Origin of the sequence: Embleya sp. NPDC005971 (genome assembly GCF_040629175.1) — a bacterium.
GTDB lineage: Bacteria > Actinomycetota > Actinomycetes > Streptomycetales > Streptomycetaceae > Embleya.
The window spans coordinates 171,700-212,851 of record NZ_JBEXUX010000007.1 but is presented as its reverse complement, the minus strand read 5'-3'; the positions used below and the strand labels follow the sequence as shown (position 1 = coordinate 212,851).

At 69.9% G+C, this 41,152-nt stretch carries 50 protein-coding genes and 1 pseudogene (1 of these 51 cut by a window edge); 7 read left to right on the top strand and 44 right to left on the bottom strand.

The window, feature by feature from the left end; all coding sequences use genetic code 11:
* From ABZ374_RS09950 to groES, 4 genes and pseudogenes are all read right to left on the bottom strand, one after another.
* Positions 1–87 (bottom strand): annotated as a pseudogene (locus ABZ374_RS09950) (TetR/AcrR family transcriptional regulator); the annotation flags it as partial.
* Positions 88–149: 62 nt separating this feature from the next.
* The gene (locus ABZ374_RS09945; protein WP_360308872.1) at positions 150–968 is read right to left on the bottom strand and encodes an SDR family oxidoreductase; all 819 of its coding nucleotides are present in this window, start codon (positions 966–968) and stop codon (positions 150–152) included.
* A gap of 166 nt (positions 969–1,134) precedes the next feature.
* Entirely contained in the window at positions 1,135–2,763 is a 1,629-nt protein-coding gene (groL, locus tag ABZ374_RS09940) for a chaperonin GroEL (protein ID WP_360308869.1), read from the bottom strand.
* A 134-nt stretch (positions 2,764–2,897) separates the two neighbouring features.
* Complete coding sequence (groES, locus tag ABZ374_RS09935; protein ID WP_161359282.1) at positions 2,898–3,206, bottom strand: co-chaperone GroES; 309 nt, start codon at positions 3,204–3,206, stop codon at positions 2,898–2,900.
* Positions 3,207–3,476: 270 nt separating this feature from the next.
* On the opposite strand from groES, the gene ABZ374_RS09930 reads away from it, so the two are divergent.
* A complete protein-coding gene (locus ABZ374_RS09930; protein ID WP_360308866.1) occupies positions 3,477–4,655 on the top strand; it encodes a methyltransferase domain-containing protein in 1,179 nt (392 codons plus the stop codon).
* Between the two features lie 29 nt (positions 4,656–4,684).
* On the opposite strand, the gene ABZ374_RS09925 is transcribed toward ABZ374_RS09930, so the two are convergent.
* From ABZ374_RS09925 to tsaB, 5 genes are all read right to left on the bottom strand, one after another.
* Positions 4,685–5,578 carry a polysaccharide deacetylase family protein gene (locus ABZ374_RS09925; protein ID WP_360308863.1) on the bottom strand — a complete coding sequence of 298 codons (894 nt, stop codon included), beginning with the start codon at positions 5,576–5,578 and terminating at the stop codon, positions 4,685–4,687.
* Between the two features lie 270 nt (positions 5,579–5,848).
* A complete protein-coding gene (locus tag ABZ374_RS09920) occupies positions 5,849–6,124 on the bottom strand; it encodes a hypothetical protein (protein WP_360308860.1) in 276 nt (91 codons plus the stop codon).
* A gap of 44 nt (positions 6,125–6,168) precedes the next feature.
* Positions 6,169–7,212, bottom strand: coding sequence for a tRNA (adenosine(37)-N6)-threonylcarbamoyltransferase complex transferase subunit TsaD (tsaD, locus tag ABZ374_RS09915; RefSeq protein WP_360308857.1), 1,044 nt, complete (start codon positions 7,210–7,212; stop codon positions 6,169–6,171).
* Entirely contained in the window at positions 7,205–7,693 is a 489-nt protein-coding gene (rimI, locus tag ABZ374_RS09910; protein WP_360308854.1) for a ribosomal protein S18-alanine N-acetyltransferase, read from the bottom strand. Before rimI ends, tsaD begins: the two co-directional genes overlap by 8 nt.
* A gap of 498 nt (positions 7,694–8,191) precedes the next feature.
* On the bottom strand, positions 8,192–8,875 hold the full coding sequence (gene tsaB, locus ABZ374_RS09905; RefSeq protein WP_360308851.1) for a tRNA (adenosine(37)-N6)-threonylcarbamoyltransferase complex dimerization subunit type 1 TsaB: 684 nt from the start codon (positions 8,873–8,875) through the stop codon (positions 8,192–8,194).
* Positions 8,876–9,015: 140 nt separating this feature from the next.
* Between tsaB and ABZ374_RS09900 the strand changes: the two genes are divergently transcribed.
* Together ABZ374_RS09900 and ABZ374_RS09895 are read left to right on the top strand one after the other, a co-directional pair.
* Positions 9,016–9,639, top strand: coding sequence for a hypothetical protein (locus ABZ374_RS09900; protein ID WP_360308849.1), 624 nt, complete (start codon positions 9,016–9,018; stop codon positions 9,637–9,639).
* A gap of 188 nt (positions 9,640–9,827) precedes the next feature.
* Positions 9,828–12,152, top strand: a complete 2,325-nt coding sequence (locus ABZ374_RS09895) for a transglycosylase domain-containing protein (protein ID WP_360308846.1) — start codon at positions 9,828–9,830, stop codon at positions 12,150–12,152.
* A gap of 18 nt (positions 12,153–12,170) precedes the next feature.
* Here the strand turns inward: ABZ374_RS09895 and tsaE are convergent, their stop codons facing one another.
* The 6 genes from tsaE to ABZ374_RS09865 form a co-directional block, all read right to left on the bottom strand.
* Entirely contained in the window at positions 12,171–12,689 is a 519-nt protein-coding gene (tsaE, locus tag ABZ374_RS09890) for a tRNA (adenosine(37)-N6)-threonylcarbamoyltransferase complex ATPase subunit type 1 TsaE (RefSeq protein WP_360308843.1), read from the bottom strand.
* A 162-nt stretch (positions 12,690–12,851) separates the two neighbouring features.
* The gene (locus ABZ374_RS09885; protein ID WP_360308840.1) at positions 12,852–13,994 is read right to left on the bottom strand and encodes an alpha/beta hydrolase; all 1,143 of its coding nucleotides are present in this window, start codon (positions 13,992–13,994) and stop codon (positions 12,852–12,854) included.
* Positions 13,991–15,181: an alanine racemase gene (alr, locus tag ABZ374_RS09880; RefSeq protein ID WP_360308837.1), complete on the bottom strand. Its 1,191-nt coding sequence runs from the start codon at positions 15,179–15,181 to the stop codon at positions 13,991–13,993. Before alr ends, ABZ374_RS09885 begins: the two co-directional genes overlap by 4 nt.
* A 130-nt stretch (positions 15,182–15,311) precedes the next feature.
* Positions 15,312–16,775, bottom strand: a complete 1,464-nt coding sequence (locus ABZ374_RS09875; RefSeq protein ID WP_360308834.1) for an NAD(P)H-hydrate dehydratase — start codon at positions 16,773–16,775, stop codon at positions 15,312–15,314.
* A gap of 11 nt (positions 16,776–16,786) precedes the next feature.
* Entirely contained in the window at positions 16,787–17,155 is a 369-nt protein-coding gene (locus tag ABZ374_RS09870) for a holo-ACP synthase (protein WP_360308831.1), read from the bottom strand.
* Between the two features lie 128 nt (positions 17,156–17,283).
* Positions 17,284–18,255, bottom strand: coding sequence for an EamA family transporter (locus ABZ374_RS09865; RefSeq protein WP_360308828.1), 972 nt, complete (start codon positions 18,253–18,255; stop codon positions 17,284–17,286).
* Between the two features lie 112 nt (positions 18,256–18,367).
* Between ABZ374_RS09865 and ABZ374_RS09860 the strand changes: the two genes are divergently transcribed.
* Positions 18,368–18,907: a MarR family transcriptional regulator gene (locus ABZ374_RS09860; protein ID WP_360308825.1), complete on the top strand. Its 540-nt coding sequence runs from the start codon at positions 18,368–18,370 to the stop codon at positions 18,905–18,907.
* Positions 18,908–19,005: 98 nt separating this feature from the next.
* Here ABZ374_RS09860 and glmS read toward each other — a convergent pair whose 3' ends face one another.
* Positions 19,006–20,856: a glutamine--fructose-6-phosphate transaminase (isomerizing) gene (gene glmS, locus ABZ374_RS09855; protein WP_360308822.1), complete on the bottom strand. Its 1,851-nt coding sequence runs from the start codon at positions 20,854–20,856 to the stop codon at positions 19,006–19,008.
* 93 nt (positions 20,857–20,949) lie between these two features.
* Between glmS and coaA the strand changes: the two genes are divergently transcribed.
* Both coaA and ABZ374_RS09845 read left to right on the top strand, forming a co-directional pair.
* Entirely contained in the window at positions 20,950–21,918 is a 969-nt protein-coding gene (gene coaA, locus ABZ374_RS09850; RefSeq protein ID WP_360308819.1) for a type I pantothenate kinase, read from the top strand.
* A 34-nt stretch (positions 21,919–21,952) separates the two neighbouring features.
* Complete coding sequence (locus ABZ374_RS09845; RefSeq protein WP_360308816.1) at positions 21,953–22,927, top strand: DUF389 domain-containing protein; 975 nt, start codon at positions 21,953–21,955, stop codon at positions 22,925–22,927.
* Between the two features lie 39 nt (positions 22,928–22,966).
* Here the strand turns inward: ABZ374_RS09845 and glmM are convergent, their stop codons facing one another.
* The 3 genes from glmM to rplM form a co-directional block, all read right to left on the bottom strand.
* Complete coding sequence (gene glmM / locus ABZ374_RS09840; RefSeq protein WP_360308813.1) at positions 22,967–24,334, bottom strand: phosphoglucosamine mutase; 1,368 nt, start codon at positions 24,332–24,334, stop codon at positions 22,967–22,969.
* Between the two features lie 161 nt (positions 24,335–24,495).
* Complete coding sequence (rpsI, locus tag ABZ374_RS09835) at positions 24,496–24,981, bottom strand: 30S ribosomal protein S9 (RefSeq protein ID WP_020549204.1); 486 nt, start codon at positions 24,979–24,981, stop codon at positions 24,496–24,498.
* Positions 24,982–25,022: 41 nt separating this feature from the next.
* Positions 25,023–25,466, bottom strand: coding sequence for a 50S ribosomal protein L13 (gene rplM, locus ABZ374_RS09830; RefSeq protein ID WP_360308809.1), 444 nt, complete (start codon positions 25,464–25,466; stop codon positions 25,023–25,025).
* Between the two features lie 358 nt (positions 25,467–25,824).
* On the opposite strand from rplM, the gene ABZ374_RS09825 reads away from it, so the two are divergent.
* Positions 25,825–26,880: a hypothetical protein gene (locus ABZ374_RS09825; RefSeq protein ID WP_360308806.1), complete on the top strand. Its 1,056-nt coding sequence runs from the start codon at positions 25,825–25,827 to the stop codon at positions 26,878–26,880.
* 24 nt (positions 26,881–26,904) lie between these two features.
* On the opposite strand, the gene truA is transcribed toward ABZ374_RS09825, so the two are convergent.
* From truA to rpmC, 25 genes are all read right to left on the bottom strand, one after another.
* Positions 26,905–27,747, bottom strand: a complete 843-nt coding sequence (gene truA, locus ABZ374_RS09820; RefSeq protein WP_360308803.1) for a tRNA pseudouridine(38-40) synthase TruA — start codon at positions 27,745–27,747, stop codon at positions 26,905–26,907.
* A 100-nt stretch (positions 27,748–27,847) separates the two neighbouring features.
* Positions 27,848–28,369 (bottom strand): 50S ribosomal protein L17, encoded by a 522-nt coding sequence (gene rplQ, locus ABZ374_RS09815; protein WP_360308800.1) that lies wholly within the window; start codon positions 28,367–28,369, stop codon positions 27,848–27,850.
* A 98-nt stretch (positions 28,370–28,467) separates the two neighbouring features.
* Positions 28,468–29,484, bottom strand: coding sequence for a DNA-directed RNA polymerase subunit alpha (locus tag ABZ374_RS09810; protein WP_020549209.1), 1,017 nt, complete (start codon positions 29,482–29,484; stop codon positions 28,468–28,470).
* Between the two features lie 113 nt (positions 29,485–29,597).
* Positions 29,598–30,224, bottom strand: a complete 627-nt coding sequence (gene rpsD, locus ABZ374_RS09805; RefSeq protein ID WP_020549210.1) for a 30S ribosomal protein S4 — start codon at positions 30,222–30,224, stop codon at positions 29,598–29,600.
* A 28-nt stretch (positions 30,225–30,252) separates the two neighbouring features.
* Positions 30,253–30,654: a 30S ribosomal protein S11 gene (gene rpsK / locus ABZ374_RS09800; protein WP_020549211.1), complete on the bottom strand. Its 402-nt coding sequence runs from the start codon at positions 30,652–30,654 to the stop codon at positions 30,253–30,255.
* Positions 30,655–30,721: 67 nt separating this feature from the next.
* Entirely contained in the window at positions 30,722–31,102 is a 381-nt protein-coding gene (gene rpsM / locus ABZ374_RS09795) for a 30S ribosomal protein S13 (RefSeq protein ID WP_360308795.1), read from the bottom strand.
* Positions 31,103–31,284: 182 nt separating this feature from the next.
* On the bottom strand, positions 31,285–31,398 hold the full coding sequence (gene rpmJ / locus ABZ374_RS09790) for a 50S ribosomal protein L36 (protein WP_009740505.1): 114 nt from the start codon (positions 31,396–31,398) through the stop codon (positions 31,285–31,287).
* Between the two features lie 116 nt (positions 31,399–31,514).
* Positions 31,515–31,736: a translation initiation factor IF-1 gene (gene infA / locus ABZ374_RS09785; protein ID WP_018382544.1), complete on the bottom strand. Its 222-nt coding sequence runs from the start codon at positions 31,734–31,736 to the stop codon at positions 31,515–31,517.
* Between the two features lie 195 nt (positions 31,737–31,931).
* Positions 31,932–32,312 carry a DUF1707 domain-containing protein gene (locus tag ABZ374_RS09780; RefSeq protein ID WP_360308791.1) on the bottom strand — a complete coding sequence of 127 codons (381 nt, stop codon included), beginning with the start codon at positions 32,310–32,312 and terminating at the stop codon, positions 31,932–31,934.
* Between the two features lie 48 nt (positions 32,313–32,360).
* The gene (locus tag ABZ374_RS09775; RefSeq protein WP_360308789.1) at positions 32,361–32,978 is read right to left on the bottom strand and encodes a DUF1707 domain-containing protein; all 618 of its coding nucleotides are present in this window, start codon (positions 32,976–32,978) and stop codon (positions 32,361–32,363) included.
* Between the two features lie 70 nt (positions 32,979–33,048).
* Positions 33,049–33,816 carry a type I methionyl aminopeptidase gene (gene map, locus ABZ374_RS09770; RefSeq protein WP_360308786.1) on the bottom strand — a complete coding sequence of 256 codons (768 nt, stop codon included), beginning with the start codon at positions 33,814–33,816 and terminating at the stop codon, positions 33,049–33,051.
* Between the two features lie 122 nt (positions 33,817–33,938).
* Positions 33,939–34,592, bottom strand: a complete 654-nt coding sequence (locus ABZ374_RS09765) for an adenylate kinase (protein WP_360308783.1) — start codon at positions 34,590–34,592, stop codon at positions 33,939–33,941.
* Positions 34,593–35,915 carry a preprotein translocase subunit SecY gene (gene secY, locus ABZ374_RS09760; protein ID WP_360308780.1) on the bottom strand — a complete coding sequence of 441 codons (1,323 nt, stop codon included), beginning with the start codon at positions 35,913–35,915 and terminating at the stop codon, positions 34,593–34,595.
* Between the two features lie 356 nt (positions 35,916–36,271).
* Entirely contained in the window at positions 36,272–36,730 is a 459-nt protein-coding gene (rplO, locus tag ABZ374_RS09755; protein ID WP_355533000.1) for a 50S ribosomal protein L15, read from the bottom strand.
* Between the two features lies 1 nt (position 36,731).
* Positions 36,732–36,914, bottom strand: a complete 183-nt coding sequence (gene rpmD / locus ABZ374_RS09750; protein ID WP_020549219.1) for a 50S ribosomal protein L30 — start codon at positions 36,912–36,914, stop codon at positions 36,732–36,734.
* Positions 36,914–37,519 carry a 30S ribosomal protein S5 gene (rpsE, locus tag ABZ374_RS09745; protein WP_020549220.1) on the bottom strand — a complete coding sequence of 202 codons (606 nt, stop codon included), beginning with the start codon at positions 37,517–37,519 and terminating at the stop codon, positions 36,914–36,916. Before rpsE ends, rpmD begins: the two co-directional genes overlap by 1 nt.
* Before the next feature lie 46 nt (positions 37,520–37,565).
* Complete coding sequence (rplR, locus tag ABZ374_RS09740; protein ID WP_020549221.1) at positions 37,566–37,949, bottom strand: 50S ribosomal protein L18; 384 nt, start codon at positions 37,947–37,949, stop codon at positions 37,566–37,568.
* Positions 37,950–37,951: 2 nt separating this feature from the next.
* A complete protein-coding gene (gene rplF / locus ABZ374_RS09735; protein WP_020549222.1) occupies positions 37,952–38,491 on the bottom strand; it encodes a 50S ribosomal protein L6 in 540 nt (179 codons plus the stop codon).
* Between the two features lie 18 nt (positions 38,492–38,509).
* Positions 38,510–38,908: a 30S ribosomal protein S8 gene (gene rpsH, locus ABZ374_RS09730; RefSeq protein WP_020549223.1), complete on the bottom strand. Its 399-nt coding sequence runs from the start codon at positions 38,906–38,908 to the stop codon at positions 38,510–38,512.
* Between the two features lie 188 nt (positions 38,909–39,096).
* Positions 39,097–39,282 carry a type Z 30S ribosomal protein S14 gene (locus ABZ374_RS09725; RefSeq protein ID WP_161360669.1) on the bottom strand — a complete coding sequence of 62 codons (186 nt, stop codon included), beginning with the start codon at positions 39,280–39,282 and terminating at the stop codon, positions 39,097–39,099.
* A gap of 44 nt (positions 39,283–39,326) precedes the next feature.
* Positions 39,327–39,896 carry a 50S ribosomal protein L5 gene (gene rplE / locus ABZ374_RS09720; protein WP_020549225.1) on the bottom strand — a complete coding sequence of 190 codons (570 nt, stop codon included), beginning with the start codon at positions 39,894–39,896 and terminating at the stop codon, positions 39,327–39,329.
* Positions 39,896–40,219: a 50S ribosomal protein L24 gene (gene rplX / locus ABZ374_RS09715; protein ID WP_355533077.1), complete on the bottom strand. Its 324-nt coding sequence runs from the start codon at positions 40,217–40,219 to the stop codon at positions 39,896–39,898. The genes rplE and rplX overlap by 1 nt, the downstream gene beginning before the upstream one ends.
* Before the next feature lie 15 nt (positions 40,220–40,234).
* The gene (gene rplN / locus ABZ374_RS09710) at positions 40,235–40,603 is read right to left on the bottom strand and encodes a 50S ribosomal protein L14 (RefSeq protein ID WP_078975728.1); all 369 of its coding nucleotides are present in this window, start codon (positions 40,601–40,603) and stop codon (positions 40,235–40,237) included.
* 62 nt (positions 40,604–40,665) lie between these two features.
* Entirely contained in the window at positions 40,666–40,947 is a 282-nt protein-coding gene (gene rpsQ / locus ABZ374_RS09705; protein ID WP_355532996.1) for a 30S ribosomal protein S17, read from the bottom strand.
* Positions 40,944–41,152, bottom strand: partial view of a 50S ribosomal protein L29 gene (gene rpmC, locus ABZ374_RS09700; RefSeq protein WP_020549229.1) — the 3' portion only. 25 nt of this gene lie beyond the right edge of the window; 209 of the gene's 234 nt are visible here — the last part of the coding sequence; its start codon lies beyond the right edge, outside the window; its stop codon occupies positions 40,944–40,946. The genes rpsQ and rpmC overlap by 4 nt, the downstream gene beginning before the upstream one ends.

Sequence of the window (41,152 nt, the reverse complement as noted above, 5' to 3'; positions counted from 1 at the left end):
CACGCCGTGCTCGGCGAACAACAGCCGGGCCTCGGCGAGCAGGCGCTCGTAGTTGCGGCGGGCATCGGCGCGCATCGGTCGGGTCATCGGCGGGGACGGGCCGCCGAGCCTCGTCACGCACGTGTCACCACGTGCGGTCGAGCGGTCGCCTACCGGAAGGCGGACATGTCCATCTCCCACACCTTCGGCCAGTCCTTGCCGCGGAACGCCGCGTCGGTGCCGCCGTCGCAGAAGACCACCGAACCGACGAAGAACGTCGACTCGCCGCCGAGCAGGAACGCCACCAGTGCGGCGATCTCCTCGGGCCGACCGCCCCGACCGGCCGGGATGGTGCTCAGGAACATCTCCATGCCCTCGGCGGTCAGCGGGTCCTTGCGCCCCTCGGCCGTCATCGGGGTCTCGATCAGGCCCGGCGCGATCGCGTTCAGCCGGATCCCGTCCGCGATGTACTCGGCGCACTTGGTGCGCGCGTACCACGCGAGCGCGGCCTTGGTCGCCGGGTAGGCCTGCAGCGCGGCGAGGTCGCCGAACGCCTCGGTGGCCTTCGTCGCGCCCGCCTCGTCGCCCGCCAGACACAGCTCGGCCACCTCGACCGGCCAGTTCGGCTGGGCCGTCGTGGAGTTGGAGCTGATCAGCACGACGGAGGCGTTCGTCCCGGCCGCGAGCAGCGGGCGCAGCCCCTCCAGGAGGTCGATCGCGCCGAAGTAGTTCACCGCCACCAGCAGGCCGCCCGGGCGCCCGGTGGCCGCCGCCAGGCCGGCGAACGGCACGAAACCGTCCAGCGCGCCGCCGGACAGTTCGGTGACCTTCGTGATCGCCTCGGCGCGGCCCTCGGCGGTGCTCAGGTCCACCTCGACGTCGGCGTCGTGCAGGTCGACGCCGATCACCCGGTGACCGTCCGCCTCCAGCCGGGCCTTGGTGGCGGCGCCCAGGCCCGAGGCCGCGCCGGTGATCGCGTAGGTACCCATGCTTCTCCTTCGATGGTGCTCGACCGACGGCCGACGCCCGAACCACAGTCCTGACGGTCCGTCAGTTCACGACTCCCGGCACTCTCGCAGATCGAGCCGGCACCGGAAAGGCCGACGGGCCCGACCGCTGGAAAGCGGTCGGGCCCGTCGGGTGTCGCGGGTGGAACTAGTGCGCGTGGCCGTGGCCGCCGTGGTTGTGCCCGGCGGGCTCTTCCTCGGCCGGCTTCTCGACGACCAGGGTCTCGGTCGTGAGCAGCAGCGACGCGATCGACGCGGCGTTCTGCAGCGCGGAACGGGTCACCTTGACCGGGTCGATGACGCCCGAGTCGACCAGGTTGCCGTACTCGCCGGTGGCGGCGTTGAAGCCGTGCCCGACGCCGAGCTCCTGCACCTTGTTGACGATCACGTAGCCCTCGAGGCCCGCGTTCTCGGCGATCCAGCGCAGCGGCTCGACCGCGGCACGACGCACGACCGAGACGCCGGTCGCGATGTCGCCGCTCTGGCCGAGGTTCTCGGCGAGCACGGAGACGGCGTGCACCAGGGCGGTGCCGCCGCCGGCGACGATGCCCTCCTCGATGGCCGCGCGGGTCGCGGAGACCGCGTCCTCGAGACGGTGCTTCTTCTCCTTGAGCTCGACCTCGGTGGCCGCACCCACACGGATCACGCACACGCCGCCGGCCAGCTTCGCGAGGCGCTCCTGGAGCTTCTCGCGGTCCCAGTCCGAGTCGGTGTCGTCGATCTCGCGCTTGATCTGCTTGACCCGGTCCGCGATCGCGGCGGCGTCGCCGGCGCCGTCCACCAGGGTGGTCGCGTCCTTGGTGATGGTGATGCGACGGGCGCTGCCCAGCACCTCCAGGCCGACCTGGTCGAGCTTGAGGCCGACCTCGGGGGCGATGACCTGACCGCCGGTCAGGATCGCCATGTCCTCCAGCATCGCCTTGCGGCGGTCACCGAAGCCCGGGGCCTTGACCGCGACGGCGTTGAACGTGCCGCGGATCTTGTTCACGACCAGGGTCGACAGCGCCTCGCCGTCGACGTCCTCGGCGACGATCAGCAGCGGCTTGGACGCGCCGGCCTGGATGATCTTCTCGAGCAGCGGGAGCAGCTCGGCGATGGCCGAGATCTTGCCCTGGTGGATCAGGATGTACGGGTCGTCGAGGACGGCCTCCATCCGCTCCTGGTCGGTGACCATGTACGGCGACAGGTAGCCCTTGTCGAACTGGAGGCCCTCGGCGAACTCCAGCTCCAGACCCATGGTCTGGGACTCCTCGACGGTGATGACACCGTCCTTGCCGACCTTGTCCATGGCCTCGGCGATCAGCTCGCCGATCTGCTTGTCCTGCGCCGAGAGCGCGGCGACGGCGGCGATGTCGTCCTTGCCGTCGATCGCGCGGGCGGTCTTGAGAAGCTGCTCGGACACCGCGGCGACGGCGAGGTCGATGCCCTTCTTCAGGTCCATCGGGGCCGCACCGGCGGCCACGTTGCGCAGACCCTCGCGCACCAGCGCCTGGGCGAGCACCGTCGCGGTGGTGGTGCCGTCACCCGCGATGTCGTTGGTCTTGGTCGCGACCTCCTTGGCGAGCTGCGCGCCGAGGTTCTCGTACGGGTCCTCGAGCTCCACCTCACGGGCGATCGTCACGCCGTCGTTGGTGATGGTCGGGGCACCGAACTTCTTGTCGATCACGACGTTGCGGCCCTTGGGGCCGAGCGTGACCTTGACGGTGTCGGCCAGCGCGTTGACGCCGCGCTCCAGCGACCGTCGGGCCTTCTCGTCGAACTGGAGGATCTTCGCCATGAGGGTCTTCGTCCTTAAAGGTTGCTAGTCGACGTCGTACAACCGACTCCGCCCCGGGTCCACCGGCCGCGAGGGCAGGGCGATCCGGGGCGGGGTCGTCGAACCGTCACCGGTTCCGGCGCGTCAGCGCGATGTCACTTCTCGATGATCGCGAGCACGTCGCGGGCCGAGAGAACGAGGTATTCCTCGCCGTTGTACTTCACCTCGGTGCCGCCGTACTTGCTGTACAGCACGGTGTCACCGACGCTCACGTCGAGCGGCAGACGCTGACCGTCCTCGAAACGACCCGGGCCCACGGCCAGGACGACGCCCTCCTGGGGCTTCTCCTTGGCGGTGTCCGGGATCACGAGACCCGACGCGGTGGTCTGCTCGGCCTCAAGCGTCTGAACCACGATGCGGTCCTCGAGCGGCTTGATGGCAACCTTGGTGTTGGCGGTCGTCACGATGCGACCTCCCCCTTCGGAGATCTCACGGAAAAATGTCTGTCGGCGAATGGGACAGATCCGTCGTCGCGGGTGCCGGACCTGCTCGAATCGCACTGGCACACTCATGGGGAGAGTGCCAGCACAGACACTAGGTGGCGGTTAGCACTCCGTCAACCAGAGTGCCAGATTCAGCGCGTCGGACCGCATTGTTCATACCGGTCTCGTCCCTACCGGCCCGTTCATGCCGCCTTCGGATCGTGCCCGGCCGTGCTCGGCGAGAATGGCCGCGTGCACACCGAAGCTTTCACCGCGCTGCTGACCGACGAGGGCCGTTCGCTGTTGGACCTGCTCGCCGACCACGAGGTCGGCGACGAATTGTCGTGGGCCACCCGGCTGCGTCGTGAGCACCCGGCGGAGTTGGTGGCCGCCGCGCTCACCCAGTCCCGGCTGCGACAGCGCGGGCGGGCCAAGTTCGGCGCGGACGCGGCGCGGATGTACTTCACTGCGAACGGGCTGGAGCAGTCCACCCGCACCCCGGTGGCCGAGCACCGGGCCGCCCGGCTGGTCGCGGCGGGTGGCATCGACCGGGCGGTGGACCTGTGTTGCGGCATCGGCGGCGACGCGCTCGCGCTGGCCCGGGCCGGGATCACCGTGCACGCGGTCGACCTGGACCCGCTGACCTGCGCGGTGGCCCGGGCCAACGCGGACGTGCTGGGGGTGGCGGATCGGCTCACCGTCGAGTGCGCGGACGTGACCGAGGTGGACCTGGGCGGCTTCGACGCGGCGCTGATCGACCCGTCCCGACGCACCGCCCGCGGGCGCACCTTCGACCCCGAGGCGTACTCGCCGCCGTTCTCCTTCCTGAGCAGGCTCGCCGCCGAAGTGCCCTGCGGCGCGGCCAAGGTCGCGCCGGGCATCCCGCACGAGATCGTGCCCGAGGGCATGGAGGCCGAGTGGGTCTCCGATCGCGGCGACGTCAAGGAGGCGGTGTTGTGGTGGGGCCGGCTCGCGCACGCCGGCCTGCGCGCCACGGTGTTGCCCGGCGGCGCGGCGCTGACCTCGGGTCGGGTCCGCCCGGCACCGGTGGGCCCGGTCCGCCGCTACCTCTACGAGCCGGACGGCGCGGTGATCCGGGCGCATCTGGTGTCCGAGGTGGGCGAGTTGGTGAACGGCAACCTGGTGGACGAGACGATCGCCTACCTGACCTCGGACCACCTGGTGGGCACGGTGTTCGCGAGCGTGTACGAGATCACCGACGTGTTGCCGTTCAACCTGAAGCGGCTCAAGGCGCTGCTGCGCGAGCGCGGCGTCGGCAACCTCACGGTCAAGAAGCGCGGCTCGGCGGTCGAGCCGGAGGAGGTCCGCCGCCGGGTCAGGCCGACCGGCCCGAACGCGGCCACGGTGCTGCTGACCCGGGTGGCGGGCGCGCCCACGATGCTGATCGCGCAGCCGGTGTCGACGGGGTAGCGCTGTCCGCCCGGCCGGGTCGAACGGGGCTAGCCGATGTAGTCCTCCAGGCGCGCGACGGTGTAGCCCTGGGCCTGGATCTTGCGCAGCATGTTGCCGAACATCTCGGTCATCGTGGTTCCCTTGAGATCACTCGGCCCGCGGAAGTGGGCCAGGATGATGTCGCCCGGGTGCAGCTTCTTCTCGCCGACGTACTGCATGTCGTTGATCTGCATCGATTCCTGCCACTTGACGATGGCCTCGATCCCGCCGCAGCCGCCGACCACCGTCTGCGTGGTCGCGTTCCAGTTGCCGTAGGGCGGGCGGAACAACGTCGGGCGCTTGCCGTAGACCTCGGCGAGCCGGTCCTGCTGGCCGCAGATCTGGTGCTTCTGCGCGTCCGCGCTCAGCGTCTTGAGGTCGGGGTGGGACAGCGTGTGGTTCTGCACCGTGGCACCCAGTGCCTGGAGCTTGCGGAAGTACTCCGGATCCTGCCGCACGTAGGTGTCGTTGAGGAACATCGACACCGGGATCCGCAGGTCGCGCATCATGTCCAGGAACTTGGGGTCCTTCTCCGACCCGTCGTCGATCGTGATGAACACGATCTTCTCCTGGGTGGGGATCTTCTCCACCACCGGCGGCTTGGCGCCGCCGGCCTTGATCGGCTTGACCGCGGGCGGGGCGGGCGGCGGCGCGAACGGCTTCAGGTTCCACTTCGCGGCGAGCGCGGCCGCGTCGGCGCCCGGGGTGTCCGGCTTCGCGGCGGGGGTGGGTTTGGTGGGGGTGGTGGACGCGCCGCGGGTCGGTCGTTCGCTGCCCTTGACCGACGCGGTCTCGTCGGAGCCGCCGCAGCCGGTCAGGGTGACCAGCAGCAGACCGGCCACGCCGGCCCAGGTCGAGGCGAAGGCCGCGCCGCGCCGCTTTTGTACCGTTCGATGCACCACTGTCCCGGGGCCTTTCGTTCGCCTGGTCCGATCGGCCCACGCTACGCGCCGCGGCGGCCTGTCACGGTCCGGACAAGGGCTGTTCAAGGGACTGTCGAAGGACTGTTGAGCAGCCGATGAGCTGGGCACACTCCCGGCAAGGCCAATGGCACGTGCGGCGGCACGCAGCCATCAGCCAAGGCACTCGACCCGCGTCCGGCTTGCGAATGGCCTCCTCGTCGGATGCGGGTCGAGTGTTGCGCGACCGGGAAGGCGGCCGGCCGGGGCCGATCAGGGGCCGATGCTGAGCCGTTCGAAGCTCCACTCGTGCGGTGGCCGGGCGACCAGGGCGGCCGGCGGGTCGGGCAGCGGCACCGGCGATCCGGTCCACAGCGCGATCACCACCACCCGGTCGCCGCCCTGTTCGTCGGCCGTGGCGAACACCTCGACCCGTTCCAGGCCGGGCGCGCCGACGACGGCGGGCAGCGCCGCGGCGTGCACCCACTCGGCCAGTGCCGCCCCTCGACCGGCCTCGGTCCTGGCCTCCCACATCGCCGCGATCGCCATCTCGCCTCTTCCGTTCTCGCCGGCACGCGCTCGCGCCGTCGCCGCTACGACAGGGCCTGGGACACCGTGACCGGCATCGAGGAGTCGGCCGGGATGGTCAGCGTGGAGGGGGCCCGGTCCCGGGCGACCAGTTCGGCGCCGAGCGCGGCCACCATCGCCCCGTTGTCGGTGCACAGGCCCGGTCGCGGCACCCGCAACACGATCCCGGCCGCGTCGCAACGCTCCTGGGCCAGTGCGCGCAGGCGCGAGTTGGCGGAGACGCCGCCGCCCATCATCAGGTGCTCGACGCCGTTCTCCTTGCAGGCGCGGATCGCCTTGCGGGTCAGCACGTCCACGACCGCCTCCTGGAAGGAGGCCGCGACGTCCGCGATCGGCACCGTCTCGCCGGCCCGCTGCCGGGCCTCGACCCAGCGCGCGACCGAGGTCTTGAGGCCGGAGAAGGAGAAGTCGAAGGGCGCGTCGCGCGGCCCGGTCAGCCCACGCGGGAACGCGATCGCCGCGCGATCGCCCTCGCGCGCCCACCGGTCGATCGCCGGTCCACCGGGGAAGCCGAGCCCGAGCACGCGCGCGACCTTGTCGAACGCCTCTCCGGCCGCGTCGTCGATGGTCGAGCCGAGCGGGCGCACGTCGGCGGTGATGTCCGGGACCAGGAGCAGCGAGGAGTGCCCGCCGGAAACCAGCAGCGCCATGCACGGCTCGGGCAACTTGCCGTGCTCCAACTGGTCCACGCACACATGCGAGGCGAGGTGGTTGACGCCGTAGAGCGGCTTGTCCAGCGCGACCGCGTAGCCCTTGGCCGCGGCGACGCCGACCAACAACGCACCGGCCAGTCCGGGACCCGAGGTCACCGCGATCGCGTCGATGTCCCGCATCGTGACGCCGGCGTCGGCGAGCGCGCGGCGCACCGTGGGCACCATCGCCTCCAGGTGCGCACGGCTGGCCACCTCGGGCACGACACCGCCGAACCTGGCGTGCTCGTCGACGCTGGAGGCGACCGCGTCCGCGAGCAGCGTGGTGCCGCGCACGATGCCGATGCCCGTTTCGTCGCACGAGGTCTCGATGCCCAGGACGAGTGGTTCGTCAGCCACCGGTGGCCGTTCCTTCCCGACGTTCGTGAAGATCGCAGCGCATCACCAGCGCGTCCACGTTGGCGGGCTGGTAGTAGCCCCGCCGCACGCCGATCCCCTTGAATCCGAAGCGCTCGTAAAGCGCCTGTGCGCGGGCGTTGTCCACGCGCACCTCCAGCAGCACATCCCGACAGCCGCGCCGAATCGCCAGGTCGAGCAGCTCGGTCAACAACCTCGCGCCCAGCCCCGTCCCCCACCGATCCCGCCGCACCCCGATCGTCTGTACGTCGCCCTCGTCCCCGATCACCGCGAGCCCGGCATATCCGGCCAGCCCCCCGACCTCGTCCTCGGCAACCACGTAATAACGCAACTCGGGATCGGCCAACTCCGACCAGAACATCCCGGCCGACCACGCATCCTCGACGAACAACTCATGCTCGAGCCGCATGACCCCCTCGATGTCCCACCACCGCATACGCCGCAGCCGAGACCCGATCTCCATACCCGAAGTCTATCGACACCCCCACAACCCCCACCCCAACCAACCAAGCCCACCAAACAAGCCAACCCAGCCCAACCAAAACCCGAGCCAACCCAGCCCCACCAACACACAAGGCAAACCAACCCAACGCACACGAGGCCACCCAGCCCGGCCGGCGCTTGACGCAAATCAGCCCCGCCGGCGCTTGAGGCGAACCCAGCCCGGCCGGCGCTTGAGGCCACTCAGCCCGGCCGGCGCTTGAGGCAAATCAGCCCCGCCGGCGCTTGAGGCGAACCCAGCCCGGCCGGCGCATGAGGCCACTCAGCCCGGCTGGCGCATGAGGCAAATCAGCCCCGCCGGCGCATGAGGCGAACCCAGCCCGGCCGGCTCATGAGGCCACCCAGCCCCGCCGGCGCTTGAGGCGAAACAGCCCGGCCGGCGCATGAGGCCAAGAAGCCCCGCCGGCGCTTGAGGCGAACCCAGCCCGGCCGGCGCATGAGGCCAACGAGGCCGGCGACGCTAGGCCCTCGCCCCCGGCCCACCGGGCGTAACAACCTTGTACCCCACGGGAACCTGCGCATCGGGCCGCCGCAAATACAACGGCTCGGGAGCCAACAACGCACCGCCCCCCACCAACCGCCCCACCGCGAACGCCGCCAGCGCCGCCGCGTCCGGATGCTCCGGCAACCGCGCGTCGGCAAAGGCCGAGGCATACAGCGCAGCCCCCGCCCCCACCGCCGGCAACCCCCTGACCTCCTCGGCCAACTCGCCCGGACGATCCACCGCCGGCCCCTCCACCCGCGCGCCCGCCTCGTCGTACCGCGCCCAGTAGACCTCCTTGCGCCGCGCGTCGGTCGCCGCCACGAACGGCCCGTCGACGGTGCCGTCCCGGCCCGCCGCGTACGCGAGCGCGTCGAGGGTGCACACCCCGTGCACGGGGATGCCGAGCGCGTCGCCCAGCGCGAGCGCGGTCACGATGCCGACCCGCAGGCCGGTGTACGGCCCCGGCCCGACGCCGACCGCGATGTCGGTGAGCTCGGCGCGGGTGCGACCCGCCACCCGCAGCACGTCGACGATGCCGGGCGCGAGCAGTTCGCCCTGGCGACGTGCGTCGACCCGGGTGGAACCGGCAAGCACGCCGGAATCGTCGTGGAGGGCGACCGTAACGGCCGGGGTCGCGGTGTCGAAGGCGAGCAGCAGCACCGCACCAGGCTACCGACCGCACGCGGTGCCTCCGCCCGTCGGCACCCACGCGATACGAAAACTGCACCCGGCTCCAACGCGCGGACGGCACCTGCCGGCACCATGGAGGCCACCACACGGCGGAAGAGGGACCCAAGGCAATGGCGAAGCGGCTCAACCCGGGCGTGGCCGTCGCGGGCATCACCATCGCCGCACTGGTCGGCGTCGGATTCCTCGCGGCGCAGGCCGCGAACTCGGCGCCGGACAACCGGGGGATAGCGCGCACCAGCACCCCGACGCCGTCCGCCGTATCCGGCGCACCCGTGCCCCCGGTCTACGTCCCGCCGCCCGTGCCCACCGGCTCCGGCACCGGCAAGCGAGTCGTCTACTCGGTCAAGGCCGGCCACGTCTGGCTGGTCGACGAGGCCGAGCGCACGCTGCGCGAGTACCGGGTCGCGAACGCGCCGGTCAAGCCGCAACCGGGCACCTACCAGGTCACCCAGAAGAAGGAAGAGGCGCAGCCCGGCAGCGACGGCCTGCGGATCACCCACTCCGTGCGCTTCGGGGCGGTACAGGGCGTCCCCCTGGGTTTCGCCGCCACCGACACCCCACTGGACCAGATCGACGCCGGCAACAAGCCCGCCCCCTCCACCAGTGGCACCCCCCGCCCGCGCACCTCCACCCCGGCCGGCAAGCAGAGCGCGGGCGTGCGATCCGGCACGGAGGACGGCGCCGCCCTGTGGGCCTTCGCCCCGGTCGGCACGCCGGTCATCGTGGTGCCCTGACCCACCTGCGGTCCGAATCCGTCACGTCACGCCACGCCCACCGTCGCCCCATTCAGCGGCTATTTCGGGACATTGCCCACATATCATCAGGACGATGATCCCTCCGGTCACGCCCGCCCCATCAACCACACGCGGCGACCGACCGGACGGGCCCGTCAGGGCAATGGCACCGAGGAAATGGTGGCGGCGTGGCGCACGACTCCTCCGGCCCGAGCGGTCCCGGCGACGTCCAGGGCCCGACTCCCCGGCGCAGGCTGTTCGACTATCCGCGCGGCAATCGGCACGGACTCCGGCGCTGGCTGCCCTCGTTCAAGCACCTGCTGACCTTCGTCCTGCTGGTGCTCTCCGGTCTGTTCGCCGCCGTCGGCCTGGTCTACGCGGTCACCCCGGTCCCGCACACCGTCAACGCCCAGGCCCGCCAGCAGAGCAACGTCTGGTACTGGAGCGACGGCACCGAGATCACCCGCACCGGCACCACCAACCGGCAGACCGTGCCACTGTCGGAGATCCCGCTCGACGTGCAACGAGCGGTACTCGCCGCCGAGGACCGCTCCTTCTACAGCAACTCCGGCGTCTCGATCACCGGCACCGTGCGCGCCCTGCTGCGCAACGCGGCCGGCGGCGGAGGCGGGCTCCAGGGCGGTTCGACGATCACCCAGCAGTACGTCAAGAACGTCTACCTCACCCAGGAGCAGACGCTGGCCCGCAAGTTCAAGGAGGCGATCATCTCGGTCAAGCTCGATCGCACCGTCTCCAAGGACGACATTCTCAGCGGGTATCTCAACAGCGTGTACTTCGGCCGCGGCGCGTACGGGATCCAGGCGGCGGCGCAGGCGTACTACGGCGTCGACGTCGGGCAACTCACCGTCGAGCAGGGCGCCTACCTCGCGGTGTTGTTGAACGCGCCCAGCGCCAACGACGTGCGCAACACCACCGACGCGGGCCGCCGGCGGGTGCTCGCGCGCTGGAACTACGTGTTGGACGGCATGGTCAAGGAGAAGTGGCTCACCCCCGAGCAACGCGCCGGCATGGTCTTCCCCGAACCGCTCGACCCACGTCCGGCGGCCAACCTGGCCGGTGTGAACGGCTACCTGGTGGAGATGGCCAAGCGATATCTGCTCGACCACAAGGTGGTCGACGAGGACCGACTCGACGCCGGCGGCTACGCGATCACCACCACGTTCGACAAGCGCAAAACCGAGGCGCTCCAGCAGACCGTGCAGGACCAACTCGCCCAGTCGCTGGACCCGGCGAAGCGCTCGGCCGACGTCGGCGTCCGGGTCGCCGCCGCGTCCGTGGAACCGGGTACCGGGCGGATCGTCGCGATCTACGGCGGACCGAACTACGTGAAGCAGTTCGTCAACGACGCCACCCGCCGCGACGTGCAGGTCGGCTCCACCTTCAAGCCGTTCGTGCTCGCGGCCGGACTGCGCGATGGGGTGCAGGACGGGGACGGCGGGCGCGACCGGATCAGCACGCGCACGCGGTACAACGGCAACGACAACGTGGTGATCCGCTACCCGAACGGCAAGCCGGTGCTCCAGGACGGCGTGCCGTGGCAACCCGGCAACGAGGACGGCGTCAGCTACGGGCAGATCGACCTGGCCCGGGCGATGGACAAGTCGGTGAACACCGTCTACACCCAACTCGGCATGGACGCGGGCCCCGACCGGGTGGTGCGGGCCGCGGTGGACGCCGGGCTGCCCGCGAGCACGCCGGGCCTGCAACCGGTGCCCTCCGTCTCGCTGGGCACCTCCACCCCCAGCGCGCTGGACATGGCCTCGGCGTACGCCACCTTCGCGGCCGAGGGCAAGGCGCGCGACAACTATCCGGTGGAGAAGCTGACCCGCTCGGGCAATTCCGTCGACCTGCCCGACCACAACACGAAGGGCGGCTTCGACGACCAGCAGGCGCACGCCGTCACCCAGGTCCTGCGCGGTGTCGTGGACGACGGCACCGGTTTTCGCGCACAGGCGCTGAACCGGCCGGCGGCGGGCAAGACCGGTACCACCGACGACAACCGCTCGGCCTGGTTCGTCGGGTACACGCCGGACCTGGCCACCTCGATGGGGATGTTCCGCGAGGACCCGGACACCCACGCGTTCCTGTCCATGTCCGGGGTCGCCGGGCTGCCCCGGGTGGACGGCGGCAACCTGCCGACCCGGATGTGGACCACGTACATGCGGGCCGCGCTCGCCGGGCAGCCGGTCGCCGAATTCCCGGAGGACACCTCGGGCGGCCTCGGCGGGCCGGACACCAGCCTGGTGCCGCCGGACACCTCCACCACGACCCCCAGCGCCCCGGCCACCGCGAGCGGCAGCCCGCCCGCCGGCGGCGACACCGGCACCACCGCGCCGCCCACCGCTCCCCCGGCGACCGGCACCCGCGCACCGGCCACGTCGGTCGGGCCGACCGGCTCCGGCGGCGGAGCGAGCACCCGCCCGCCCAGTCGGGCCCCGAACTCGCCCAACGTCCCGAACACACCCGGATCGCAGACGACCGCCGCGCCCTGACCCGCCGGCCGTCGGCCGTCAGCCGGCCGGCGCGTCCAAGGCGACGCCCGCCCAGCGCGCGCCGATCCCGGTCACCGCGATCGTGCGCACCTCGTCGCCGGCGAAGTCGGTCGGGCTCTCCGCGAGCGCGTCCGCGCCGACCGGGTCGCGCGCGATGGCGATCTCCAGCCGATCCTCGGTCAGTTCCTCGACCATGCCCTCGCCCCACTCGACCACGGTCACCGACTCCTCCAGCGAGGCGTCCAGATCCAGGCCGTCGATCTCGGCCGTGACGTCCGCCGAGCCGCCGAGCCGGTAGGCGTCGACGTGCACCAGCGCCGGCCCACCGACCTCGGACGGATGTACCCGGGCGATCACGAACGTCGGCGAGGTCACCGCGCCGCGCACGCCGAGGCCCACCCCGATGCCCTGGGTCAACGTCGTCTTGCCCGCGCCGAGCCCACCGGACAGCACGATCAGGTCGCCGGCCCGCAGCAGCTTGGCCAAGCGGGCGCCGAGCGCACGCGTGTCCGCGCCGCCGGCGACCGTCACGGTCACACTTCGCACCACTTCAGCACTCCCAGCACACCGAACTCACGGGCCCGAACCGCCTCGGGTCCGCCCTCCCCGGGCCCGGCCCCGGTTGTGCCCGGGGTCGCGACTCGGGGTCACTGCTCGGGATCACTGTCCATCAGGATCCCGGTCTTCGTCGATTCCGACCTATGCTGACGATTCGCCGCGTGGATGCCGCTCGGATCGCCCCGCGCGCCGTTTCGGCGCGGTCGCGGTGCGCGCGAGAAGCTCGCGCAGCGCCGCGTTGACCACCTCCGGGTGTTCCAGCAGGGTCAGGTGTCCCGACTGCGGTACGACCAGCAATTCGGCGCCGGGCAGCGCCTCCTTGATCGCCTCGCTGTGCGAGGCCGGCGCTATCAGGTCCCCCTCGCCGGCCACCACGAGCGTGGGCACGTGCGCCAGCGCGGGCAGCGCGGCCAACTTGTCGTGCGCCTCGAAGGCCGGGAAGAACTCGGCGATCACGTCGATCGGGGTGCCGGAGATCATCCGGTCGGTGAAGCGCACCAGGGTCGGGTCCACCTCGGAGTCGAACGCGTACCGCTCGGTGAACAGGTAGACCAGGTCCCGGGCGGCCCGCCGGCCCGCCTCCACCAGCGCGGCCCGACGGCCGAGCGTGCGCAACACCCCCGGCGCGATCCGGTGCACCAGCCGGGCGCCGGCCGCGGGGATGCCCAGCGTGACGGTCGCCCAGCGGCCCGCCGAGGTGTTCATCAGCGCGACGCCGATCACCCGGTCCCCGAACAACTCGGGGTGTTGATCGGCCAGCGCCATGATGGTCATCCCACCCATCGAGTGGCCGAGCAGCACCAGCGGCCCCTCGGGGGCCAGTTCGGTCAGCACCGTGTACAGGTCCGCGCCGAGGTGGTCGATCGTCGAACTCTCCGGCGCGGCCCGACCGGAGCGGCCGTGGCTGCGCTGGTCGTACAGGACCAGGCGGTAGTCCTCGCGCAGTTCGGCCCGCTGGTAGTGCCAGCAGTCCATGTCCAGGCAGTAGCCGTGGCAGAGCACCACGGTCACCGCCGCGTCGCGTTTGCCGTCCACTTCCGCGTACAGCTCGACGCCGTCGCCGGCGATGACGGTGTGGGGTTCGCCCCGCAGCGTGCCGAACTCGGCGAGCGCGTCCAGTTGGGCCTCGGTGCGCCGGCGGAACGCCCGCCCGACGGTCATGCGTTCGATCGCCACGCCCGCGGCGGCACCGGCCGCGAGCACGCCGACCGCGGCGCCCAGGATGCCGGCCCGACGACCGAGTGCCCGGCCGCCGCCGGAGCCGACCGGTACCGGGGTGGTCACGGCGCGGCCGTCCCGTCGGCGGCGACCCCACCGACCGTCGTCCCCTCGACCGCCGTTTCGCCGACCGTCGTTCCGCTGTAGACGCGAGGCACCCGCACACCGATCCGGGTGACGATCTCGTAGCTGATCGTGTCGATCGCCCGGGCCCAGTCCTCGGCGGTGGGCTCGCCGCGATCGCCCGGGCCGAACAGGATCGCCTCGTCGCCCGCGGCGGCGTGGTCGTCACCGAGGTCGACCACGAACTGGTCCATCGCGACCCGGCCCACGATGGTGCGTCGACGGCCGGCCACCAGGACCGGGCCGACGTTGCTCGCGTGCCTGGGGATGCCGTCCGCGTAGCCGGTGGGCACCAGCGCGAGCGTGGTGTCCCGGGGCGCGGTCCACGCATGCCCGTAGGACACGCCGTGCCCGGCCGGCACCCGCTTGACCCCGGCCAGGCTCGCCGTCAGCGTCATCGCGGGGCGCAGCCCGAAGTCGGCGGGGCCGCCGACCTGCGGCACGGGCGAGAGGCCGTAGCTGACCAGGCCCACCCGGACCAGGTCGAAGTGCGCCTGCGGCAGGAGCAGGGTCGCGGGCGAGTTGGCCATATGCCGCACCTCGGGGGTGACCCCGCAGCCCTCGGCGTGCGCCGCCATCGCGGTGAACTCGGCGAGCTGGGCGGGCACCGAGGGGTGCCCGGGCTCGTCAGCGCAGGCGAAGTGCGACCACAGGCCGACCACCTCGACGGCCCCGTCGGCCTGTGCCTTGAGCCCGGCGTCCACCAGGGCCGGCCAGTCGGCGGGCGTGCAGCCGTTGCGTCCCAGGCCGGTGTCGGCCTTGAGGTGCACGCGCGCGGTCCGGCCGGCCGCGCGGGCGGCGGCCACCACCTCGCGCAGCGCCCAGAGCCCGCTCACCGAGATGTCCACATCCGCGCGCACCGCGTCCTCGAACGCGTCCCCGGGGGCCCACAACCAGGTGAGCACCCGGCCGGTGTCGCCCGCCGCGCGCAGGGCGAGCGCCTCCTCGACCACCGCGGTGCCCAGCCACGTGGCGCCGGCCTCGCGGGCTGCTCGCGCGCACGGGATCATGCCGTGTCCGTAGGCGTCCGACTTGACCACGGTCATCACCGCCGCCGAGCCCACTCGCGCGCGCACGGCCGTGATGTTGTCCCGAATCGCATCGAGATCGATCCGCGCCTGGGCACGCATGTTGCTGGTGGTCCTTCCGACGACGGTCAGCGACGAGAGTGGGGACCCCGGTCCCGGACGGATCCGGGTCCGGGCATCCCGGAACTCAAGACTCCCAGTGTGGCAGGCTCGTGCCGGGACGGCGTCCCCGTCACGTGCCTGTGACGTCCGCCCACACCGCGGGCAGCACCCGAATCAGGTCCGGCGCGGTCACCGGACCCGGCAGCGCACGGGCGGCCAGACCGTGCAGGTAGGCGGCCACCGAACCGGCGTCCAGCGCGTCCAGGCCCGCCGCGAGCAGCGCGCCGGCGAGCCCGGAAAGCACATCGCCGCTGCCCGCGGTGGCCAGCCACGGCGTGCCGGTGGGATTGATCCTGGCCCGGCCGTCGGGCGCGGCGATCACCGTCGTGGTGCCCTTGAGCAGCACGACGCAGTCGTAGAGCCCGGCCAGCCGGCGCGCGTGTTCCAGCCGCTCGGCCTCGATCCGCTCGCGGGTCGCCTCGATGCCGGCGGCGGCGAACAGCCGTACCGCCTCGCCCGCGTGCGGGGTCAGCAGCACGGGGGCGGACCAGGTGCCGGGCGGGGTCCGGGCGAGCAGGGTCAGTCCGTCCGCGTCCACCAGTACGGGCACCCGCGAGCGCAGCGCACTGGTCCAGCGCGCCCGGGCGTCCGGGTCGGTGTCCAGCCCCGGGCCCACCACCCAGGCCTGCACCCGACCGGCATCGGCGGGCGCCGACACGCCGGCCAGCGTCTCCGGCCAGGCCGCGAGCACCGGGTCCACCACGTCGGCGGGGCCGGCGAACCGGACCGCGCCCACACCGCCGCGCACGGCCGCGCCGACCACGAGCACCGCCGCGCCGGGATATCTGGGCGAGCCGGCGACCACGCCGAGCACCCCGCGCGAGTACTTGTCGCTCTCGGCCGAGGGCGCGGGCAACAGCCGGGCCACGTCCGCGTGTTGCAGGACGGTCAGGTTCGGATCGGGCAGCTTCGGATCGAGTCCGATGTCGACCAGCCGGCACACCCCGGCGTGGGTCGCACCGGGGTCGACCAGCAGGCCGGGCTTGTAGGTGCCGAAGGTGACCGTCACATCGGCGCGCACCGCGGCACCCTCGACCCGCCCGGTGTCCGCGTCCACCCCGCTGGGCACGTCGACCGCGACCACGATCGCGTCCCGTACCCGTGCGAGCAGTTCGGGAGCGGGTGCGCGCAGCGCGCCGCGCCCGCCGATCCCGACGATCCCGTCGAGCACCAGGTCGGCCCGCCCGAGCAGGTCCGGGTCGATCCGGGCCGGCTCGCGGGCGTCCCACACCCGGGCGCCGGCCCGCCGTGCCGCGGCCAGGCCGCCGGGGTGGGCCCGCTCCGGCGCGAGCAGCAGCGCGTCCACTCTGGCCCCGCGTCGGGCCAGCAGGGCGCCCGCGTACAGGGTGTCCCCGCCGTTGTCGCCGCTGCCCACGAGCAACACGACGCGCGCGCCGTAGACCCGGCCGAGCAGTCGTACGCACGTGTTCGCCAGGCCCGCCGCGGCCCGGCGCATCAGCGTGCCCTCGGGCAGCGCGGCCAACAGCGCGGCCTCCGCGGTTCGTACCTGTGCGACTTCGTGCGCGGCCCGCATCCGACGCCCCCTCAGCCCTCGGCGATCACGACAGCGGAAGCAATGCCCGCGTCGTGGCTGAGCGACACATGCCAGTGCTGCACGCCCAGTTCGGCGGCCCGCGCGGCCACGGTGCCGCGGACCGCGAGCAGCGGCCGGCCGGACTCCGCGGTGGTCACCTCGGCATCGTGCCAGTGCAACCCGGTGGGCGCGCCGAGCGCCTTGGCCAGCGCCTCCTTGGCGGCGAACCGGGCGGCCAGCGACGCGACGCCGCGTTCCTGTCCGGGGCGCACCCAGCGCTCGCCGTCGGTGAAGAGCCGATCGGTCAACCCCGGGGTCCGCTCCAGGGACTGCCCGAACCGCGCGATGTCCGCCACGTCGATACCCACACCGATGATCACGTCCCGAGCCTACAAACACCGCGGGCGGCCCGACCCCGGGCACGGACGAGCCCGGGCCGCATCCCCGTGGGATGCGGCCCGGTGGGCTCGCGGCGTGTGCGGCGGATTCACCGGCGTGTGCGGCGGATTCAGGAGACCTCGACGACCTCGGCCCGGTTCCGCTCCTTCGTCTCCGCGACCTTCCCGACCGGCGTGACCGGCAGGTCGACCCGCACGGCGCGGCGCTTGGGCTGCCGCTGGCCGAGCACCATCGCGCCCAGGGCGATCAGCAGCCCGAGCACTTGCGGCGGGGTCAGCGTCTGGCCCAGCACGACCAGGCCGGCGAGCGTGGCGACCACCGGGTTGACCAGGCCGAGGAAGGACGTCACACCGGCGCCGAGGCGCTCGATGCCGCGGAACCACAACACGTAGGCGAGGGCGGTGCCGATCAGGACCAGGTAGCCGAAGCCGAGCAGGTTGCGGCCGGTGGGCACCGGCGGCATGCCCTCGATCGCGAACATCAGCGGGACGATCACCAGGCCGCCGGCGGTGAGCTGCCAACCGGTGGTGGCCAACAGCGAGACACCCTCGGGCCGGCCCCAGCGCGCCGACATCACCACGCCCATCGCCATCAAGGTGGTGGCCAGCAACATCAGGCCGACGCCGATCGGGTCGATCTCGGCCTTCGAACTGAGCACGAGCAGCGCGACCCCGACCACGCCGCCGACGCCCGCGAGCAACACCCGCGGTTGCGTCCGCACCTTGAGGATCAGGAACGACAGGCCCGCGACGATCAGCGGCGACACCGAACCGATGGTGGCCGCGACCCCGCCGGGCAGGCGGTAGGCGCCGGCGAAGATCAGCGGGAAGAACAGCCCCACGTTGAGCATCCCCAGGACGAACGACCGCCACCACCACACCCCGGTCGGCAGCCGTCTGGAGAGGGCGACCAGGAGCAGACCCGCGGGCAACGCCCGCACGCCGGCGGCGAGCAGCGGCCGGTCCGCCGGGAGCATCTCCGTGGTGACCAGGTAGGTGGTCCCCCACGTGGCCGGGGCCACGGCCGTCGCCAGGAGCATCCCCACGCGACCGAGCCCCTTGCTACCACCCTGAACCGCCATGCCATTCACCTCAACGCTAGTTTTGCGAGCACTGACTATCTGAACGTTGAGATAAGTAAATACCCTCGATCTGCGAGCGTCAAGTAGATGAGCGTTGAGATAAATTGGCGGCATGACCGAACGCGACACCCGCGACGTGGACACCCGCGACGCCATCGACGACGTATGGGACCAATGGCGCCACGAGCGCCCCGACATCGATCCGGCCGACCTGGACGTGATGGCGGCCGTGGGTCGGATGAACCGCCTGCGCCGCTACATCGACCAGACGCTGCGCACCTACTTCGCCCGGTACGGGCTCGACTTCTCCGAGTTCGACGTACTGGCCACCCTGCGCCGCTCCGGCGGCGTCGAGGGGGTCAGCGCCGGCACCCTGCTGCGCTCGGCGATGGTCACCTCCGGCGCGATCACCAACCGGGTGGACAAGCTCACCGCGAAGGGCCTGGTCGAGCGCTCGGTCAGCGCCGAGGACCGGCGCTCGGTCCTGGTCAAGCTGACCCCCGAGGGCATCCGGCTCGTGGACGACATCCTGCTCGGCCACCTGGAGAACGAGAGCCGTTTCCTCGCCGTGCTCGACGCCGCCGAGCGCGACCAGCTCAACGGCCTGCTGCGCAAACTGCTGATCGCCCAGGGCGACACCCACCTGGGCTGATCCAAACGAACGACCCGAGCAGTCCCGCCCCACAACGCGAAACCGCCCCGCGCCCCCTCGTTCGAGGAGGCACGGGGCGGCCGACGAGCCGGGTCGAACTACTCGACCGTGACCGACTTGGCCAGGTTGCGCGGCTGGTCCACCTCGTGGCCCTTGGCCGTGGCCAGCTCGCAGGCGAACACCTGGAGCGGCACGGTGGACACCAACGGCTGGAGCAACACCGGCGTGACCGGGATGCGCACCAGGTGGTCGGCGTACGGCACGACCGCCTCGTCGCCCTCCTCGGCGATCACGATGGTGCGCGCGCCGCGCGCCCGGATCTCCTGGATGTTGGACACGATCTTGTCGTGCAGCACCGAGCGCCCGCGCGGCGACGGAACCACCACCACGACCGGCAGACCCTCCTCGATCAGCGCGATCGGGCCGTGCTTGAGCTCGCCCGCCGCGAAGCCCTCGGCGTGCATGTACGCCAGCTCCTTGAGCTTGAGCGCACCCTCCAGGGCCACCGGGTAGCCCACGTGCCGACCCAGGAACAACACCGAACCGGCGTCGCTGAGCGAACGCGCCAGCTCGCGCACCGGCTCCATGGTGTCCAGGACCTTCTCCACCATCTCCGGCATCGCCGCGAGCTGCTCGATCACCTCGGTGATCTCGTCGCCCCACTTGGTGCCGCGCACCTGGCCCAGGTAGAGCGCGACCAGGTAACACGCGACGAGCTGGGTCAGGAACGCCTTGGTCGAGGCGACCGCGACCTCGGGGCCGGCGTGCGTGTACAACACGGCGTCCGCCTCGCGCGGCATGGTCGAGCCATTGGTGTTGCAGATGACCAGCACCTTGGCGCCCTGCTCGCGGGCGTGCCGCTGGGCCATCAGGGTGTCCATCGTCTCGCCGGACTGCGAGATGGTCACCACCAGCGTCTGCCGGTCCAGGATCGGGTCGCGGTAGCGGAACTCGCTGGCCAGTTCGACCTCGCAGGGCACCCGCGTCCAGTGCTCGATCGCGTACTTGGCGATCAGCCCGGCGTGGAAGGAGGTACCGCAGGCGATGATCACCACCTTGTCGATCTCGCGCAGCACCTCGTCGGCGATCCGCACCTCGTCGAGCACCAGGCTCCCGTCGGTACCGATCCGGCCCAGCAGCGTGTCGGCGACCGCCTTGGGCTGCTCGGCGATCTCCTTGAGCATGAAGTAGTCGTAGCCGTCCTTCTCGGCGGCGGAGACGTCCCAGTCCACGTGGTACTCGCGGAACTCCGCCGGCGCACCGTCGAAGTCGGTCACCGTGATCGTGTCCCGGCGCAGCTCGACCACCTGGTCCTGGCCCAGCTCGATCGCCTCGCGGGTGTGCTCGATGAACGCGGCGACGTCCGAGGCGAGGAAGTTCTCACCCACCCCACGACCGACCACCAGCGGCGAGTTGCGGCGCGCGCCGACCACCACGTCGGGAGCGTCCGCGTGCGCCGCGACCAGGGTGAACGCACCCTCCAGTCGGCGACACACCCGGCGCATCGCCTCGGCCAGGTCCTCGCCGGCGCCCGGGAACTCCTCGGCCAGCAGGTGCGCGACCACCTCGGTGTCCGTCTCGGAGCTCAACTTGTGCCCACGCTCGGCCAACTCGGCTCGCAGCGCGGCGAAGTTCTCGATGATCCCGTTGTGTACGACGGCGACCCGGCCCGCGTTGTCCAGGTGCGGATGCGCGTTCGCATCGTTGGGCGCACCGTGCGTGGCCCACCGTGTGTGGCCGATGCCGCACGTCCCCACCGGCAGCGGCGACTCGGCCAGCGCGCCCACCAGGTTCGCCAGCTTCCCGGCACGCTTCTCGCTCACCAGCGCACCGGCGGAGAGCACGGCCACCCCGGCCGAGTCGTAACCGCGGTACTCCAGCCGCTTGAGCCCACCAATGACCACGTCCAGCGCCGATTGAGCGCCCACATATCCCACAATCCCGCACATGGGGGCCAGCCTAAGGGGTCGCCGTCGAGCCGGCGGAAACGCGTTCGACGGCCCGCCGACGGGACGCGGGCACACACTCGGGACAATAGGCGTGTGCAATCCTTCGCGGCTCAGGGGCCGGCTCGCGACCTGTCCCCCTTCGTCGAACTCGACCGCGCCGCCTGGACCCGGCTACGGGCCGGGACGCCGCTTCCGCTGACCGCCGACGAACTCGAACGCCTGCGCGGCCTGGGCGACGTGGTCGACCTCGACGAGGTCTCCGACGTCTACCTGCCGCTGTCCCGGCTGCTGAACCTCTACGTCGGCGCCACCCGCGGCCTCGGCCGCGCGCTGACCACGTTCCTGGGCAACGGCGAGAACCCCGGGATACCGTTCGTGATCGGCGTCGCGGGCAGCGTCGCCGTGGGCAAGAGCACCACCGCGCGCATCCTGCGCGAACTGCTCGCCCGCTGGCCCGACCACCCGCACGTCGAACTGCTGACCACCGACGGCTTCCTCTACCCCAACGAGGAGCTGGAACGCCGCGGGATCATGCATCGCAAGGGCTTCCCCGAGTCCTACGACCGACGTGCCCTGGTCCGCTTCGTGGCGGACGTCAAGGCGGGCAAGCCCGAGGTCTCCGCGCCGGTCTACTCGCACCTGACCTACAACATCCTGCCGAACGAGCGGCTGACCATCCACCGACCCGACATCCTCATCGTCGAGGGCCTCAACGTCCTGCAACCCGCCTCGCCCACCCCCGACGGCCGACCCCGACTCGCGCTGTCCGACTTCTTCGACTTCAGCGTCTACGTGGACGCCCGCACCCAGGACATCCGCCGGTGGTACCTGGAACGCTTCGTCAAGCTGCGCCAGACCGCGTTCCGCGACCCGGCCTCCTACTTTCGCAAGTACGCGGTGATGACCCCCGAGGACGCGCTGCGCTACGCGGAGAACACCTGGGCCACTATCAACGAGACCAACCTGGTGCAGAACATCCGGCCCACCCGGGCCCGGGCCACCCTGGTGTTGCAGAAGGACGCCGACCACGCGGTGAGCAGGCTGCGGCTGCGCAAGTTGTGACCCCGGGCGTCGTGACCTTGGATACGGTCGCACAATGTTCCATCTGCGCCTGATCGTTCCCACCGACCGCAGCGCCGCCGTGCGCGATCTGCTGCTCGTCGAACCCGGCGCCACCCACCTGGTGGTCTGGCCGGGGGCCGCGGTGCAGCCCGCGGGCGACGTGATCGCCTGCGATCTCGCGCGCGAGGCCACCAGTACGGTGCTCGCCGACCTGCGCGCGCTGGGCCTGGAACAGGACGGCTCGATCGCGCTCGAGGACCTGGACGTGCTGTTGTCCCGCTCCGCCGACCAGGCCGAGCGGGACGCGCCGGGCGAGGGCGCCGACTCCGTGGTGTGGGAGGAGATCGAGGAGGCCACCTCCGAGGAGTCCACGCTCTCCGTGACGTTCCTGGCCTTCCTGGCCGTCGCCACCATGATCGCGGCGTGCGGCGTGCTGCTCGACAACCCGATCCTGGTCGTCGGCGCGATGGTGGTGGGCCCGGAATTCGGCCCGCTCGCCGGCCTGTGCGTGGCCGCGGTGCAGCGCCGGCCCCGACTCGCCGCCCGGTCCGCACTGGCCCTGCTGGTCGGCTTCCCGGTGGCGGTGGTGGCCACCATGGGGTTCACCGGACTCCTGGACCTGCTCGGCCTGTTCGACCGCGACATGCTCGAACGTCCGCGCCCGCTCACCGAGTTCATCTACCAGCCGGACTGGCTCTCGTTCTGGGTCGCGCTGCTCGCCGGCGTCGCGGGCATGCTCTCGCTGACCAGCGCCAAGTCCGGTGCGCTGATCGGGGTACTGATCTCGGTCACCACCGTGCCCGCCGCCGCGAACGCCGCGGTGGCGATCCGCTACAGCGACTACCGCCAGGCGGCCGGTTCGCTGGGCCAACTCGGCCTGAACCTGGCCGGCATCGTGTTCGCGGGCACCGCGACCCTGCTCGTACAACGCGCCCTGTGGCACCGCCAGGCCGGCCGAAACAAGCGGCGGCCCCCGTCCGGATCGACAGGGGCCGCCAAGTCTTCGTGAACCCGCGGGTCTTCGTGAACCCGCGAGAACCCGGCCGGGCTAATCCAGCGCGAGCAGGGTCCGCACGACCTCGGCCAGACCCGTCGCCTCGTCGTGCGCCTGGTCGTGCGTCTGCGCCTCGACCATCACCCGGACCAGCGGCTCGGTACCCGAGGGGCGCAACAACACCCGCCCGGTGTCGCCCAGGCGTTCCTCCACCAGTGCGACGGCGCCCGCCAGTTCGGGCGTGGTGTGCACCCGGGTGCGGTCCACGCCGGCGACGTTGATCAACATCTGCGGCAGTCGGGTCATCACCGAGGCCAGCTCGTGCAGCGGCTTGCCGGTCTCCGCGACGCGCGCCAGCAGCCGCAGCGCGGTCAGCGTGCCGTCGCCCGTGGTGGCGTGGTCCAACAACACCACGTGGCCGGACTGTTCGCCGCCCAGCGACAGGCCGGACGCCTGCATCGCCTCCAGGACGTAGCGGTCGCCGACCGCGGTCTCCACCATCTTGATGCCCGCGGCCTGCATGGCCAGCTTGAGCCCGAGGTTGGACATCACGGTGGCCACCAGCGTGTTCTCCACCAGTTGCCCGGCGTCGCGCATCGCCAGCGCGAGCACCGCCAGGATCGCGTCGCCGTCGACCAACTCGCCGCGCGCGTCCACCGCCAGGCACCGGTCCGCGTCGCCGTCGTGCGCGATCCCCGCATCCGCGCCGTGCTCGACCACCGCGGCCGCGAGCGCGTCCATATGCGTGGAACCGCAGTTGTCGTTGATGTTGAGGCCGTCCGGCTCCGCGTGGATCGCGATCACCTCGGCCCCGGCCCGGCGCAGCGCGTCCGGTGCCACCGCGGAGGAGGCGCCGTTCGCGCAGTCCACCACGATCTTGAGCCCGTCCAGGCGATGCGGCAGCGAGGCCAACAGGTGTTCGACGTAACGCTCGTGGCCCTCGGGGTGGTCCTGCACCCGGCCGACCCCGGATCCGGTGGGCCGCTCCCACGCGGTGCCCAGCAGCGCCTCGATCTCGTTCTCCACGTCGTCCGGCAGCTTGTGCCCGCCGCGCGTGAAGAACTTGATCCCGTTGTCCGGCATCGCGTTGTGGCTCGCCGAGAGCATCACGCCCATGTCCGCGCCGAGCAGCCCGGTCAGATGGGCGATCGCCGGCGTCGGCAGCACCCCGGCGCGGTAGACGTCCACGCCCGCCCCCGCCAGGCCCGCGACCACGGCGGCCTCCAGGAACTCTCCGGACGCCCGGGGGTCGCGACCCACCACGGCGAACGGGCGGCGACCGTGCCCCGATGGCGGAATCCCGTCCCGACCGCGTGATCCCAGCACCCGCGCGGCGGCGACCGCCAGATCGAGCGCCAGTTCCGCCGTCAGCCGGCCATTCGCCAGGCCACGTACGCCGTCCGTACCGAAGAGTCGTCCCACAGTTGGATCTCCCGCATACATTCCGGATGTCTCGGACACTACCTCGCGGCGCCACTCCCGCAGGAGTAGCGCCGGAAAACGCATCAGGCCCCGGGGGCACGAACCGTGCCCCCGGGGCCTGATGACGCTGCGAACAGCCGCAGAGGGTGCTGCGAGGCTGTTTAGCGCTTGCTGTACTGAGGCGCCTTGCGCGCCTTCTTCAGACCGTACTTCTTGCGCTCCGTGGCACGCGGGTCACGGGTCAGGAAGCCGGCCTTCTTGAGCGCCGGGCGGTTCGCCTCGACGTCGGCCTCGTTCAGCGAACGGGCCACACCCAGACGCAGCGCGCCGGCCTGGCCGGAGACGCCGCCACCGTGGATACGGGCGTGCACGTCGTAGCGGTCGTCCAGCTCGAGCACCTTGAAGGGCTCGTTGACCAGCTGCTGGTGCACCTTGTTCGGGAAGTACTCCTCGAGCGTGCGCCCGTTGATCTTCCACTTGCCCGTGCCCGGCACGATGCGGACGCGCGCGACGGCTTCCTTGCGGCGGCCGGTGGCCGAACCCGCCTGCGGCTCGCTGAAACGCGAGGCGAGCGACTCGGACGTGTAGCTTTCGAGCGGAAGACCCTCGGTCTCCTCGATCGGGGTTTCTGCAATGGTCTCGGCCACTGTTCTCCTCAAACTATTCGTTCGTCAGGCGGTGGCCGTGACTACTGCGCGACCTGGGTGATCTCGAACGGAACCGGCTGCTGCGCCGAGTGCGGGTGCTCGGAACCGCGGTACACCTTGAGCTTCGACAACATCTGCCGACCCAGGGTGTTCTTCGGGAGCATGCCCTTGATGGCCTTCTCCACGGCCTTCTCGGGGTTCTTGTCCAGCAGCTCGTCGTAGCGGACGGCGCGGAGGCCACCCGGGTAGCCGGAGTGGCGGTACGCCATCTTCTGGCTGCGCTTGTTGCCCGACAGGTGCACCTTGTCGGCGTTCACAATGATGACGAAATCGCCGGTGTCGACGTGCGGCGCGTACACCGGCTTGTGCTTACCCCGGAGCAGGGCAGCAGCCTGGGTGGACAGACGGCCGAGCACGACATCGGTCGCGTCGATGACGTGCCACTGACGCTGGACGTCGCCGGGCTTGGGGCTGTACGTGCGCACGGTCGATAGCCTTCGCTTCTTCGTGAGTGTGTGCTTACGGATGCCGACTTGGCTGTCCGGGAGATGATTCCGAACCGAATGCGGACTCCGGTGGCCGGCGGCCCGGCGTACCGACTCCACTCAAGCAAGCCAATACGCACAACGAACCGGCACAATACCGGGTCAAGGGGGTGCCGGTCAAAACGAGCAATGGGGCAATGATCTGCTCATGCCCCTCCCCAGCGTAAGCCATCGGCACGGGTGCTCCTACCATGCCACGCCGGCCGTCACCGGATCGGCGGATAGGTACGATGCGCCGAACGACTGGAGCGTCGGCGCATGGGGAGCCGGGGCGGGTCATTCCTTGCAGGGGGCGGGTATGTCGGGGGTCGGTACACCACCGGGAGACGACGGGCAGCAGCCGTGGAGCGTGCGCCCGGGTGGGCCCGGCACGCCCGGGCAGCCGCAGCACGCCTGGGACCCGTTCCCCTCGCACGCGCACGACCCGCACGGGCAACAACCGCACCAGGAGCCCGCGCAGCCCTTCGCGCAGTCTCGTCCCGTGCCCGAACAGCCAACGCAGCAACAGCAGTTCGCCGGTTCCGCCGGGCCCGACTGGGGCGCGCTGGCGGAACAGCGGGACTCCGCGGCCCGGCGCCGCCGACTGCTGTTCACCGTCGGCGGCACGGTGCTCGGCCTCGCGCTGGTCGGCGGCGTGGTCGCCGCGGCCATGGCGATGTCCGGCGGCGACGACAAGAAGAAGGCCGGACCCGGCTCCTCGTCCGGCCCCTCCGCCGAGTCCTTCGCGCCGGCCAAGCCGACCTTCCGGCCCGCCCCCACCGTCCCGCCGCCGCCTCCGGCCCAGGCGGTGCTCGCCGACCCGACCCTGGACAACGCGCCGTTCACGGTCGAATCGTTGTTCCCCAATTCGAAGTTCACCGTCAACGGGCGGCAGTACTCGGTGGTCGCGAGCAAGCTGGACAGCACCTGTTCGGACGCCACCGACGCCAAGCTCGGCCCGGCCGCGCGCAACCAGCAGTGCACCCAGCTCATCCGGCTCGCGGTGGTCGGCCCGGACGGCATCGTCTCCACCGCCGCGGTCGCCTCGTTCCCGTCCGCGGACAAGGCGAGCGCGATCAAGAACGGCAAGGACGGCGGCGAACTCCTGCCGCTGGCGGGCCCCGGCGTCAAGGTGTTGGACACCAAGAAGCAAAAGCACGGCAAGCTGCGCAACTCGGTCGGCCGCTACGCGTTGTTCACCCTGGACTGGTACGCCAACGGCAAGGACCCGGTGGGCGACGACAAGCCGATGGCCCAGGCCCAGGACGACGTGGACAAGTTCCTGTGGAACTCGCTCACCGCGCGCGGCGAGGCCAGGTCCAAGCAGATCGACGAGGAGAACCGGCGCAAGGCCCTGGAACAGATCCAGGGTTGACCCGGCCCCGGTCGCGACACCGACTCAGCTTCCGTCGCGCCGCCGCCGGGTCGCGGTGACCCGATCGGCGAGCAGTTCGTCCGCCGGGTAGGCCACCTCCTCCAGGGTGAGCCCGTGCGCGGGCGCGACGTGCACGCCCGAGTCGCGCACCGCGCGCCCGAGCACCTCCAGCGGCCAGTCCACCGGCTTGCGCCCGGTACCCACCGCCAGCATCGCGCCGACCAGCGAACGCACCATGTTGTGGCAGAACGCGTCCGCCCGCACGGTGGCCACGATCACCGGCCGAAACGCCGGACCCAGATCGGCCCCGCTCGGCCTCTCGCGCGCCCAGGAGAAGTCCTGGAGGCAGCGCACCGTCGTGGCCCCCTCGCGCCGGCGGCAGAACGACGCGAAGTCGTGCTCGCCCAACAACCGCTGCGCCGCCGCGTTCATCCGGGTCTCGTCCAGCGGCCGGTCGTGCCACACCACGCTGCCCCGCCGCAGCGGATCCACTCCGCCCGGCGCGTCGCACACCCGGTACGCGTAGCGCCGCCAGATCGCGCCGAACCGCGCGTCGAAGCCCTCGGGCGCCACGGTGATGTCCCGCACCCGCAGATCGCGCGGCAGCGCCCCGGTGACCCGACGCAGGGCCACCTCGCCCATCGCGGCCCAGACGTCGTCGGGCACGTCGAGATGGGCCACCTGGCCCCGCGCGTGCACCCCCGCGTCGGTCCGGCCGGCCACGGTGAGCTGGGCCGGCTCGGCCAGCCGCAGCACGGTGGTCAGGGCGCTCTCCAGCGTGCCCTGCACGGTGCGCAACTCGCGCTGGCGGGCCCAGCCCGCGAACTCGGTGCCGTCGTACGACAGATCGATGCGCAAGCGCACCACCTCAACCACCTCCGGGCATGGCGCGAGCCCGTCCCCCGTACGAATACGGGGAACGGGCTCGCACTGTGATTCAGAACGCGTGGAGCATGCGACGAGACCGTCAGGCCTTGTCGGCGTCCTTGCTCTCCTCGGCCTGCTCGGCCTCGGCGGCGGGCGCCTCCTCGGTCTCGACGACCTTCGTCGTCTCGACCTTGGCGGTCTCCTGCTCCTTGACCGAGCGCTTCGTGGCGGCCTCGGCCTCGCCGACCGCGGTCTGCGCCACGGTCAGCGCCTCGACCAGCTCGATGACCGCCATGGGCGCGTTGTCGCCCTTGCGGTTGCCGATCTTGGTGATGCGCGTGTAACCGCCCGGGCGGTTCTCGTACCGGGGAGCGATCTCCTCGAACAGCGAGTGCACGACGCTCTTGTCACGAACGATCGTGAGCACCTGGCGACGGTTGTGCAGGTCGCCCTTCTTCGCCTTGGTGATCAGCCGCTCGGCGACGGGACGCAGCCGACGCGCCTTGGCCTCGGTCGTGGTGATCCGACCGTGCTCGAACAGCGCCGTCGCGAGACCGGCCAGGATCAGCCGCTCGTGGGACGGGCCGCCGCCGAGGCGCGGACCCTTGGTGGGCCTGGGCATGTTTTCTCCTAGATATTCCTGCGCCGGCCGTGTCAGGTACCGGCGTCAGTCCACCCGGGCCGGTCGGCCCGGGTGGTGGCAACGCCTTGCGGCGAAGCTCAGTACTGCTCGGTCTCCGCGAAGCCGTGGTCGTCCTCGTCGCCGAAGCTGTCCGCGGCGGCGGTCGGGTCGAACCCGGGCGGGCTGTCCTTGAGGGCCAGGCCCATCCCGTTGAGCTTCGCCTTGACCTCGTCGATGGACTTCGCACCGAAGTTGCGGATGTCCAACAGGTCGGCCTCGCTGCGCGCGACCAGTTCACCCACGGTGTGGATGCCCTCGCGCTTGAGGCAGTTGTAGGAGCGGACCGTGAGCTCGAGCTCCTCGATCGGCAGCGCCAGATCGGCCGCGAGCGCGGCGTCGGTCGGCGACGGGCCCATGTCGATGCCCTCGGCGTCGATGTTCAGCTCGCGCGCGAGACCGAACAGCTCGACCAGCGTCTTGCCCGCGGAGGCCATCGCGTCACGCGGACGCATGGACTGCTTGGTCTCGACGTCGACGATCAGCTTGTCGAAGTCCGTGCGCTGCTCGACACGGGTGGCCTCGACCTTGTACGTGACCTTGAGCACCGGCGAGTAGATCGAGTCGACCGGCACGCGGCCGATCTCCTGGCCCGCCTGCTTGTTCTGCACCGCGGAGACGTAGCCGCGACCGCGCTCGACGGTCAGCTCCATCTCCAGCTTGCCCTTGGCGTTCAGCGTCGCCAGGACCAGGTCGGGGTTGTGCACCTCGACCCCGGCCGGCGGCGCGATGTCGCCGGCGGTGACCACACCCGGACCCTGCTTGCGCAGGTACATCACGACCGGCTCGTCGTGCTCCGAGGAGACGACGAGCTGCTTGATGTTCAGGATGAGGTCGGTGACGTCCTCCTTGACGCCCGGCACGGTGGTGAACTCGTGCAGGACACCGTCGATCCGGATGCTGGTGACAGCCGCGCCCGGGATCGAGGAGAGGAGCGTACGACGGAGCGAGTTGCCGAGCGTGTAGCCGAAGCCCGGCTCGAGGGGCTCGATGACGAACCGCGAACGGTATTCGTCGACGACGTCCTCGGTAAGGGTGGGCCGCTGAGCGATAAGCATGTGGATGCCTCCTGATCATGGCGCCCGCTATTTGACGCCAGTGGAAACAAGGATACGGGCGGACCGACGCCGAGTTGAAAACCCGGCTCGATCCGCCCGATCCCGTTGAGCTGCTACTTGGAGTAGAGCTCGACGATGAGCTGCTCCTGCACCTGCGTGTCGATGACCTGACGCGCGGGGAGGGAGTGCACGAGGATGCGCATCTTGCCCGGGATGACCTCGAGCCAGGCCGGGACGGTGCGCTCGCCGGCCTCGGCGCGAGCGACCACGAACGGGGTCAGCTCGACCGAGTCCTTGCGGACCTCGATGATGTCGTTGTCGGAGACCCGGAACGACGGGATGTCCGTCTTGACGCCGTTGACCACGATGTGACCGTGGCGAACGAGCTGACGGGCGTGGTCACGCGACTTGGCGAAGCCCGCGCGGTAGACCACGTTGTCCAGGCGCGACTCGAGGATGCGAAGCAGGTTCTCGCCGGTCTTGCCCTGGCGACGGTTCGCTTCCTCGTAGTAGCCCTTGAACTGCTTCTCGAGCACACCGTAGATGCGCGCGCACTTCTGCTTCTCGCGCATCTGCAGCAGGTACTCGCTGTCCTTGGTACGGCCACGACCGTGCTCGCCCGGCGGGTAAGGCCGAATCTCGATCGGGCACTTCGGGCCCTCGCACTTGCTGCCCTTGAGGAACAGCTTCATCTTCTCGCGACGGCAGCGCTTGCAGTCCGCGCCGGTGTAACGCGCCATTGTTCTTTAACTCCTAGTCAGCTGCTGGTCAGACGCGGCGGCGCTTGGGGGGGCGGCAGCCGTTGTGCGGCACGGGGGTGACGTCCTGAATGGAGCCGACCTCCAGGCCGGTGGCCTGCAGCGAACGAATGGCGGTCTCACGACCGGAACCCGGGCCCTTGACGAAAACGTCGACCTTGCGCATGCCGTGCTCCTGGGCACGACGCGCGGCGGACTCGGCGGCCATCTGCGCGGCGAAGGGGGTCGACTTGCGCGAACCCTTGAAGCCGACGTGGCCCGCGGAGGCCCACGAGATCACGTTGCCGCTGGGGTCCGTGATCGACACGATGGTGTTGTTGAACGTGCTCTTGATGTGGGCGTGCCCGTGAGCGACGTTCTTCTTTTCCTTGCGGCGCACCTTCTTGGCGCCCGCGCGGCTCTTGGGAGGCATCTGCTGGAAACTCCTGAGGTCGTCGGTCCGCTACGAATTGAGGACCGCGTGATCCGTCGTACGCGGACTACTTCTTGCCCGGCTTCTTCTTGCCGGCGATCGCGCGACGCGGGCCCTTGCGGGTACGCGCGTTGGTGTGGGTGCGCTGACCGCGGACGGGAAGACCGCGACGGTGACGCAGACCTTCGTAGCAACCGATCTCGACCTTGCGGCGGATGTCGGCGGCGACTTCGCGGCGGAGGTCACCCTCGACGCGGTAGTTCGCCTCGATCCAGTCGCGAAGCTTGATCAGGTCGTCCTCGGCGAGATCGCGGACGCGGGTGTCAGGGTTGACACCGGTGTTCTTCAGCGTGTCCAGCGCACGAGTGCGCCCGACGCCGAAGATGTAGGTCAGAGCGACCTCGACCCGCTTCTCACGGGGGAGGTCGACGCCGACGAGGCGTGCCATATGTGTGGCTCCTGGTTTAGTCGGAGGTCTGGCCCAGCACCGGTCCGGTACACCTGCTGGAGATGTCCTCGGTCCTCGGCCTCCGGCCGAGGGTGGCGTCCCGCACGAGGCGGGGGTCGGGTGCTGCGGCTCTTACGTGGTGCGTCGCGCGTCGATCGCTCGTTGTGCGAGGGGGGTGCTGCTCAGCCCTGGCGCTGCTTGTGGCGCAGGTTCTCGCAGATCACCATGACCCGGCCGTGACGGCGGATCACCTTGCACTTGTCGCAGATCTTCTTGACGCTCGGCTTGACCTTCATGATTTCTCCGGTACGTGTGACGAAGGCGTGCGGGCACGCCGCCGTCGCCGAGTCGGTTATCGGTTTGCGTCCAAGCCCCACGCGTCACGCACGGCGTGGGCGGGGCTGGGGCTCGCCTACTTGTAGCGGTAGACGATCCGGCCGCGGGTCAGGTCGTACGGGCTCAACTCGACGACGACCCGGTCGTCCGGAAGAATTCGGATGTAGTGCATCCGCATCTTCCCACTGATGTGCGCGAGGACTTTGTGCCCGTTCTGAAGCTCCACGCGAAACATGGCGTTGGGGAGCGACTCGATGACGGTGCCCTCGATTTCGATGGCCCCTTGCTTCTTGGGCATGTCCTCCGCGCTTCGTATCTCGGGATCAGCTACCGTTACCCGGCCACATGACGAAGCTCAAATTTTTGGCGCCCAGATGACGGGCGCGCCAAACCTGGCTACATGTGAGCCGACGAGTCAGTCTAAGGCACTCGGTCGGTGAAAGCGAAACCGGGCCCGGAACCGCAGGTTCCGTTCCCGCCGGGGCGGACGGATCTACCTCACGAAGTAGACCAGCGCCCAGATCAGCACACCGAGTGACATCACGACCAACCAGACCTTGTTCAACGTCGCGTTGGAAACCCGCGGACGCCGCTCCTTCGCCGGCCCATAGGCACCGGCTCGCGAAGGCGCGTCGACATGTCGGTGGTACTCCTGCGGCGGCGTCGCACCCGCCGCGTCGTCCCGATCCTCGCGGCCCGGCAACTGCGCCGAAACCGCGTCGAGCTCCCCCACCGTACCGGCTCGGCGGACCGCGTCCAGGCGCGCCCGGTATTCGGACAGCGCCAGACGGCCGGAAGCGAGGTGTTCACGCAGCTCGGCGGTCACACGTTCGCGGTCCGCAGGGGTCGCGGGGGCGTTCGGATCACGGTCCATACCACGAGCGTAGGCCCTGTTCGGGCACCCGGGCAGCGCGGCGCCCGGTCATCCGGACGAGGGCTGCCCGTGTCGCCGCAGGCACATCTGGATCGAGCCCAACACCGCCGCGGCCGGACCGTAGACCCACACCGGCCAGAAGTACACGACGCCGGTGCCTGCCACCGCGACCAGGAGCCAGATCACCACGTTCAACGCGGTGATCGCGTTCAGCGTGGTCCAGGCCGCCCGCAGGACCCGCGCCCCGGTGGCCCACCCGTCCCGCTCCCTCGGCTCCTGCGGCACCGGGTCCACGTCCCGGTACCTCCGGGCCGCGACCGGCGGCGGGGGCGGTACGGCGGCGAGCCACGTCGGCGCCGCCGGCGCGGGCATCCCGAGCGCCGACGACTCCGGCGCGACCGGCCGAGCCGGCGCGGCCCGGGTGCGCGCCGCCTCGTAGGCCATCCGCGCGCGGATCACCTCGACGTCCGCCTCCAGATGTTCGGGCGGCGGCAGATCGGCGATCAGCCGGGCCAGATCCCCCAGCGTGACCGCCCCGAAGGCGGCCCCCATACGTTCGTTGAACTCTGCGAGCGTCAGCCGTCCGACCGCATGGTGGTCGCGCAGAAGCGTCACCGCCGCTTCACGGTCGACGTCGGATGCCCGCATGGTCGGATGCCTCACCATGCCTTCGACACTAGGCAGGCGCCCCGGCCGCGTACATGGTGCCAGCCCCACCATCGACGGGGGTCTGGCCTCAGGGTCGGGTCAGCACCACGGGCCCGTTCTCGGTGATCGCGATCGAGTGCTCCCAGTGCGCCGCGTGGCCGCCCGCCGTGGTCTTGACCGTCCACTCGTCCGGCAGCGTGTACGTGTCCGGCTTGCCCAGCGTGACCATCGGCTCGATCGCCAGGCACACGCCGACCTCCAGGCGCGGACCCCGGCCGCCGGGGCCGTAGTTGAGCACGTGCGGGTCCTGGTGCATCTCGGTACCGATGCCGTGGCCGCCGTAGTCCTCGACGATGCCGTACTTGGCACCGCCGGGCAGCGGGTTGGACCGGATCGACTTCTCCACCGCGTGGCTGATGTCGGTCAGCCGACCGCCGGCCACCGCGGCCTCGATGCCCGCCCACATCGACTGCTCGCACACCCGGCTCAGTTCGAGCACCTCGGGCCGCACCGTGCCGATCGGCACGGTGATCGCCGAGTCGCCGTGCCAGCCGTCCAGGATCGCACCGCAGTCGATCGAGATGATGTCCCCGTCGCGCAACGGCGTCTCGTCCGGGATCCCGTGCACCACCACGTCGTTGACCGACGCGCAGATCGACGCCGGGAAGCCGTGATAGCCCTTGAACGAGGGGATCGCACCCGCCGCCCGGATCGACCGCTCGGCGATCGTGTCCAGATCGGCCGTGGTCACCCCGGGCTTCGCCGCCTCGCGCAGCAGCTCCAGCGTGTTCGCCACCACGGCCCCGGCCCGACGCATCTTCTCGATCTGCTCGGGCGTCTTGCGCTCGATTCGCATGTGGCGCTTCCTGAACACCGGCATGGCCGTCCTCGTCTGTGTATCGCCTGGAAAGCACGATGGGCGATCCGGGGTTTCCCCGGATCGCCCATGTGTGATGTCTGTCGCGGTCGACGCCCGGATCAGGCGCCGAACTCCCGAAGCGCGGTCATCGCGCGCCCGGTGACCTCCTTGACCGGACCCGTCGCCTGGATCGGCAGCAGGAGGTTGCGCTCGGAGTAATAGCCGACCAAGGGTTCGGTCTGCTCCTTGTACACGTCCAGGCGGTGCCGGACGGTCTCCTCGCGGTCGTCGTCACGCTGGTACAACTCGCTGCCGCACTCGTCGCAGACGCCCGGCACCTTCGGCGGGTCGGTCAGGATGTGGCAGACGTGCCCACTGGCCCGGCACTGCCGGCGGCCGGAGATGCGCTGAATGATCTCCGAGTCGTCGACCTTGAGTTCGAGCACCACGTCGAGCTCGGTGTCGTTCTCGGCGAGGATCTCGTCGAGCACCTTGGCCTGAGCGGTGTTGCGCGGGAACCCGTCGAGGAGGAAACCGGCGGCGACGTCCGGCTGCGCGAGGCGCTCCCGGACCATGCCTATGGTCACCTCGTCGGGTACGAGGTTGCCCGCGTCCATGTAGGTCTTCGCCTCGCGGCCGAGCGGGGTGCCCTGACTCACGTTGGCGCGGAAGATGTCACCGGTCGAGACGGCGGGAATCGACAGGTTGGCGGCGATGTACTGGGCCTGGGTTCCCTTACCCGCGCCGGGAGGCCCCACGAGAACGATACGCATTTAGCGGAGGAAGCCTTCGTAGTTGCGCTGCTGGAGCTGACTCTCGATCTGCTTCACGGTTTCCAGACCCACTCCCACGATGATCAGGATGCTCGTGCCGCCGAACGGGAAGTTCTGGTTGGCGTTGAAGAGCACGAGCGCGATGCTGGGTACCAGCGCGATCATGCCCAGGTACAACGATCCGGGCCACGTGATCCTGGTGAGGATGTAGTTCAGGTATTCCGCAGTCGGTCTGCCGGCGCGGATCCCCGGAATGAAGCCACCATACTTCTTCATGTTGTCGGCTACTTCTTCGGGGTTGAACGTGATGGCCACGTAGAAGAACGCGAAGAAGACGATCAGCAAGAAGTACGTGATCATGTACAGCGGGTGGTCGCCCTTGACGAAGTGGCGTTCGATCCACACCGCCCAGTCCGATTTCCCACCGCTGAACTGGGCGATCAGGGCCGGGATGTACAGCAGCGACGAGGCGAAGATGACGGGGATGATGCCCGCCTGGTTCACCTTGAGCGGGATGTAGGTCGAGGTCCCGCCGTAGGCGCGACGCCCGATCATGCGCTTGGCGTACTGCACCGGGATCCGGCGCTGCGCCTGTTCCACGAAGACCACCAGGCCGACCATCACGAGGCCGATGGCGATGACGGTGAAGAACGGCACCCAGCCGCCGCCGATGGTGCCCTGCTCCTTGATGGTCCACAGCGCGGCCGGGAAACCGGCGGCGACCGAGACGAACATCAGGATCGACATGCCGTTGCCGATGCCGCGGTCGGTGATCAGCTCACCCAGCCACATGATCGTGGAGGTACCGGCGGTCATCACCGCGACCATGACGATCACCCGGAAGAGCGAGTCGTCCGGCACGATGCCCTGCGGGTCGCAGGTCTGGCTGCGGGCGCTGGAGAACAGCGCGCCGCTGCGGGCGGTGGCGATCAGCGCGGTCGACTGCAGAATCGACAGCGCGATGGTCAGGTACCGGGTGTACTGGGTGATCTTCGCGGTGCCGGACTGGCCCTCCTTCTTGAGGGCCTCCAGCCTCGGGATCACCACGGTCAGAAGCTGCAGGATGATGCTCGCCGTGATGTACGGCATGATCCCCAGCGCGAAGATCGTGAGTTGCAGCAGCGCACCGCCGCTGAACATGTTCACGAGTCCGAACAGGCTGTTCCGGTTGGAGTCCTCTACGCAAGAGCGCACCATCTCGAACGAGACGCCCGGCACCGGGATATGCGACCCGATCCGAAAGAGGACGATGATCGCCAACGTGAACAGCAGCTTCTTGCGCAGGTCGGGCGTGCGGAACGCCCTGGCGAACGCGGTGAGCACACTGCCTCCTGCGCCCCGCCCGTCTTAGGGGCGAGTCGATCGAGTCGTCGGTCCGGTAGGACCACTGGTCAGGTCCCGCACAGGGAACCTCACGGACAATAACAGCGCCGACGGCCCGGAAGTATCGCCCCGGTCCGACGTTCCTGCGACATGACACAACACACGGTAAAAACAGAGCAAGTCATGTGAGAGAGCGGTGCAATGAATCCGCCCCCACGACACAGCAAACCACAGGGGCGCCACCACCTTACCGGCGTGGCGCCCCTGCGCTATAGCCCTCAACGACGTCAAGGCCCGTTCGGTACCGATCCGAACGGGCCATGACGGTCAAACGATCAATCCGGTACGCGCGAGCGTCAGACCGACAGTTCGTCGGCCGAGCCACCCGCGGCGGCAATCTTGGTCTTCGCCGAGCCGGAGAAGGCGTGCACCTTCACCTGGACGGCAACCGAGATCTCGCCGGTGCCCAGGATCTTGACGGGCAGGTTCTTGCGAACCGCGCCCTTCTCGATCAGACCCTCGACGGTGACTTCGCCACCGTTGGGGTACAGGGACTCGATCTTGTCCAGGTTCACGACCTGGAACTCGACCCGGAACGGGTTCTTGAAGCCCTTGAGCTTGGGCAGCCGCATGTGCAGCGGCATCTGCCCACCCTCGAAACGGGCCGGAACCTGGTAACGAGCCTTCGTGCCCTTGGTGCCACGACCGGCGGTCTTACCCTTGGAGCCCTCGCCACGACCCACGCGGGTCTTGGCGGTCTTGGCGCCCGGGGCGGGCCGCAGGTGGTGCACCTTCAGCGGGTTGTCAGCACCCATGTCAGTCGACCTCCTCGACGGTGACGAGGTGCGACACCGTCGCGATCATGCCGCGGATCTCCGGGCGGTCTTCCTTGACGACCACGTCGTGGACGCGCTTGAGACCGAGCGAACGGAGAGTGTCCCGCTGGTTCTGCCTGCCACCGATCTTCGATCGGGTCTGCGTGACCTTGAGACGTGCCATTACGCACCAACCCCCGCGCGGGCCCGCAGAAGCGCGGCCGGGGCCACGTCCTCCAGAGGCAGGCCACGACGAGCCGCGATCTCCTCGGGGCGAACGAGCCCCTGGAGCGCCGCGACGGTCGCGTGCACGATGTTGATCGGGTTCGACGAACCGAGCGACTTGCTCAGCACGTCGTGGATGCCGGCGCACTCGAGCACGGCGCGCACGGGGCCACCGGCGATGACGCCGGTACCCGGCGAAGCCGGCTTCAGGAGCACGACGCCGGCAGCCTTCTCACCCTGGATCGGGTGCGGGATGGTGCCCTGGATACGGGGGACCTTGAAGAAGTGCTTCTTGGCCTCTTCAACACCCTTGGCGATCGCGGCCGGCACCTCCTTGGCCTTGCCGTAACCGACACCTACGGTGCCATCGCCATCGCCGACCACGACCAGCGCGGTGAAGCTGAAGCGACGACCACCCTTCACGACCTTGGCGACGCGATTGATCGCGACCACGCGCTCGACGTAAGCGGTCTTCTCGGCGGCTGCGCCACCATCACGTCGATCCCGCCGGTCCCGCCGCTCGCCGCCGCCGGCGCCGCCACCGCGGCGCTGGGGTCCAGCCATCAGAATGTCCTCACATCTGTCGTTCGAAGCTTGTCCCGGAGCGGGCTCAGAAGGTCAGCCCGTTACCGCGTGCGGCATCCGCGAGAGCGGCGATCCGGCCGTGGTACTTGTTGCCACCACGGTCGAACACGACGGCCTCGACACCGGCAGCCTTCGCACGCTCGGCGACCAATTCGCCGACCTTGCGAGCCTGGGCGGTCTTGTCGCCCTCGCCACCACGGATGGACGGGTCCATCGTGGAGGCCGAAGCGAGAGTGTGGCCGGCGATGTCGTCGATAACCTGCGCCACCATGTGACGGGTGGAGCGGCTCACGACGAGACGGGGCCGCAGCGGGGTGCCGGAAACCTTCTTCCGCACCCGGATGTGCCGGCGCTTGCGTGCGACAGACTTCTTCGCAACGCCCTTGCCGGTCTTCACGCCGACAGCCATGCCTACTTACCAGCCTTTCCGACCTTGCGGCGGATGACCTCGCCGGCGTACTTGACGCCCTTGGCCTTGTACGGGTCGGGCTTACGCAGCTTGCGAATGTTCGCCGCGATCTCACCGACCTTCTGCTTGTCGATGCCCTCGACCGAGAAACGGGTCGGGGCCTCGACCACGAAGGTGATGCCCTCCGGGGCCTCGACGACGACGGGGTGGCTGAATCCGAGCGCGAACTCCAGCGAGGAGCCCTTCGCCTGGACGCGGTAACCGACGCCGCTGATCTCAAGCTTCTTGATGTATCCCTGGGTCACACCAGTGATCATGTTCGCCACCAGCGTCCGGGACAGCCCGTGCAGGGCCTTCGAGCGACGCTCGTCGTCGGGACGGGTCACCGCGAGGGTGCCGTCGTCCGACTTCGCGATCTCGATCGGGGCGGCGATGGTGTGCGACAGGGAACCCTTGGGGCCCTTCACGACAACCTCGCGGCCATTGATGGTGACGTCCACACCGGTGGGAACCGGGATGGGGAGACGTCCGATGCGCGACATTGCTCTCCTTCCCTTCCCTTACCAGACGAAGGCGAGGACTTCCCCGCCCACGCCCTTCTTGGCCGCCTGCTTGTCGGTGAGGAGACCGGTCGACGTCGAGATAATCGCGACGCCGAGGCCACCGAGCACCTTCGGCAGGTTCGTGGACTTTGCGTACACCCGCAGACCGGGCTTCGACACACGGCGGACGCCGGCGATCGAGCGCTCGCGGTTCGGGCCGTACTTGAGGACGACGGTGAGCTTCTTGCCCACCTCCGCGTCCTCGACGCGCCAGCCCTGGATGTAACCCTCCTGCTGGAGGATCTCCGCGATGTGCGACTTGATCTTGCTGAACGGCATCACGACGTCGTCGTGATAAGCCGAGTTGGCGTTCCGCAGACGAGTCAACATGTCTGCGATGGGGTCGGTCATGGTCATGACGGCCTCAAGGCCTTTCTCGCCGTGGTTTCCCGGCGTGCGATCCCTCGCCCCGCCGCCCTCCCGAGGGAGAGCGGCGAGGCGACGACTGCGGTGCGGGACCTACGACGTCGTTACTGTTCTCGTTCGTCCCCACGGGACGATCGATTTGCGGGTGCCGCGTCGGTCGCCGAGGCGACCGTCGCGAACTACCAGCTGCTCTTGGTGACGCCCGGCAGCTCGCCGGCGTGCGCCATCATGCGCAGGCACACGCGGCACAGGCCGAACTTGCGGTACACCGAGTGAGGACGGCCACAGCGCTGGCAGCGCGTGTAGCCACGAACCTCGAACTTCGGCTTGCGGGCGGCCTTTGCGATCAGGGCCTTCTTCGCCACGTCTCAGTCTCCTTGTTGCGTTCCTCAGTCGGCGAGCCGACTGCTCACGCTTCCTTGAACGGGAAGCCGAGGAGACGCAGCAGAGCGCGGCCCTCGTCGTCGTTCTTGGCGCTGGTCACCACAGTGATGTCCATGCCGCGAACGCGGTCGATCTTGTCCTGGTCGATCTCGTGGAACATCGACTGCTCCGTGAGACCGAAGGTGTAGTTGCCGCGGCCGTCGAACTGCTTCGGCGAGAGGCCGCGGAAGTCGCGGATACGCGGCAGAGCGATCGACAGCAGACGGTCGAGGAACTCCCACATGCGGTCGCCGCGCAGTGTAACGTGCGCGCCGATCGGCTGACCTTCACGCAGCTTGAACTGCGCGATGGACTTGCGGGCCTTCGTGACCTGGGGCTTCTGGCCGGTGATGGCCATCAGGTCCTTGATCGCGCCGTCGATCAGCTTCGAGTCGCGGGCGGCGTCGCCCACACCCATGTTGACCACGATCTTGGTGACGCCCGGAACCTGCATGACGTTCTCGAACGAGAACTCCTCACGCAGCTTGCCGAGGATCTCCTCGCGGTAACGCTGCTTCAGACGCGGCAGTTCGCGCGCCTCAGTGGTGACCGTCATCAGATGTCCTCACCGGTCCGCTTGGCGTACCGGATCTTGTTGCCCTCGTCATCGAACCGGAAGCCGGTCCGCGTCGGGACCTTCTTTCCGTCCTTCTCCACCACCAGCATCACGTTGCTGACGTGGATGGAGGCTTCCTGGGTGATGATGCCACCGGTCTTGGCACCCTTGGCGGACTGACCCACCTTGGTGTGCTTCTTGATCCGGTTGACGCCCTCGACCAGGACGCGCTCCTTCGGCGGGAAGGCCGCGATGACCTTGCCCTGCTTGCCCTTGTCCTTGCCCGTGATGACCTGTACCAGGTCACCCTTCTTGATCTTCATCGCCTTCGCCATTGGTTAGAGCACCTCCGGCGCGAGCGAGATGATCTTCATGAACTTCTTCTCACGAAGCTCACGGCCGACCGGACCGAAAATACGGGTGCCTCGGGGTTCGCCATCGTTCTTCAGGACAACGGCGGCGTTCTCGTCGAAGCGGATGTAGGAGCCGTCGACACGCCGGCGCTCCTTGACCGTCCGCACGACGACTGCCTTGATGACGTCGCCCTTCTTCACGTTGCCACCGGGGATCGCGTCCTTGACGGTGGCAACGATGACGTCCCCGATGCCCGCGTAGCGCCGGCCGGAGCCACCGAGCACACGGATGCAGAGAATCTCCTTCGCACCCGTGTTGTCGGCGACTCGCAGTCGCGACTCCTGCTGGATCACGTCTAACTCCTGATCGTCACGTCGCGGTCACGACCCACGGTTGGTGGGGCGACCGGCGCTCGCTACTTGGCCTTTTCGAGGATCTCGACGATGCGCCAGCGCTTGCTGGCGGACAGCGGCCGAGTCTCCATGAGGACGACACGGTCACCGACGCCACAGGCGTTCTGCTCGTCGTGAGCCTTCAGCTTGTTCGTGCGGCGGATGACCTTGCCGTACATCGGGTGCTTCACGCGGTCCTCGACGGCGACGACGACGGTCTTGTCCATCTTGTCGCTGACGACGAGGCCCTCACGGGTCTTGCGGAATCCCCGGGTTGCTTCAGTCATCTCAGTCTTCTCGCTCACGCCGCGCCTCCGGTCTCCTGCACGTCGATGCCCAGCTCGCGCTCGCGCATCAGCGTGTAGATCCGGGCGATGTCCTTACGGACAGCCTTGAGCCGCCCGTGATTCTCGAGCTGCCCGGTCGCCGCCTGGAAACGGAGGTTGAACAGCTCCTCCTTGGCTTCGCGGAGCTTGGCGACGATTTCCTCGTCACCGAGTTCGCGGAGCT

Bases quoted from the DNA above. Each gene is read 5' to 3' on its own strand.
- rpmJ (WP_009740505.1), bottom strand. From the start codon at position 31,398: ATGAAGGTCAAGCCGAGCGTCAAGAAGATCTGCGACAAGTGCAAGGTG.
- rplX (WP_355533077.1), bottom strand. From the start codon at position 40,219: ATGAAGATCAAGAAGGGTGACCTGGTACAGGTCATCACGGGCAAGGAC.
- ABZ374_RS09900 (WP_360308849.1), top strand. From the start codon at position 9,016: ATGGCGAAGCGGCTCAACCCGGGCGTGGCCGTCGCGGGCATCACCATC.
- map (WP_360308786.1), bottom strand. From the start codon at position 33,816: ATGCGAATCGAGCGCAAGACGCCCGAGCAGATCGAGAAGATGCGTCGG.
- rplQ (WP_360308800.1), bottom strand. From the start codon at position 28,369: ATGCCCAGGCCCACCAAGGGTCCGCGCCTCGGCGGCGGCCCGTCCCAC.
- rpsE (WP_020549220.1), bottom strand. From the start codon at position 37,519: ATGGCTGGACCCCAGCGCCGCGGTGGCGGCGCCGGCGGCGGCGAGCGG.
- rpmD (WP_020549219.1), bottom strand. From the start codon at position 36,914: ATGGCACGTCTCAAGGTCACGCAGACCCGATCGAAGATCGGTGGCAGG.
- ABZ374_RS09945 (WP_360308872.1), bottom strand. From the start codon at position 968: ATGGGTACCTACGCGATCACCGGCGCGGCCTCGGGCCTGGGCGCCGCC.
- ABZ374_RS09875 (WP_360308834.1), bottom strand. From the start codon at position 16,775: ATGCGGGCCGCGCACGAAGTCGCACAGGTACGAACCGCGGAGGCCGCG.
- rplR (WP_020549221.1), bottom strand. From the start codon at position 37,949: ATGGCTGTCGGCGTGAAGACCGGCAAGGGCGTTGCGAAGAAGTCTGTC.
- rimI (WP_360308854.1), bottom strand. From the start codon at position 7,693: ATGGAGATCGGGTCTCGGCTGCGGCGTATGCGGTGGTGGGACATCGAG.
- rpsH (WP_020549223.1), bottom strand. From the start codon at position 38,908: ATGACCATGACCGACCCCATCGCAGACATGTTGACTCGTCTGCGGAAC.
- glmS (WP_360308822.1), bottom strand. From the start codon at position 20,856: ATGTGCGGGATTGTGGGATATGTGGGCGCTCAATCGGCGCTGGACGTG.
- ABZ374_RS09865 (WP_360308828.1), bottom strand. From the start codon at position 18,255: ATGGCGGTTCAGGGTGGTAGCAAGGGGCTCGGTCGCGTGGGGATGCTC.
- ABZ374_RS09765 (WP_360308783.1), bottom strand. From the start codon at position 34,592: ATGCGTATCGTTCTCGTGGGGCCTCCCGGCGCGGGTAAGGGAACCCAG.
- rplE (WP_020549225.1), bottom strand. From the start codon at position 39,896: ATGACGGTCACCACTGAGGCGCGCGAACTGCCGCGTCTGAAGCAGCGT.
- ABZ374_RS09845 (WP_360308816.1), top strand. From the start codon at position 21,953: ATGTTCCATCTGCGCCTGATCGTTCCCACCGACCGCAGCGCCGCCGTG.
- groL (WP_360308869.1), bottom strand. From the start codon at position 2,763: ATGGCGAAGATCCTCCAGTTCGACGAGAAGGCCCGACGGTCGCTGGAG.
- rpsM (WP_360308795.1), bottom strand. From the start codon at position 31,102: ATGGCACGCCTCGTCGGCGTCGACCTCCCCCGTGAGAAGCGGGTCGAG.
- infA (WP_018382544.1), bottom strand. From the start codon at position 31,736: ATGCCCAAGAAGCAAGGGGCCATCGAAATCGAGGGCACCGTCATCGAG.
- rpsD (WP_020549210.1), bottom strand. From the start codon at position 30,224: ATGGCGCGTTACACCGGCGCGGACTGCAAGCGCTGCCGTCGCGAGAAG.
- ABZ374_RS09810 (WP_020549209.1), bottom strand. From the start codon at position 29,484: ATGCTTATCGCTCAGCGGCCCACCCTTACCGAGGACGTCGTCGACGAA.
- ABZ374_RS09775 (WP_360308789.1), bottom strand. From the start codon at position 32,978: ATGGTGAGGCATCCGACCATGCGGGCATCCGACGTCGACCGTGAAGCG.
- alr (WP_360308837.1), bottom strand. From the start codon at position 15,181: ATGCGTGCCCAGGCGCGGATCGATCTCGATGCGATTCGGGACAACATC.
- rplO (WP_355533000.1), bottom strand. From the start codon at position 36,730: ATGGGTGCTGACAACCCGCTGAAGGTGCACCACCTGCGGCCCGCCCCG.
- rplF (WP_020549222.1), bottom strand. From the start codon at position 38,491: ATGTCGCGCATCGGACGTCTCCCCATCCCGGTTCCCACCGGTGTGGAC.
- rpsK (WP_020549211.1), bottom strand. From the start codon at position 30,654: ATGCCTCCCAAGAGCCGCGCGGGCGCCAAGAAGGTGCGCCGCAAGGAA.
- ABZ374_RS09825 (WP_360308806.1), top strand. From the start codon at position 25,825: ATGTCGGGGGTCGGTACACCACCGGGAGACGACGGGCAGCAGCCGTGG.
- ABZ374_RS09860 (WP_360308825.1), top strand. From the start codon at position 18,368: ATGACCGAACGCGACACCCGCGACGTGGACACCCGCGACGCCATCGAC.
- ABZ374_RS09780 (WP_360308791.1), bottom strand. From the start codon at position 32,312: ATGGACCGTGATCCGAACGCCCCCGCGACCCCTGCGGACCGCGAACGT.
- ABZ374_RS09920 (WP_360308860.1), bottom strand. From the start codon at position 6,124: ATGGCGATCGCGGCGATGTGGGAGGCCAGGACCGAGGCCGGTCGAGGG.